Here is a 57671-nt window from a genome sequence, read left to right on the forward strand (position 1 = left end):
CTCCTTTCCGGTTGAGGAACTGCCCATCATAATACACGAACTAACGGGACACTACGCTAGCAGTCCGCGGCGAAAGTTAAAGCTAAGGTGAACGGAATCTAATGTCAGGGGTTTCACTCAAGGGTCATCAAAACGGCTGGCGGCAGCACTTGGCCATCGTCGTCATCTTGATCGTGTCCGGCGTTTCCTTTTCTTGCCAGAGTCCGGCTGATCTTTCCCGACAGGGGGACGCCGAGACAACCCACGACCAAGGTCTTCTGGAAGTCTCCCGGCAGCTTCAGGTGCCGGAGGGATTCGAGGTGGATCTGGTCTATTCGGTGCCGCTGGAGGAACAGGGTTCCTGGGTGGCGTTGACACCGGATTCCGCAGGGCGGCTGATTACTTCCGATCAATTCGGGAGTCTCTACCGCGTGACCTTGGGAGACGGAGATTCAGGCACGGAGGTCGAGAAGCTGGATCTTCCCATCGGCCACGCTCAGGGGCTTCTCTACGCCTATGACAGTCTCTACGTGACGGTCAACCTGTATCGGACCTCGAAGGAGAAGGTGGCGCAGGGCAGCGGCTTTTACCGGGTGCTGGATACAGACGGTGATGATCGGTTCGACCAGGTGAAGCTGTTGAAACAATTGGAGGCCGTGGACAACGCGAATGGGCATGGCGAGCACGGGCCCCACGCCCCGGTGCTCGGCCCCGACGGTCTCATCTATCTGGTTGCGGGCAACGGCACCAAGGTGCCGGAAGGGTTGGCGCCAACCTCTCCATTCCGGAATTGGGCCAACGATCTGCTGATTCCCCCCGAACCGGGATTCGTGCCGGCCGGATGGGTTGCCCGGACCGACGAAACGGGTTCGGTCTGGGAGTTGATTGCCGGTGGTTTCCGGAACCCCTACGACTTGGCATTCAACGCCGAGGGCGAGCTGTTCACCTACGATGCGGACAGTGAAGCAGGCATCGGCACGCCCTGGTACCGCCCCACCCGCATCAACCAGGTCGTTTCCGGAGCGGAATATGGCTGGCGTTACGACACCGGACGTTGGACACCTTACGGCAAGTGGCCTGAACACTACCCCGACAGTGTCGGCAGCGTGGTCGACGTCGGGTACGGGTCGCCGACCGGCCTGGTTTTTGGAGCCGGTGCTCGTTTTCCGGCCCGGTATCAGCGGGCGTTGTTCGCCTGTGATTGGGCGTCGGGGAAGATCTTTTCCGTTCACCTGAAGCCGCAGGGGGCGGGTTATACGGCGGCCTTCGAGGCGTTCCTGACGGGAAGCGCCGTGCCCGTGACCGACATCGTGGTCAACCGGGACGGACACCTGTATTTCACGGCGGGGGGGAGGGAGGCCAAGTCGGGTCTTTTTCGAATCCGCTACCGGGGAGGCGAAGTCACCGATCCGGCCAGTCCGGTCGACCATCCCGCAGCCGAGCGGGCACGTGGAATCCGAAGGCGCCTGGAACAGTTCCATGGTCGAGAAGATGTGCGCGCGGTGGCGGAAGCGTGGCCTCACCTGGCCAGCCCGGATCGCACGCTTCGCTATGCGGCGCGTGTCGCCATCGAGCGTCAGGACCTTGCAGAATGGCAGGATCGCGCGGTGCGCGAGAACGACCCTGTCGCGTCGATCCAGGCCATGCTGGCTCTGGCGCGAACCGGCCGGGCCGAGTTGCAGGAAACGGTCTTGGGGAGGCTCGGCCGGATCCCCCTGGAGCAACTTCCCGAGGATCAACTTCTGGAGGCGCTGCGCGCTTACAGCTTGGCGTTTATCCGGATGGGCGGCCCGCGCAAGCCATTGGGCCGACAGGCCGCTGCACGGCTTGGTCGGCTCTTCCCCTCCTCCAGCCGCAGATTGAATCAGGAGCTTTGCCGGCTGCTCGTCTACTTGGAGGATCCGGGTGTCATCGCCAAGTCATTGAGAATGATCGACTCCGGCGGGCGACAGGACAGGCTGTTCTATTTCGCAGCGTTGAGCCATCTTGGAAAGGGATGGACACTGCCGCAGCGCCAAATCTACTTTCGTGCCCTGAATTCGTCTCAGGGAGAGTATCTTCGTGCCGAGAAAGCATTCGGGCGGAAAGGTCTCAACAGCCGTTTCATCTACACGCTTCAGAACCTGCGGCAATCGGCTGTTGAAACCCTCAGCGACGAGGAACGCACGGCACTGGAGGAGGTCATCGAAGACCGGCGGGCCCTGACCGCGGCTGACGAGGAACCGGTCCGTGGATTCGTGCGAACTTGGAAGGTTGCCGACTTTCTGCCCCTGCTCAAGCAGGTGGCAAGGGGCCGCTCCTACGAGAACGGCAAGTCTGCCTACGAGGCGGCGGAATGCGCCCAGTGTCATCGATTTGATGACCAGGGAGGCACGACGGGGCCGGACATCACCACCGTCGGAAGTCGTTTCGATACGCAGTACTTGTTGGAGGCACTTCTCGATCCCTCCAAGGTGGTCGCCGATCGCTTCTTCAACGAGTCGATTCAGATGGAAGATGGCCGTATTCATGTTGGCCGGGTCGTTTACGACGATGGAAAACTGCTGCGGGTTCGCGCGAATCCGTTCACCCAAAAGGTCACCCAAGTTGCCTCGGACCGGATCAAGTCCCGCACGGTTTCGAGAATTTCAGAGATGCCGGAAGGACTGCTCGATACCTTTACCGAGGAAGAGGTTCTGGATCTGATCGCGTACATGAGGTCGGGCGGAAATCCGAAAGATCCGGCGTTCAATTCTCTTCAGCGAGGAAACGAAGAGCCATGATTCGAACCCTGAAACTTCTATTTTTTGGCGCCGGTCTGGCGGTGGCTCCAGGATGTGCGGCGCCGTCGGACGACTCGCCTCCCGCTGGATTCACCAGGCTGTTCAATGGCCATGATCTGACCGGTTGGAAAGATGACGGCAGCGGACACTGGCGGGCCGAAAACGGCATGATCGTTTACGATGGCGGAGGCTGGCAGCCGGCCCCGAATACGGTGTTCGAGCGCAATCTGCGCACCGAAAAGGAATACGGCGATTTCATTTTGCTCATCGATTGGAAGATCGAAAAAGACGGCAACAGCGGGATCTATCTGCGCGGCGAGCTGCAAGTGGAGATCTGGGACAGAACGGCGGAGGTGTACTCATCTCCCCACGGGTCGGGCGGAATCGTCGGTTACACTGTCCCGGGACGTATCCCGCTACGGACTGTCGACCGTCCGTTGGGAGAGTGGAACCACTTCGAGATTCGCGTCGAGAATGAAACCGTCACCGTCCATCTCAATGACCAGCTCGTGATCGACAGGCATGCGGCCGATTTCAAGCGGTCCGAAGGGCCCATCGTGCTCCAGCACCATGGTTGGCCTCTGTGGTTCAAGAACGTATACGTCAAAGAGTTGGACGAAAATTGACGAAGGCCGAAGCCGGATCGGACCGGGGACACTCCATTGAACTCGCCCTTGCCGGTCCCGAGTGGTATAATTCCGCACTAACCAGAAATCAAATACCAGAAAGCTCCGAATGGTGAAACGCCGGCGACATTCTGACCGCCCCGGATTCTCGACATTGCGTGCGTGTTTCTTTGGGGCGGCTTGTATCGCGTTGTTGTTTTCGGTTCCGTCCGCCGGCCGGCTCGAGGCGCAATCCTCCGGCGAAGAGGCCCCTGCCGAGCCGACCTTGGTCTCGGTCTTTCCTCCCGGCGGGCAGCAGGGATCCGGCGTAGAACTCGAGATCCGGGGAGAAGCTCTGGACGGCGCCTATTCGCTCGTCTTTGGTTCCTCCGGCCTGGAGGCCCGGGTCGGCAAAGTCGAGATGATCGAGCGGCCTAAACCGGCGGGTCCGTATCCCAAGAAGGAGAAATCGCTCCCCTTCTATCGCGTCACGGCGCGCCTCACCCTAGATTCGTCGGTTCCCGCCGGAACCCATCCGTTTCGCTTGGTTTCTCATCGAGGGGTTTCCAACGCGATTGACTTCCGGGTGGATGAAGCCGGCGTCATCAGCGAGATCGAGACCCCGCACCCGTCCGCCCGGCAGGCCCAGGAGATCGACATCCCCGTCATCGTCAACGGCCGGATCGACGAGCATGGCGAGCTGGACGCCTACGGGTTCGACGCGGTTGCCGGTCAGGAGCTCACCTTCGAGATCACTCAGGCGGCGCATTTCGAGCCGCGCCTCGCCCTTTACCGTCCCACCGGGAGCTGGCTCGATCCCGACCGTCCCACTCGTCTGCTTTTCCGGGAGCAGGAGTCTTCTGACCTGATTCCGATCCGGCCCATTTACTCCTACCGCGTGGCGGAGTCGGGCCGCTATTTGGTCGAAGTCGCGTCGCTCTTGGGAAAAGGGGGCCCCGACTGTGGTTATCAGCTTCGGGTTCTGACCACCGGTCCGGCTCCGCGGGCCAGTTCCGAACCCGCGTGGACCGAACGGGACTTCACCCGGAAGATCGACGGCGAGTGGACCGGCCGGCTCCGGTCCCGGACGGTCCGGCAGGCGAATCCGGATTCCCATCCCACGGAGAGCGCCTCCGGCGCCGGGAGCCTGGCGGCGTCCCCCGATTCTCCTCCTTCGGCAGTGACTCCGGCTCCTGAGAGCCGGTCCCGCCTCCGGGAACAGGAGCCGAACGAGGCGCGCGGCCAAGCCCTGCCGTTGGCCGTGGGAGACATCGTCGAAGGCAACATCAGCGCGCCCGGCGACCGCGACACCTACGCGTTCGAGGGGGAGGCGGGAGCGGAACTGGTGTTCGAGATCGAAACCTCCGGCGTGGAGCCGCCCCATTTCAACCCGCGCCTGGAGCTTTTGGGAGAAGACGGCGAATCGCTGCTGGCCAACGTTCACAAGCATGTGACGGTCTACAACGGCGGTGGCATCCCCAGCACCTTTCTGAAGACGGTCGAACCCAAGATGGCCTACACCCTGGAGCGGAGCGGCCGATACTTCGTGGAGGTCAGCGACATCACCGCGCGGTACGGCGGTCCGGAATTCGGGTATCGGCTGCTTGTTCGCGCTCCGATTCCCCACGTGGGCGCCATCGAAGTGGACCCGTCCGACCGCATCAACCTGGTCCCGGGACGAGCCCGGAAACTGAGCATCGTCACGCATCAGGAGGAGGGGTTTGCCGGGGAAGTCCTGTTTGACTGTTCCAACCTGCCGCCCGGTGTCCGGGTTTTTGCGGGAGCCGATGTGGAGAAGAAGGGTTCGGCTCCCGTCAGCCAGCAGGAGGAAAATTTCCTGCCCGCCGTGCAGACCACGACCCTGGTCCTTTTGGCCGACCCGGATGCTGCAGTCACCCGCATGCCTTCATTGGTCCGCTTGACCGCCAAGCCCGTGGTCGGGGGCCGGGTTGGCGCAGAACTGCCTGTCGCGGAGCTCCTGCTGATGGTGGTCGCCCCTGCCGGTCCGGATCAGGCTGCCGAGCAAGGGGGCTCATGAGCTTTCACGGGACCGATCGATTTACTCTCGCGAGGAATCGCCCACGGCGACTGCGCCCGGCCCTCTGCTCGACCATTGCCGTCGTTGTCTCATTCCTTGCGTCCGCGCCGGCCGCCGTCGTGGAACCCGCGCCGAGCCATCCTCCGACGCTGCTCTCCCTGCGTTTGGTCCCGGAGCAGGTGAGCCTTCAGGGCCCGGGGGCTTCCCAGCGATTCGTGGCCATGGGGACGTTCGCCGACGGACTGGAGCGGGATCTGACTGCCGGCAGCCGGTTTCATCTCTCCGATACCCAACTGGCCCGTGTGGACGATGGCGGTAGGGTCGTGGCCCTGGCGCCGGGGGAGTTGACTCTACGGGTCGAGCACGGAGGACACGAGGTCCGTTCGAGGGTTCGAATCGACGCGGTTGCGGAACCGAGGCCCTTCCGTTTCGATCGCGATATCGCCTCTATACTGACCAAACGGGGCTGCAACGCCAGCGAGTGCCACGGCAGCGTCAAGGGGCAGGGAGGATTCAAGCTTTCCCTCGACGGCCTCTATCCGGAAGAAGACCACGAGTGGATCGTCAAAGGTGGGATCTACCAGGTTCTCGTCATGGAATCGGGGGGGCCGCGGGTCCCCCGGGTGAATCCGGGGCATCCGGAGCAGAGCCTGTTGCTGCAGAAGGCCACCATGCAGGTGGGCCACGTCGGAGGTGAGCGCATCGGCGCCGATTCCGCGGACTACGCCACCCTCCTGGACTGGGTCCGGAAGGGGGCCGAATACGGCGATCGGAGTGAAGGCGGGCGGATCGCGCGAGTGACGGTCTTCCCGCAGGAAGCCGTTCTGGACGGCGACGGCGTGCAGCAGCTTCTGGTGAGCGCCTACGGGCCCGACGGACGGCGCGAGGACATCAGTCACCAGGCTCGTTACGTCTCCCAGAACCCCCACGTCGTGACGGTCGACGAGAACGGCCGCGTTACGGCCACCGGAAGGGGAGAGACGACGGTGCTGGTCCGCACCGCAGGTCATGCCGTCAGTGCACGCTTCGGAGTAGTGGACGCGTCGGCTCCAGTCGAATTCAGAATCGAGCCCCGGAATCTCATCGACAAGCACGTCTTCGCCAAATTGCGGAAGTTCCAGATCCGTCCTTCTGCGCTTTCCAGCGATTCGGAATTCCTGCGCCGCGTCTGCCTGGACATCACCGGCACCCTGCCGCCGCCGGATCGCGTCCGGGAATTCCTGGCCGACACCGACCCTGGGAAACGGGACAAGCTCATCGAGACTCTCCTGGACTCTCCCCAGTACGCGGACTATTGGAGCTTCCTGTTCGCCGACCTGTTCCGGGTGACCTACACCACCGTGGGCCCGATCAAAGAGGTCAAGGCATACGACGACTGGGTCCGCAACGGCATCCTCCAGAACAAGCGGTACGACCGCATGGCGCGGGAACGTATCGCCGCTCAAGGGTACGGGGCTCCCACCCGTCACTTTTTCCGTTATACCGAACTGATCGTGCCCCACGAGGTCATGGCCGAGCAGGTCCGCCTCTTCATGGGGCGCCGGCTGGATTGCGCCCAGTGCCACAATCATCCCTTCGAAACCTGGAGCCAGGACCAGTTCTGGGGAATGACCGCCTTTTTCGGAAACGTCACGCAACTTCTGGATTCTCAGTTGGTTTTCGACAATCCGGAGGGTGGGCGATCCTATGACTTGAAACAGGAGGGCATCAAGACCGTCCATCCGCGCCGGAAGGAAGAAGTCCGGGCCAGATTTATGGACGGGTCATTCCCGACCGGGGAACAGGAGCGCGATCCGCGCCTGGCTCTGGCCGAATGGATCATCGCCCAGCCCGCCTTTGCGGAAACCATCGTGAATCGGGTCTGGGGCTATTACTTCGGCCGGGGAATCGTGGACCCGGTGGACGACTTCAAGGTGTCCAACCCGCCGACCCATCCCGTGCTGCTCTCCGCGCTGGCGGAAGACTTCGTGGAACACGGCTACGACCTGAAGCATCTCATGAGGCTGATCGCCCGGTCGCGGACCTACCAGTCTTCGGGAGTCCCCAACCGGACCAACAAGGAAGATGGAATCAACTATGCGCGGGCGTTGGCCCGGCCGTTGCAGGCCACTGTCCTGCTGGACGCCATCTCCCACGCCACCGGAGTCCCGGAGGAGTTTCCGGTGCACCCCAAGACGGTGCGCACCGGAGCGGCTCGCCCGGGGGCCCGGGCCATCGACCTGATTCCCGAACTTTTCCCCTGTCATTTCCTCGACGTCTACGGACGGTCCATGCGCAAGTCGCTTCCGGAAAAGCCGTCCCTGACGTTGACCCAGGCCCTGCACATGTGGGCGGGATCGACCTATACCACCAAGATCACGCAGGAAGGCGGACGTCTCGACCGGGCGCTGAAGGAAGGCCTGTCCGATTCCCGGATCATCGAAGACTTCTACCTGGCGGCGCTGTCGCGATACCCGACCGAACGGGAAAGATCCGACCTGGAAGCGTTTGTCCGGGAGGGCTCCTCCCCGCGGCCGGAGCAATTGGCGAACCTGATGTGGGCCCTCATCAGTTCGCGGGAGTTCGCATACAATCATTGAGGTGGAGCGGCGGTTTCCAAACCGCCGAACTCCCGCGAAACGATGAGGCCAAAAGGGAACGGACGACTGAAAATTTGACACCCCAATGACCAACGGAGAAAGAATGTCGAAAGAATACCGATGTTTCCAGTGCAGGCGGACCAGACTCGGGCGCCGCGACTTCCTCCGTGTCGGCTCCCTGAGCTTTCTCGGGATGAACGCCGGCGACCTCTTCAGGCTGGAACGTCTCCAAGCGGCCTCCAACGACAAGCCGGCGGCCGGACAGGCGCAGGCGTGCATTCTCCTCTTCCTGGAGGGCGGTCCCAGCCAGATGGACACCTGGGACCCCAAGGGGAACACCAACTTCGGCTCCATCGCCACCAATGTCGACGGCATCCGCATCTCCGAACTCCTGCCCAAGACGGCCCAACACATGGACAAGCTCTCGCTGATCCGTTCCATGCGGACGGAGGAGACCAACCACCCGCAGGGAACCATCGAGTCGCTGACCGGCCATCGGCCCAGCCCCACCATGAAGTTCCCGGGATTCGGGTCGATCGTGGCCAAGGAAATGGGCGCCCGCAACAACATGCCGCCGTTCACCACGGTCCCCATGCCTTGGGAGAACGACTTCTACAACTACGAGGAGGCCTTCAAGGGCTCGTACATCGGAGCCGAGTATGACGCCATGGTCCTGCCGGACCCCAGCGGCGAGGAATTCGCCGTGCCCGATCTCCGGTTGCCCAAAACGGTTTCCGCCGCGGCCATCGAGGATCGCAAGACTCTGCTCAGCATCGTTGACCGGCACTATCGGTCCACCCAGGAGGTCGCCGAGTTCGGCAAGATGGACACGTATCGCGAGCAGGCGCTGGGCATGATCCTGTCGCCGCACGTCCAGAAGGCCTTCGACCTCTCCAGCGAATCGGAGAAGACCCGGGACGCGTATGGACGCCACCGCTTCGGACAGAGCGTGCTGATGGCCCGCCGCCTGGTGGAGGCCGGATGCCGCTTCGTCACGGCGGCCGGCTACAAACACGGGCAGTGGGACACGCACGGGAGCAACGACAAGCGGATGAAGGACGACTTGACGCCTCCCCTGGACAAGGCGCTCTCCGCTCTGTTGGAAGATCTGGACCAGAGAGGTCTGTGGGAATCGACGGTGGTGCTGGTCATGGGAGAGTTCGGACGCACCCCCCACATCAATCCCGGCCTGGGACGGGATCACTGGCCCCACTGCTGGTCGCTGGCGCTGGGCGGCGGCGGTATCCAGGGGGGACAGGTCATCGGCGTCAGCGACGACCGGGCGGCCTACGTTGCGGAACGCCCCATCTCCATCGGCGACCTTTACGCCACCATCTACAAGGCGCTGGGAATCGATTGGACCAAGACCTACATGGCCCCCGTGGGTCGTCCCGTCTACATCGCCAACGGTTTCGACGACACCATGGGGCAGCCCATCCCGGAATTGATCTGACAGCCCGTCGTGAACCCGTCCGTCAGATCGGATAGCCTCGATACTCCCTGGCCGCTTGGTTCCTGTCCGAATCTGGGCCGTTCCATCCCGAGTCGGATGCATGCCCTGACCCTGTACCGGGACCAATACGGTCCACCCCGGGACGTGGTCCGCTTGGAGGAGGTAGAGGTTCCACGCCTCCGTGCGGCCGACGCCCGGGGAGTCCTGGTGGCCGTTCTGGCCAGCGGACCCAACTTCAATACCAATTTCGCGGCTCTGGGACTGCCGGTTCCCGTCTTCGCCCGGGGCGACAGCGCCATCCTCCACATTCCGGGAAGCGACGCGCTGGGAATCGTGGTGGATGCCGGTCCCGCGGTCCGGTCGGTGAAGGTGGGTCAGGCCGTCATTCTCGATTCCTGGACCGGACACAACATTCGAGGCTATGAGACCCACGACGGCTTCAATGCCCAGTTCGCCATGGTCGACGAGGAACGGGCCATTCCGGTCCCTCCCTCCCTCGGCAGCCATAGTCCCGAGCAGTTGTCGGCCATGCTGCTCACCTATGGAACGGCCTACCGCACCGTGGTGGAGCGCCTGGCCGTCGGTCCGGGAGACTCCATGCTGGTCCTGGGCGGAGGGAAGGGAACCAGCTTCGCCGCCGCGCAACTGGGAAAGGCCCTCGGGGCCCGCGTGGTCCTGATGGGTTCCAATCCGGCGTTGGGCCGGTCGCTCATCGAGCGGGGAATCGCCGACTCCTTCGTCGACCGGCGGCAGATCCCGGCCGAAGTCTTCGGCGTGGTCGACGTCGGGGAGGAATACGGCAAGTGGCATGCCCGGACCGAGCCCTTTCGCCGCATCGTGCTGGCCGCCAACGACGGCCGTCCGGTGGACACGGTCTTCGAGCATACCGGGGGCGCCAATTTCCCCCTGCTGGTTTCGGTTCTTGCCCCCAAGGGCCGGCTCGCCTTCTTCGGCGCCACCGGACGTGGCCTCAAGGGCGAATACAAGGAGACCTTCTTCTACGACGGACGCCGGTTCGTCCTGGATGCCCGCTGGGTCTGGATGCGCCAGAAGCAGGTCCTCTTTCGGAGCGGGACCCCAGCGGAGATCTTCTCGGAGATCGGGCTGCTGCCGGGGCGAAGAGGGCTGGTCTGGGGCGCTGACCGGTACGCGCGGGAGTTCGTCGAAGCGGCGCTTCAGCGGCGGGCGGACCTGGCGGTGGTCGCGTCCCGTTCCCGGGAAGCAGAGGGACTGGCCGCTCTGTCCCGCATGGGCCTCGACGGGTCGCGGATCATCGACCGCGACCGGTTCCGGCTACCCGTCGACATGCCGGATCCCTTGACCGACGAAGGGACGCCGAATCCCGCCTACATGTCCGACTTCATGCTGGACGCACGCGCTCTCGGGAGGGCCATCTGGGAGGTCTTCGGCCCCCGGGTCAATCCGGACTTCATCGTGGAGCGTCCCGATCAGAGCACGCTCCATGTCAGCACCTTCCTGTTGAGGGACCATGACGAGAAGGACGAGATGTCCTGCGGCATCATCGTGGCCCGCGGGTCGTCCGATCTGACCGTCTCCGGATCCCACATGTATCGGGCCGCACAGGCCCGCGAGACGGTTCGCCTGTTGGCCCGGAACCGGATCGTCATGGACCAGGAGGACCTGGAAGTGGTGGATCTGGCGGGTTTGCCGGAGATCCAGCAGAAGATGCTGGACGGCACCATGGCGAAACCCAAGGGTGTGTCGCTCGTCCAGGCGGACGGTGCGGGCCGGAAGATCTCCGACTACGAGGCCGAATACCTGGGCAGGACGCTCCGCGAGGCCGACCCGGAAAACGGCCGGTTCATCGACTTGAGCCTGATCGAAGAGGTGGGAATCCTCACCCTCCGGCGGCCGGACGCCCTGAATGCCCTCAATCAGGAACTGCTGGCCCAGCTTGCCCAACTGACGGAGGAGCTCGGAGCGCACGGAACCCTCCACGGAGGGAGGACGACCGCCCTGATCGTGCGCGGTTCCGGACGCGCATTCGTGGCGGGGGCCGACGTTCAGGGCTTTGTGGGAGGGGACGCCGAGTCCATCCGGCGGCTGGCGGCGGAGAACATGGCTCTCTTCCGGCGAGTGGAAACCCTGCCTCTTCCGGTGGTGTCGATCGTGGACGGTTTCGCACTGGGCGGCGGCAACGAGCTGGCCATGAGCACCCACTATCGAATCGTCACCGAAAATGCCGTCATCGGACAGCCGGAGGTGAAGCTCGGCATCATCCCGGGGTACGGGGGCATGCAGCGGCTGCCGAGGCTCGTCGGTCCGCGGAGAGCCGCCGAAATGGCGGTCAACGGAGAGTCGGTGGACGGACGCACGGCGGTCCGGATCGGGCTGGCCCACGAGCTCCATCCCGCCTCCACCGCTCTGACCAGGGCGTTCCGGGTAGCGGACGAGCTCCGGTCCGGTGCGCGCCGATTCCAGGCGTCCGATTGGGACGAGCTTGCCGCCGGTCAAAGCCGGGCGTTGGAGGCGCTTTACGGAAGCGATGCCGTGAGCGGAATCCTGCAATCACCCACGCCCGTCGGCGAAGCGGCGGAAGGTCTTCGGGCCGCTCGCCGGTTCGCGGCCCGGCTGGCCCTGGATGCCATGCGGTTCGGTTACGAACGCGGATTCAGCCGCGGCATGGACAACGACGCGAGACTGTTCGGTGAAGCCGTGGCGTCGGAGTCGGGTCAGTGGTGGGTGCGGCGCTTCCTGGCAAAGGACCCCAGGCAGTCCGCCTTCGTGACGTTGCTGCAGCCTGAGGGTTGACCGGGGGCGTCAGCGGTTCCTGGCCGGATTCTCCAGGAACAGCCTGAAACGGACCTGCTCCCAATCGCCCCAATTCCTCCTCCTCTGAAAGAGAAAGTGGACCTCCGAGTCCTCCGATCCGCGAAAGGCCCGGAGCGTATTCTCCCAGTTTTGCTCCTGGTCCTGGTACTGCGGCCGGCCCGTCTTGCTCAACTGCCTTTCTTCCGCCGTTCCCAGCGGGACGGCCGTCGACCGGAGATACAGAGTTCCGACCAAGGGAATGACTCGATCCGTCTCCGTTTCAGCGCCCTCTTGGCCCGCGACAGTGGTCACGACCTGCTCGCCCCGCAGAAAGACCAGGGAACAGCCCTCCTCCTCGCGGCGGACTTCCAGGTCGAAGCCACCCCGGTCCAACCGCTTACCGCCCTCCGTGTAAAGAGTTCGATCCAGCCGAATCTCCGTCACGTAGACCTCGCCGGCTGCCGTCGCCACTCCGAGTCCCACCATCACAATCATCGTCAGTAGGGATCTTGTAGTCTGCCGAGCTATTCCCACGGAGGTCCTGACAATAGCGCTCCGTACAGACTTCACGTTGCAATCCCACACGGCACGTAGTGCGCTGCTGATCGCCTTTGATCTCGGGTTTGGACGAGAATTATCTTTTCCCGACCACCGGAACCGAGAGGTTCCGACAGATCTTATCTGCCAAACGGTTGGGTATCTCAAGATGACGTGGGACGGTCTCGACTGCGCCCGTATTCGGATTGCACCAAAGCGAGTGAGATCTTCCTTCCCGCTTGAGAAAACACCCGTGCCTTCGGAGGTGCCGGAGCAGGCCGGACCTCTTCATGGCACCGTGACAGTTTCTCGGATTGCTTCAGGGGGTACACCCCGCAATCCCTCCTCGCGCCGATCCTCCAGGATAAGTGCTATGGCTTCAGCTAAATTGTCGCGGGCTTCACGCTTGGTTCTTCCCTGTCCATTGGCTCCAGGGATTTCAGGGCAATAGGCGATGTGCCAGTCTCCGTCCTGCTCGATAATGGCCGTGAACTGATTTTCCAATGGAGAAATCTCCCAAGTTTTCCAGATCTAATATTAGCTCGCCTGAAGGAGCCGTTGCGAGAGGTCGTTGTATCCGCCCACGTCGGTGAGCCGCCGGTCTCGTCCCTGGAAGAAGTAGGTGAGTCCTTCGTGGTCCAGACCCAGCAGGGAGAGGATGGTGGCGTGCAGGTCGTGGACGTGGACCTTGTCCTCGGTCACCTTCATTCCCAGATCGTCGGTGGCGCCGATGGCCTTTCCTCCCTGGATTCCGGCTCCCGCCATCCAGCAGGAGAAGCCGTACGGGTGGTGGTCCCGGCCGAGTTTCCCCTGCACGAATGGGGTTCGGCCGAACTCTCCGGAACAGAATACGAGGGTGCTGTCCATCAGTCCGCGCTGTTTGAGATCCTGCAGGAGGCCGGCGATGGGCTGGTCCACCTTCCTGGAGTTTTCCCAGTGGTTTCGGGAGCACTGCTCGTGGCCGTCCCAGTCGGTGCTGATCAGGTGCACGAAACGGACGCCGCGCTCCAACATGCGCCGGGTCAGCAGGCACATCCGCCCGAACTTCCGGCTCTTTTCCTGGTCCAGTCCGTATAGGCGCCGGACGTGTTCCGGCTCCCGGGAAAGGTCCACCAATTCCGGCGCAGCGGTCTGCATCCGGAAGGCCAGCTCGTAGTTGGTGATGCGAGCCGCCAGACTCGTGTCGTCGGCGCGGTCCTGGTAGTGCCGCCGGTTCGACTTCCGGATCCAGTCCAGGAGGTTCCGCTGATCCGCCGCGGTCATCTCCCGGGGCGGAGTCAGGTCCTTGAGGGGAGAGCCCTCGGAACGGAGCAGGGTGCCCTGATAGATGGCGGGCAGGAACCCGGAGCCGAAGTGGTTCCGGTTGGTCCGGCCCCACAAGTTGCCGTCGGTCATCACCATGTAGGCGGGAAGGTTGTCGTTCTCGCTCCCCAGGCCGTAGAGGATCCAGGACCCGACGCTGGGATGCCCGTTCAGGATGGAGCCGGTGCTGAGATAGTTGCTCGCCGGACCGTGGACGAAGGAGTCGTGGTAACAGGAGCGCACCACCGCCAGATCGTCGGCATGGGCGGCCACGTTCCGCATGAGATCCGAAATTTCCAGGCCCGAGTCGCCGTACCGGCGAAAGGGGATGTCCGAACCCATCAGCTTGGCATCTCCGGCGGCGATATTGGCGAAATTGAGATCGTCCGAGGCGAAGCTCTGAGGAAGGGTCTGACCATCGAAGCGGGTCAGGACCGGCTTGGGATCCAGGGTGTCCACGTGGCTGGCGCCTCCCTGGAGATAGATAAAGACCACGTTGCGGCCGCGGGCGCTCCGGTGCGGCGGCTTGGGCGCGAGCGGGTGCGGGACCGGTTCCCGGGTTCCCTTGGCGGAGGCCGTCCGGAAGAACGATTCCCGCTCCAGCAGATGGATCAACGGCAGGGACCCGAAGCCCATTCCCCACTTGCTCAGAAACTCCCGGCGGGAGCCGGCCGTCTCATGGCGCTGGCAACGGAAGGGATTCATGGATCTTGCCGCTTCTCAGTCAATATGGCTGAACTCGTTGAGATTAAACAGGCCCAGGCAGAGCTGGGTCAAGGCTGCCGCCCGGGGCCGCGGGATTTTCTCGAGCTCGGCCGGCAGCTCGGACCAACTCTCCGTCTTCACCTCGCGGGCCCGGGCCGACATCAATTCCAGCGCCTCCTTCTTCTCCTCGGGCGAAGGCGCCCGGCTCAAGGCCAGCCGCCACGCTTTTTCGACCCAGGCTGCCGGGTCGTCCCCCTCGCTCTCCACCAGCCGGGACGCAAAGGCCACGGCCTGCCGGAAGGCCATCCGGTTGTTGAGGAACCAGAGGGCCTGCGGCGCCACCGTGGTGACGTCGCGGCGGGGGCAACTCACGGCGTTCTGGGGGCTGTCGAAGACGTCGAACATGGGAAACCGGAGATTGCGGCGGCTGAGGATGTAGACGCCCCGGCGGTACTGGGATTCGGGGTCCGCAGCGGTCAGCCAACCTTTGGGACCTCCCAGGCTTGCCATCTCTTCATCTCCCAGCGGCGGCGCCGCCGGACGGCCGTACGCCCCGAGATTCAAAGTGCCGGCCGCCGCAAGTGTGGCGTCCCAGAGGACTTCCGCTTCCAACCGCCGCCGGTTCATTCTCCAGAGGAGACGGTTTTCGGGGTCCAGAGAGAGAGCGGCCGGGTCGCTGTGCAAGCTGGACATGCGGTAGGTGCTGGAGTTCAGGATCAGCCAGTGCATCGCCTTCAGGCTCCAGTTCCGGGCTGTGAACTCGACAGCCAGCCAATCCAGGAGCTGCGGATGGCTGGGAGCCTCCCCCTGGCGGCCGTAGTCGTTGGGAGTTCTCACCAGTCCTCGTCCCAAATGCCACTGCCAGAGCCGGTTCACCATGACCCGGGCGGTGAGAGGGTGGTCGGGACGGCTCAGCCAGAGCGCCAACTGCTTGCGGGGGCGTTTGTCCATTGATCCCGAGAAGACGCCATTGGGATCGGTCTCCCCGCTCAACACCGCCGGGAAGCCGGGTCCGACCCGTTCCTCCTTTTGTCTGAACTCGCCTCGACTCAAGACGTGAACGGGCGCGGAAGCCTCCGGATCGTAGTGACCCAGCACTGAAGCGGTCGGCAACTCAAGCAGTCCTTCGAACCGGACCAGATTGGAGCCCTCGATCTCGGAGACCTTGAGTACGGCCCGGGCCAGCCCGATAAGCAATTTTTCGTGTTCGTCCTTCTCCGGCCCGGTCAGAGCCTCCTCGAACTTGACTGCACGAACCGCCTCCATCAGGAGCTTCGCCAATTCTTCCTGCTCCGGGGTCCGACGATCCTTTTCCGTCTCGTAGGCCTCGACCACCTCCGGTGGAAATTTCGCTTTCTGCTCCTGTTCGATCCTCTTTTTGACCTGTTTCTCGAATCGGCGGTAAGCGGAACGGCCTTCGTCCACGGCGATGACGGCGGGGTAGTCGATGTTCCGCGAGACCGCCTGAATGGGACTCATGACGGGGATGTCGACCTTGCGGCTGTTGGCAAACAGCGCTTGGAATGCGTAGTAGTCCCTCTGGCTGATGGGGTCGGCCTTGTGATCGTGACAGCGGGCGCAGCCCAGAGTGAGCCCCAGGAAGGCGGCGCCGGTGGTGTCCGCCCAGTCGGTCAGCTCCTCGGCGCGCAATTGCGCGCCATCCTGCATCGACTCCAGCACTTCCGGCCCGAACGTGTAGAGGCCGGTTCCGACCCGGGCTTCCAGGTATTCGTTCTTCTTCAGGGGAATGGTCCGGCTCCCCAGCAGCTCGAATCGTTGGGGCCAAAGCTCGTCTCCGGCGATCTGCTCCTGCAGGAAGCGGTCGTAGGGCTTGTCCTCGTTGAACGACTTGATGACGTAGTCCCGATAGCGCCAGGCGTTGGGATAGTAGTGATCCGACTCGTATCCGCTGCTGTCGGCATAGCGGACCACGTCCAGCCAGTGCCGGGCCCAGCGCTCGCCGTAGCGCGGCGATTCCAGCAACTCGCCCACCATCCTGCCGTAGGCGTCCGGCGAGTCGTCTCCCAGGTGCCGGTCCATCTGCTCCGGCGTCGGCGGAAGTCCGATGAGGTCGAAGTAGGCCCTTCGGATCAGGGTTCTCCGGTCGGCCTCGGGAGCCGGTTTCAAGCCCTTCTCCTGCAACCGGGCCAGCACGAAGGCATCGATGGGGTTGCTGACCCAACCGTCCGCATCCGCCGCCGGAACGGCAGGCCGCTGGAGCTTCCGGAACGACCACCAGGAGGGTGGGGAGGGACCGTCATCGCGAACGCTGGCCCAGGGGAGGCCGCCGTCGATCCAGCCGCGCAGCACTTCCAGATCCGCAGCCGCCAGCGGAGAGCCGCCCGGAGGCATTTTCAGCTCGCCGTCATGGGACGCGGCCAGAAACAGCAGGCTCGAGCCGGCGTCTCCGGGGACCGCCGCCGGACCCCGGTGGCCGCCTTCCAGCAGAGCTTGCCGGCTGCCCAGATCAAGTCCCCCCTGGCGCGCCACGCCATGGCAGGCAAGGCAGTCCCGCTCCAGGATCTGGAGAGCGTCGGCCGCCAAAGACCCGTCCGCTTCGGAACGGCTGGAACTACCCTCCAGAAACGGCAGCAAGCAACTGGATACGACGGCGAGTAGCAACCACGGCCGACTATTCATGGATTCGATTCCGGAAGTGGAAATCGGTCCGTCTATACCTGCGTAAGTCTACCAATTCCGATCAGGTGTTGCTGATAGTAGGTTCTTGTTGGGACAGCGGCTTTCTTGCCGCCGCACTCCGATGGTTCACGGGGAAGGAAACCTCACTTACGGCATCACGTCGAGACCCTCCAATTCGGCGGCGATCGACAGCCGCTGGTCAAGACAAACGAAGGTGAGAGGGGAACTCAATTGTTCCTGCACCAACATCGCGGCGGCAAGCTGACCCGCATCCGCGGCGCGCAAGGAATGCCGTGCCAACAGCAGGTTCGCTCGCACTCGAACGGCGAGGATGTCCGTTACCTCATCCCAATGGGAGGCGAAGGCATCGAATTGTCTGAGCAGGTTTCGCCGCTGCAGGCGAGTCAGCGCCTCTTCACGTGTCCGTCGTTCAATCGCGCTTACGATCTCGGTTCTTGTCCAGGCCCAGGTGATGATCCGGTCGTCTTCCGCCAATCGATCATGTGCCCAGCCACTTTTGGTTTCGGCAATGATCAGCGGCACCACCGCAGATGCATCCCAGTACCTCACAACCGGTCCTTGCGATCCTCGGCCAGCGCCTCGGAAATGCTCACCGGCAACACCAGTCGAGGCTTGTCCAGAATAGCAGCCGCGCCGCCTCGGCCCGGTCTGATCACTCCTTGGCTGATCAGCCGTTCTCGGGCTCCCTGGTCTTCCCCGGCTCCTGTTGCAACAAGTCTCGCGACCGGTTTGCCGCGGTCGAGAATCTGGACCTCCCCGCCTCGCCGGACCTCCCGAACGTAGTATGAGAGATTGGCCTTCAACTCGGAAATCGACACCGTCGTCATAGTGACTAATATAGTCTTAATAATGAGACTATTCAAGTCTGAAACAGAATTGTGGGTGACAAAGGAAGGAGAAATTTCCCCACCGGATGCTTCCCGGCCATTTTTTGATGCGTTCTCTCCCGTCACGGTCTGTAGTCAATTGGCTACAATTTTGACATGATCAAGGTCGTCCACTATGTGGCGGAAGACGGAACGGACTACTTTGACAGATGGCTTCAAAGGCAGGGCACTGAGGTCCGATCTCGCATCCTGACCCGGATCGACCGGGTCGAACTTGGAAACTTCGGTGACCACAAAGGTGTGGGCAAGGGCGTTTCGGAGCTTCGAATCGACTTCGGCCCCGGATACCGGGTGTACTATGGCTTGGACAGTATGAATCTGGTGATCCTGTTGACCGGCGGGACCAAGAGGCGGCAACGCCGCGACATCCACAAGGCTCAGGCGTGTTGGAAGGCATACCGAGAGGAGGAGCGACATGCCCGTAAAAGAACACAGAACTGACCATTACCTCCGGACACCGGAAGACATCGCCGCGTATCTGAACGCTGTGATCGAGGAGTTCGACGGCGACCCTCGATTGTTGATGAAAGCCTTCCGTAACGTGGCAGCAGCGCAGGGGGGCGTCTCAGAGATCGCACGTCGAGCCGATATCGACCGTGTGGGCCTCTCCCGCAGCTTGTCGGGCAAGAGAGATCCGCGGCTTGGTACAGTGACCAAGATCGCCTCCGTTTGCGGCGTGAAGCTTCAGTTCGTGGCTTGACGGATCTGGGTAAATGCCGCACGGTGGCAGAATCGACTTTAACCGGTTTTCTTGTTAGTCTCGCCGGGTTTCCAGCGGGCGGTCGCCGGACCGGCGCCGGCTCGCACTGAGTCCCATCCAACACCAGAGGCGCTCATGGCGTTGACAACCGAATCGACCCCGTCGCAACAACTTGATCCCGCCACCCGGCTGGACTTCCTGCGCCAGATGCTCACGATTCGGGCGTTCGAGTTTCGCGTGGGGGAATTCTACGAACGGGCCGAGATGCCCGGCATCACCCATCTCTCCATCGGACAGGAGGCGGTGGCCGTCGGCGTCTGCGCTCACCTCGACCACAACGACTACATCACCAGCACGCATCGCGGGCACGGGCACTGCTACGCCAAGGGCGCCGGCCTCGTCCCCATGTTCGGGGAACTGCTGGGCAAGGCGAACGGATACTGCCGCGGCAAGGGCGGGTCCATGCACATCGCCGACCGGGAGACGGGCCACCTGGGCGCCAACGCCATCATCGGCGGCGGCATTCCGCTGGCGACCGGCGCCGCTCTCTCGGCGAAAGTTCTCCGGAACCGGGGCGTCGGCGTGTCGTTTTTCGGCGATGGAGCCCTCAACGAGGGCATCCTGCTGGAATCGATGAACCTGGCCGCCATCTGGAATCTGCCCGCCATCTTCGCCTGTGAAAACAATCACTACGGGGAGTACACGCCGACGGAGCAGGTCACGGCCGGCCGTCTCACGCTCCGCGGCGAAGCCTTCGGCATCCCTTCCGCCGAAGTGGACGGCATGGACGTCCTGGCCGTCTACGATGCCACGCACGCCGCCGTACAGCGCGCCAGGAACGGGGAGGGGCCCAGCTTCTTCGTCTTCGACACCTATCGCTATCTGGGCCACGGCATGTCGGACCGGACCCGGCCCTACCGGTCGCGCGAAGAAGAGGACCTGTGGCGGACCCGGCGCGACCCCATCGAGCGACTGCGGAAGCAGTTGCTTGAGGCCGGGCACACCAGCGAGTCGGAGTTGGACGCCATGGCGGAGGCGGTCAACGCCGAAGTGGAGGAAGCCGCCCGATTGGCTCAAGAGGCGCCGTTCCCGGACCCGGAAGAGGTGGACCGACATGTCTTCGCTGACTGAAACCCGCCAACTCACCTTCAGCCAGGCCGTCAACGAAGCGATCCGGGAGGAGATGGATCGCGACCACCGGGTGATCCTGTTCGGCGAGGACGTGGCGGCGGCCGGCGGGGTCTGGAAGGTGACCGAAGGACTCCTGGACCGGTTTGGGGCGGAACGGGTCCTGGACACGCCCATCTCCGAAGCCGGGATCGCCGGGCTGGGGGTGGGGGCGGCCATGACCGGTCTGCGGCCCATCGTCGAGATCATGTTCGGCGACTTTCTGCCGCTCGCCTCCGATCAGATCGTCAACCAGGCGGCCAAGACCTATTACATGTCGGGCGGGATGACAAGCGTCCCCATGGTCTTCCTCACCTCCATGGGAGCCGGGCGCCGTTTGGCGGCCCAGCATTCTCAGAGCCTGCAAGCCTGGTTCGCCCACATCCCCGGGTTGAAGGTGGTGCTGCCCTCCAGTCCTTACGACGCCAAAGGGCTGATGAAGACCGCCATCCGGGACGAAAACCCCGTGATCTTCCTACAGGACAAGGTGGACATCTACCAGAAGGGTCCGGTCCCCGATCCATCCCACGAGTACACCATCCCTTTCGGCCGCGCCGACGTGAAGCGGGTGGGAGATGACCTGACCCTCGTCGCCACCTCCAGCATGGTCCGCCAGGCCTTGGATGCTGCGTCCGAGCTGGCGGAGGAGGGAATCGAGTCGGAGGTCATCGACCCGCGCACCCTGGCGCCGTTGGACGAAGAGACGTTGCTGGACTCGGTCCGAAAGACGGGACGGTGCCTGGTGATCGACGAGGGTTACCAGCGCTACGGGGCGGGAGCCGAGATCGCGGCTCTGGTCGGCGAAAATCTGTTTTTCGACCTGGAGGCTCCGGTTCGGAGGCTGGGCGCCATGGATGTCCCCGTTCCGTTCTCACCGACGCTGGAGGACCTGACCATTCCCGGCAAGGAGCAGGTCGTCGAGATCGCCCGCCAGATGTTCGAAGACTAGGGGCCTGCGCCGCCCATCCCAGCCGGAGAAGCAACGTGGCCACTGAAGTCATCATGCCTGCGCTGGAAATGTCCCAGGAGCAGGGCGTCCTGGTGCGTTGGCTCAAGTCCGAGGGGGAGTTCGTGGCCCGGGGCGAGCCCCTGATGGAGATCGAGACCGACAAGGCGGTGATGGAGATCGAGGCCTCCGCTTCGGGGATCCTGTCCAACGTCACGGCCCGGGAGGGGGACGAGGTCCCGGTGGGGCAGGGGATCGCCTGGCTCCTGAACGAAGGTGAAGCGGCCCCCCCGCCGGCCGTCGGTGCGCCCAGGCCGCAGCGACCCTCCGCTCGCCCCGGAACCGCCCGCCGTGAACGCGAAACCAAGACTCCACCAGCCCGGTCACCGGCCCGCCGGGGAAGGGTCCGGGCAACCCCTCGAGCCAGGAAGCTGGCCCGGAAGTTGGGCATTGACCTGGCCGCCGTCACGGGAACCGGACCCAAGGGCGCCATTCTGCCCCGGGATCTGGAGGCGCACCAGACTGCTTCCAAGAAAGACGCCGCCGCGGAATCGGAGTATCGCGCCGTTCCCATCAAGGGAACACGGCGCTCCATCGCCCGCCGCACGAGCGAGAGCTACCGGAACGCACCCCACATCACCCTCTCCCTCTCTCTGGACGTGACCGAACTGCAGGCCAGGACGACTCCGCAACGCCGGCTCACGCCCTGCCTGCTGAAAGCGGTGGCCGGCGCGCTCATGAAGCACCCCCGGCTCAACGCCCACGTTGTGGAGGAGGAGATCCGCGAGTTCGCGTCAGTCCATCTGGGCGTGGCCGTCTCGCTGGAAGACGGCCTCGTGGTTCCGGTGTTGCACAACGTGGAGCGGAAGGAAATCGAACGGATCCAGACGGAACTGGCGGATCTGGCCCATCGATCCCGAAAACGGTCGCTCCAGCCCGAGGAGATGAAGGGAAGCACCTTCTCGGTCTCCAACCTGGGCATGTACGGCATCGAGCAGTTCACCTCCATCCTGAATCCGCCTGAGGTGGGGATCCTATCGGTGGGGACGGTCCGCGCCGTGCCGGTGGTGGTAGACGGGAAGGTCGCCGTCCGCTCCAGGATGCAGGTGACCCTGAACGCCGATCACCGGGCGGTGGATGGTGCGGTTGCGGCCCGGTTTCTGCAGACCCTCAAGGTGTCCGTCGAGTCCGCCGGCGAGGCGGTGTCCTGAGTCCAACTTTGCGAAGGTCGACTCTGCAGCTCGTTTTTCTGATCCTGCTCATAAACGCCGGAATCCTCACCGGTTTCTCCCGGTCGGGAGGCGGCGCAGACGGGGTTTTCTCCGACGAAACGGAAAAGGCAGGCCTCGACTTCGTCCATTTCAACGGCATGTCGGGCAAGTTCTACTACTGCGAGATGGTGGGCGGAGGCGGCGCCCTGTTCGACTACGACAGCGACGGCGACCTGGACCTCTATGTGATCCAGGGGCACATGTTGGGAGAGGGTGATCCGTCCGGCGGCACCGGCGTTTCCCGGGCGGGGACGGCTCCTATGGACCGGCTCTACCGGAACGATCTGCTGGTGCAGCCGGATGGAACCCGCCGGGTCCGCTTTACCGACGTCACCGCCGCCAGCGGGATCCGGTCACTCGGTTACGGAATGGGGGTGGCCACAGCGGACTTCGACAACGACGGCTGGGTCGACCTCTACGTCATGAACTTCGGCCCCAATCAGATGTTTCGGAACCGGGGCGACGGCACCTTCGAGGACGTCACCGCGAAAACCGGCACCGGCGACGGGAGATGGGGGGTGAGTGCGGCCTTTCTGGACTACGACCGGGACGGTTGGCTCGACCTCTTCCTGGGGAACTACGTCGATTTCAGATTCTCCAACCAGAAGCTCTGCCATGCTCCCAGCGGTGCCGTCGACTACTGCGGTCCCCTGGGTTATGAGCCGGTGCCCAATCGCCTCTATCGAAACCGGCGGGACGGAAGCTTCGAGGACGTGTCGGCCAGGAGCCAGATCTCAAGGGAGTACCACGGGGCATTGGGCGTGGTGGCGGCCGACCTGAACGCCGACGGCTGGCCGGACGTCTACGTGGCCAACGACCAGAGGCCCAACGACCTCTGGATCAATCAGAAGGACGGGACCTTCATGAACGAGTCCCTGCTGGCCGGAGCCGCCTTCAACCGGGACGGAATGGCCGAGTCCAGCATGGGAGTCGACGCGGCGGATTTTGACAACGACGGGGACGAAGACCTTTTCATGACGCATCTGAAGAGCGAGAAGAACACCCTCTACACCAATGACGGCACGGGTTTTTTCAAGGACGCGTCGCTGGAAGCCAACCTGGCCGTCTCCAGCCTCCCGTTCACGGCCTTCGGCACGCGGTTCTTCGACTACGACAACGACGGTTGGCTGGACCTGTTCGCCGCCAACGGGGAAGTCAGGACCATCGAGGCCCTGGCGAGACGGGGCGACCCGTATCCGTTGCATCAGCCGAACCAGCTCTTTCGCAACCTGGGCGACGGCCGGTTCCGGGAAGTGACCAGCCAGGCGGGACCGGTGTTCCGGCTCTCGGAAGTGAGCCGCGGCGCGGCGTTCGGGGACATGGACAACGACGGAGACACCGACGTGGTGCTCTTCAACAACAACGGACGCACCCGGTTGCTGGTCAACCGGGCCGGAACGGAAAATCGCTGGTTGGGCCTGCGCCTGGTGGGACGAAAGAGCAATCGGGATGCACTGGGAGCCTGGGTCGGAGTGTTCCGCGAAAGAGGGCCGACCCTCTGGCGCCGGGTCCGGACCGACGGCAGCTATGCCTCATCCAACGATCCCCGAATCCTCGTGGGATTGGGCGATTCCGCCAAAGTGATCCGAGTCCGGGCTCACTGGCCCAGCGGTCTCGTGGAGGAGTGGACCGGCATCGAAGCAGGCCGTTACGTCACGCTCGACGAAGGAAGCGGGGAAGAATGGAACGTTACAAGAAAGGAGAGGAACCATAATGACACTCACAGGAAGGAAATCGAAATAAATTAGCCGGACTTATCCCCCTCTCACCCGCCAACCTATTGCCTGAAATCTCGACCTGAATTTGCCAAATTACAGGTGCATTGCGACTAATGTCATTAACTCAGGATGACAGGGACAGGCGCGGTCCGGAGACACTTCGGCCTCTGGCCGGTCGGTGTTTTGGAAAACAATAAACAGTCCAAACTACTACAAAATAAGGAGAAATTCCATTGGGGAAAAGTGAGGGGGAAAACCTTGTCCGAAAGGGGACTTCTGGTGTATGGTGGGGTCGTGGGTGAGCCCGCCGGGTGCTGCAACACCCTGCGGGCTCTAAACCAACTCGTCCTATGCTGGAGGAAGAGCCAGCCTGAGTCTTATTCTACTCGACCCGGAATCCGGTTTCAGTCCAGCATAGGACGTCCTCTCGAATATGGTGGCAGGAAAAGTGCCCGTTTGTCTCCGATTCGCGGCGTCATCTTCAAGATCGACTGCCGTGGGGTTCGGGAACCTGCACTGGAGGTGGCCTTTACGCGCTCCTCACGGTGTCACTCCTTCTGCAAGAAGCCGGCGGCGAATCGATTAGTTCGGCGCCGGTATCACCGACGGACCAGATCCACACACAACCTGGAGGAATGACGCCGGCTGTTCTGGTAGAGCCGGCTGAATTGGGCCGGACACGTTGGTTGAGTCGACCGGACGCTGAATTGACAGTAGGGATGACGGCAATGTCGGAGAATCGAAAGTTGTTCGGCTTGGATGACATCCAAGCCATCCGCCTGGTCTGCCTCAGTTGCAACGAAGAGATCCTCTTCCCGAAACACATTCCGGCAAGAGATCATTGTCCCCACTGCGACGTCCGGTTAGACGCGAGAGGCCTGGAACCGGTCACCGAGCTGAACCTGGCGCGGATCATCCGGCAACTCACTCAGGATCCAAGCGGGCTCCTGGACATCCGATTCGAGGTCATGGATCCGTGATCCGGTGCGGCAACTCCATGAGATGGTGGTCCACGGATTGACAGGGGCAATATGGGGCTTTTGCATCGCAGGCCAACGAAGACGAACCGGAGCCGAGAGGAGGAAGCATGATCGGGAACTCGATCTCACGGTGCCGGCTTGGGACCGTGGCCGGGTGGACCATACTCCTCCTCGCCGGGAGCTTGACGGCTCAGGAAGAAGCCTCGACGCCGTGCCAGTGGACCAACAGCATCGGAATGGAGTTCGTGCGGGTGCCGGCCGGCGAGTTCCGGATGGGGTCGGAGAGAGGGTTTGCGGACGATGACGAAAAACCGGTGACCCGGGTGAAGATCAGCCGGGGGTTTTACCTGGGGAAATACGAGGTGACTCAGGGTCAGTGGGAGGCGGTGATGGGTTCGAATCCCTCGGATTTCAAGAACTGCGGCCGAGACTGCCCGGTGGAGAGTGTTTCGTGGGACGACGTGCAGCAGTTCGTCAGCAAGCTGAACGGCATGGAGGGAAGAGCGCGGTACCGGTTGCCGACGGAGGCCGAGTGGGAATACGCGGCGCGGGCGGGAACTTGGACGGACACGCCTGCAGGAGACTTGGATCTATTGGGGCAAAACAACGTGCCCATGTTGGACACGATTGCGTGGTACGGCGGCAACAGCGGAGTGAGGTACGAGGGCGGGGTCGATTGTTCGGACTGGAATGAAACGCAGTACCCGGCGACGCGGTGCGGGACTCATCCGGTGGGGAAGAAGGCTGCGAATGATCTCGGGCTGCACGACATGCTGGGGAACGTGTGGGAGTGGGTCGAGGACCGGTACGGGGAGTACCCTGGAGGCAGTGTCACGGATCCCAAGGGTCCTGCGACGGGTTCCCTTCGGGTCCGCCGGGGGGGCGGTTGGAGCCACGACGCTCTCGGCAGCCGGTCGGCGTATCGCGCCGGCGCCGCCCCCGGGAATCGCTATCACTACCTGGGTTTCCGCCTTCTGAGGGTCGAGTGATCTGTCCCTGCCGCGCCGGGATGCCGTCACGGCATGGCCGGGGAGCCTGTCCTGTCGGGATGGGGCAGGAGAATCCTCAAAGCAAGGACAACCGCGAGGGTTGCCCCTACGTTACTATTCGCTCCACTCGAAATCGTGCTCGATCTGGCCGCCGGTGCCGGTCTCGTTGAGCTCCAGGAGGTTGCCGTCGGGATCGTAGAAGAAGAGCACGTGCCAGTCCCCTTCTCCCGAGAACCGGACCGGAGGGGAAACGAACTCGACGCCCTCCGCCTTCAATCGTTTGTAGATCTCAGGAAGGTTCTCCACTCCGAAGCAGATGTGGGCGCTGGGCACGTGGTGGATCTCGTATCTCGCCTGGGGGCTTTCCGGCGTCAACCACTGGATGATGTCGAAGGTCAACGCCACCCCTTCGTCGTTCCGGTCGTACCCCTGGACGCCCTCCGGTGCGCGCATGCGGTATTCTCGCATGTGGCAGCCCGGCTTTTTCACCATCTCCGCCACCGGACCCGCGATGTGCTCTTCCGGAGTCACCACCTCCAGACCCAACAGATCGCGATAGAAGTGCAGCGATTTCTCGATGTCGCTCACCATGACGGCGATGTGGTCGATCTTCTTCACGTACATTCGATTTGGCTCCTTTCGGTTCGTGTCTCCCGGGCGCCGGCCTCGGAAGCCGTGCGTTTCGGGCTCACTTCGTCGTATAGCCTCCGTCGGCCACCAGAACAGCGCCGGTGACGAAGGAAGCGTCGTCGCTCACCAGGAAGAGAATGCAGTTCGCCACCTCGTGCGGGTCGGCGAACCTCTCCAGCAGATTGCTTTTGCGATAGGGCGCCAGGTGTTCCTCCGGCACGCCGTCCAGCATGGGAGTGTTCATGGAGCCGGGGCAGACCGTGTTCACCCGGATCCCCTCCAGGGCGTGGTCATGGGCCATGCACTTGGCCAGACCGATCAAGCCGTGCTTGGAGGCGTTGTAGGAAGCCTGTTCCGCGTTGGACACCACGCCGGAAAGGGACGAGATACAGACGATGTTCCCCGATTTCTGCTTGCGCATCTGCCGGATGGCGTACTTGGAGCAGAGGAACGGGCCCTTCAGATTGACGCCCAGGACGAAGTCCCAATCCTCCTCCGTGGTCTCAGGAACCGCCTTCTCCACCTGGACGCCGGCGTTGTTGATGAGGATGTCGATCCGGCCGAAGCGGGCGACGGCCGCAGCCATGAGGTTGCGGGCGTCCGTGGCCGATGAAACGTTGGTTTTGACGAAAAGGGCTTCGGTTCCGGAATCCCGGAGAGATCGGACCACGCCTTCTCCGGCCTCCAGGTTGATGTCCGCAATGACCACTTTGGCCCCTTCGGCCGCAAAAATCCTGGCCGTAGACTCCCCCAGGCCGCTGCCGCCGCCGGTGATGACCGCCACCCTGCCGTCCAGTTTTCCGGGCATGCCGTGTTCCTCTTTTCGCGCCGCTTGCCCCCGTTCGATGAGGCGCTCCGATTGAATGGGTTCGACTTCCGGACCGGTCCCCCCGGCCCCTTTGGCCAAGCCGTCCCGGACTCGACCCAAGGTATTGAATCCGGTGCCGTGAGGCAAGCGCGTCACGGTTTCGGGCGATCTGCAAAGGCCTTCCGAATCATGGTAGTGTCCCGCTCGTTGTGACTCGATGCCTGGCGTTCCTTTTCTCTCTGTTGCTGCTCTGTTCGTGCGCTGCCCCGGGTCCCGATACCCCCGCCGACGGCCGCCTGAGGATCGCCTTTATCTCCAAGTCCTACACCGATCCCTTCTGGCTGGACGCCATCGACGGCGCCCAACGGGCGGCCGAGGAGAGCGGCGTGGAGCTGCTGCTTTACGCCGCCAAGAGCGAGACTCACGTCGTGGAGCAGGTCCAGATCGTGGAGAACATGATCCAGATCGGTGTGGATGGCATCGTCTTGGCGCCCTGCGACTCCAACGCCCTGGCGCCCGCCGTGTTGAAGGTGAACCAGGCCGGGATACCGATCACCGTCATCGACACCGGGATAAGCGAAGGAGCCATCGTCACCTTCGCGGCCACCGACAATGTCCTCTGCGGCACCATGGCCGCCGACCGTCTCGCCGACCGCCTGGGCGCTCAAGGGAAGGTGGGAATCATCGCGTGTCCACCCAACATTCTGCCCTGCCGGGAAATCCTGAAAGGATTCGAGGAGGGGCTCGGCAAATATCCCGGTTTGGACTTGGTGGGATCTCCCCTGGGGGTCCCGTTTTGCGACCAGTCCTTCAACGCCACCACCGATCTGCTGACGGCGCATCCCGATCTGGACGGTCTCTACATCATCGGAGGTCCCGCTGTGCTCTGCGCCGTCCAGGCGGCCGGCGCCTTCGGAAAAAACCTCGGCGGCGACCTGAAGGTGGTGGGCCGCGGCTCCATCGGCAAGGCGGGGATGGGCGAACTGGAGGCGGTCAAGCGTGGCGAGATCGACGCCATGGTCGCCCAGTTTCCGGCCAAGATGGGCTATTCCGGCGTCGACAGCATCGTCAGGTACCGCCGGGGAATCGAATCCCCGCCATTCACCGACACCGGCGTCGTGGTGGTGACGAAGGAGAACGTGGACGAGTTCATCCGGCAGATCGAGAGCGGGGAGCCGCTCCTGTGAGCGTGCCGGAAAGCGTCCCCGGAAGCACGACCGCTCTCCCTGCCCGGGGGGAAGCCGGGTCAGCGCTGCTGGAGGCGGTGGGCGTCACCAAGCGATTTGGCGCGCTGACAGCAGTCGATGGAGCCGGTCTCACGGTCGGGCGCGCCGAGATCGTTGGCCTGGTCGGCGGCAACGGGGCCGGAAAATCGACGCTGATCCACCTCATCTCCGGCGTCGATCGACCCGATGGGGGACAGTTCCTCATGGAGGGCCGCCCGCTTCGACCGGGAAGTCCCGCCGAGGCCCGTCACCACGGAATCGAGACCGTATACCAGGACCTGGCGCTCCTGGGTGAGCTGGACGTGACCGCCAACATTTTTTTGGGACGGGAGTGGCGTCGGGGCGTCCGCGGGCTCCGCTGGCTGGCGGAGAAGTCCATGAGGACCAAAGCGGAAGAGTTGATCCGCGAGCTCGGCTACGACTTCGGCGCCGCAACCCGGGTCCGCTACCTTTCGGGGGGACAGCGGCAGGCGGTGGCCCTGGCCCGCGCCCTTCTGGCCCGCGCCAAGCTCATTCTCATGGACGAGCCGACAGCGGCTCTGGGAGTCGCGGAGACCCGAAAAACGCTGGATCTCATCCGGAAGTTCCGGGACAAGGGGGTCTCCCTGATCGTGATCGGTCACGAGTTGGAGGACATCTTCTCCATCGCCGACCGGATCGTGGTCATGCGGAAGGGGGCGACGGTGGCCGACCTGAGGACCCGTTCCACGAATCAGGACGAGGTCGTCAGCCTGATGCTGAAGGGACCGCGTCCCGTCTGAACGTGAATTTGAGAGGCTTCCTGCCAGATTTCATCTCCGGCTCGAGGGGCACGGGACTCCCTCGAGGATTGCTGAGGCTCACCCGGTTCAAGGCGTTGCTTGTGGCCACCCTCATTCTGGTGGCCGTGGTGTCCATGATCTCCCCGGTCTTTCTCACCACCCGCAATTTCCTCAACATCCTGGAGCAGCTCTCCATCAACGCCATCGTCGCAGCCGGTATGACCTTCGTCATCATCGCCGCCGGGATCGACCTCTCGGTGGGGTCCATCCTGGCCCTGGGGAGCATGGGAGCGGCCGGACTCCTGGTCTCGGGGATCCCGGTTCCCGGGGCCATCGCGGGCGGAGTGCTGGTGGGAATCGCCGCCGGCGCGGTCAACGGGATCGCCGTGGCCTACGGCCGGATCCCGGCCTTCATCATGACCCTGGGAATGCTCAACGTCGCCCGGGGCACCGTCATGTTTCTCACCAGCGGCAACTCCATCGTCGGTTTCCCGGAGACTTTTCTGTTCCTGGGCAAGGGGCGCATCGGTCCGATCCCGGTTCTGGTGCTGATCACGGCGGCGGTCTACCTGATCGGCCACCTGGTGCTGGTGAAGACCCGCTTCGGCCGCTACACCTTCGCCATCGGAAACGATCCCGAGACGGCCCGCCGCCTGGGGGTTCGCGTCAAGCGCCACCAGTTCCTGCTCTACGCCATGAGCGGCGGCCTCGCTTCCTTCGCGGGGATCCTGCTGGCGGCCCGACTGAATTCCGCCCTCACCCTGGCGGGGACGGGGGCGGAGCTCGACGTCATCGCGGCCGTGGTCATCGGGGGAACGAGCCTGTACGGAGGCCGGGGCTCCATGCCGGGGACGCTGCTGGGAGTGATCTTCTTTCAGATCGTCCGCAACGCCCTGAACATCCTGGGCATCTCGGTATTCGTGCAGCAGATAGCCGTGGGCGCACTGCTCAGCTTCAGCGCCCTGGCTGATTTTCTCTACGACCGCTGGGGACGGCAGGAAGGGAGTTGAACCGGGTAACGGGGTGTCAGCCGTTCTCGGTCTTCCCGGATTGGGAAGCGCGAAAGGTTTCCAATGCGGACTTGGCCCCGCCGACAAGAAGGCTGTAATCGCTCCCGTAGCCCAGGAAGGTGAATCCCTGTTCCAGGCGGTGAGCCAGGTCGTCCGGACTCCCGACGCCGATGCCGATGGCCACGCCGGAGTCCCGGCCCACCTTGAGAGCCTTGTCGATCACGGCGTCCGTCTCCGGGTGCGGCTGACGCCTGGGGTCCACGCCCAGAGCCAGCGACAGGTCCCACATGCCCATGTAGAGCAGGTCGACTCCGGGCACGGACGCGATCCGCTCCAGGTCCTCCACCGCCTCGGCCGTCTCCAGCAGCAGGCCCACCAGGATGTTTTGGTTGGCCCGTTCCAGGTAGTCGTCGTAGTCGAGGGTGTAGCGGGACGCCCGCAGGGGACCGAACCCGCGGTTTCCCTCCGGCGGATAACGGGTGGCGGCCACCGCCGCCTCCGCCTCCTCCACGGTCTTCACCATGGGGACGATGATCCCCATGCCGCCGATATCCAGAGCCTTCTGGATGGCGAACAGGTCCGAGGGCGGCACCCGGACCATGGGCATGGCGCCGGAGCCGTCGATGGCCATCAGCATGCGCTCGACCTGAGCCGAATCCAGGGCGTTGTGCTCGGTTTCGACCAGCAGCCAGTCGTAGCCGCAATAGGCCAGCAGTTCGGCCACGGGGGGACTTCCCAGTCCCAGAAAACAGCCGACGGCAGTCTCGCCCGCAATGACCTTCTGACGAACCCGGTTTTCCTGCATATGAGAATGCCTCCGTTGAGAATCGGTCCGCAGAAGATATGGGACCGGGAGAGGTGTGTCAAAGCCGTCCGGGTCGACCGCTGAGTGGCGTCTTTCCAACCGCCGAAAATTGGCCCGTGCCGAATCGGGACCCCTGTTTTCCGGTCCGGTCTGCTGACAGTTGCCGGTTCATACCGGAATAATATGGACTGCGCTCAGTTCCTCCCGCGCCAGGAGACTGGCGAAGCCGGAATCGAATGTGGCCAACTGACCTCCATACTGAATCGCCAAGGCCAGGAGCACGGCGTCGGAAATCTGGCGATATCCCTGGATTCTCCTGAGGATTCCTGGCGGCAGATCGGCGATGGAACGATCCATGGGCCAAAAGGAATGCGATTCCAGTTCTCTGAGCTTTCCCAACAGCCGAATGGCATCGGCGGGTGTTGCTGCCTGTTTGACCGCGGACGGATTACATGAAACGCGAACGAATCCGGCTTCGGTCAGGGGACAGGTGGCCCATCCGTCGCTCCGGCCCCCCGTAAACCAAGACTGCGCTGCATCATGATGTACGTGGTTGGGCCAAGTCAGAGCAATGAGAACGTTGACGTCGAGCAAGCGGGTCATGGCCAATCGCTGAGAGCTCTTTGCACGTCCTCACTCGTGATCGGGTCAGTCCCGGCTTCGACGCGAAAAACCGGAATGCCGTCATCATCGCTGGTCCGGGTCCGCCTGAATCCACGCCTCGCCAATACCGACAATGCGCTCCCGAGGCTGACTCCTTTCCTCGCTGCGAGTGCCCGCGCCACGGCCAGCACATCGTCATCTATGGCAACTGTGGTTCGCATAAGAACATCATAACATCATCACATCACCTTACCGAACCTTCGAGACCTTCAGTTATCCGATCCGGTGCCACCAGCGCTAATGGCATACCAAGAGTACGGAAGAGAGAAAGGGGTTTCGAAGCGGGTGTGCCGGAGTCGGAGGCATGACGATTTGCCCGTTTGGGAGCCCGACGGCGTCGGTCGCGGCTATGTTGCCTGAGGGTCCTGCCTTATCATCTCATCGAGGATGGTTCCTCCTGGTTTTCTTGGAGTCACGCCTCGATTGAGCCGGGTTCCGTCGGCCGAGAGACCAGGCGGATTCCTGCCGGTCCGGATTGCAATGCCATGGTGAGTCGCATCCTGTTGCTCTCGACGATTCTGCCGGTGGCCATGGCAGGACGGGCCGACGGACAAGAAACTGCGGTTCAGAGGCAGTTGCAGGACGCCATTGCGGCGGAGCAGAGAGGCGATTGGCAGGCGGCCGAAAAAACTTACAGCAGCATCCTGAAACTGCACCCCCAACGGGCCGACGTCATGGTCCGGCTGGGGCTGGTCTATCAGCACCGGGGCAGGTTGGAACCGGCCGTCGACGCGATCCGGAGCGCCCTGACTCTCGACCCCGAACTCCCCGGCGCCCATTTTTACCTGGGCCTCGCATATTTCGGCCTGCGCGGCTACGCCGAGGCCGCAGGGGTCCTGCAGGAGGCGATTTCCCGGGATCCGGAAAACGTCAAGGCTCAGGTCCATTTGGGAGCTTGCTTCCTGGCCCTGGGGCGGGTGGACGAGAGCATCGGACACCTGGAGGAGTTGACGCGTGTCCATCCTCGGGAACTGGAAGCCTTGCAGACACTGGCCCAAGCCTATCTGACCAAGGGCAACGACGACGGCTTCAACCGGACCATCGCCCGGGTCGACGAGGTCGAACCCGATTCCTTCCGGTCCCAGCAGCTCCGGGCCGAGTTTTTCGCCGCTCGAAGGCGTTTGAGCGAAGCGGCGCAGGCGTATGAGAAAGCGGCCGCCCGGAACCCGAACGCGCCGGGAGTGAACTTCGCTCTGGGGGACATCTACTTCGAACTGGGGGAATACGACAAGGCGGAGCCGGCGCTGCGGAAGGAGCTGAGAATCGATCCGCATCACCCCATCGTCAACCTGGAGCTGGGAATCATCAACAACTCGCGGCGCCGGTTCGACCAGGCGATTCGGCACTTGGAGACGGCATTGCGGGCGGACGGCCGGCTCACGGACGCCTACGTGGCGCTTGCCTCGGCGTTCGTGGCCAAGGGCCGGCTGCCGGCCGCCGAAGGCGCCCTCCGGCGGGCGATCGCATTGGCTCCCCGGGATCCGCAGCCCTACTACGAATTGGCGCAGGTCTTCCGGAAGCTGGGGAGGATGGAAGATGCCCGGGCCTCGTTGGAACGCTTTCAGAGGTTGGAAGAGGAGGAGAACCAGGAGCGGCAACGCGCAGCGGAAGGCCTGTTGCACAGTAACCCGTGACGCGCGGCCTCGCGGGGATGCTCGAGGCGTCCACTGGGCCTCGATCCGGGCGACTGCTTCTGCTACAGTTTGTGAACAATCGTTCACGTTCATTGTGTTCCATATTGTATTGAGTCCAACAATATCCCTGGTTGGAACTCCGAGTTGGAGGTTGGAGCGGATATTCACTTCATAGGAGGTCTCTGATGCGAAGAAAGCACGTTGTGAGTGGCTTGGTCGTGGTTGCCCTGGTTGTCGGGGTCAACACTCCGGCGATGGCCCAGATTTTCCCCTGGTGGTCTTTTGACAGCGTCCTCGATGAGGTCCAGGACCGTGGCACGATAAGGGTCGGTCTTGGTCTGTTCGAGCCGTGGTCGCTCTGCAACAACGACGGCGAACTGGTCGGTTTTGAGATCGATGTCGCGACCAAGTTGGCCGCGGACATGGGGGTCGAGGTTGAATTTGCGCGGACGAACTGGAGCTACATCATTTCCTCACTGATCGCTGAGGATTTTGACGCCATCATCAGTGGCATGACAATCCTTCCAAGCCGCAATCTCAGGATCAATTTCACCTCACCGTACAACATGACCGGCGTCTATCTCGTGGCGAATACAGCGCAGACCATGGACTTGGAAACGTTGGAAGATTTCAACAGCGCCGATGTCACGATTGGGACCCGGAGGGGAGCGTCGTCAATCCCTGCGATCGAGAACGTATTTCCCAATGCTATGATCGAACTCTTCGATACGGACACCGAGATCCTCGATGCCGTCGTGGCCGGTGACGTCCATGCCGCGGCAGCGTTCGCGACAACACGCAACTCATGGGTCGAAGCCAACCCGGACACCCTCCACCTGCCGAGCGACGATGCCTTTGGGTCGGAAGCGTTGGCGATGGGGATACGGAAGGGCGATCTCGACACCCTGAATTTCCTCAATGGCTGGATAACGGTCAACGAGGCTAGTGGCTGGCTCGAACAGCGCCGCCAGTATTGGTTCGAGGGCACCGAGTGGGAGGATCAGAGGGCTACCGATCCGGACGTCATCGCTGCGTGCGATCAGTCCTTTCTGTAGCCGGCGTTATTGGGAGGGCATGGGCGGCGGCTGTGCGGCCGCCGCTCCCTCCCACTGCCGGGGACAGAAATGTCCCTGGTCCTCTCGTCGCGGCTAACGAGAGTTCTTCGATTCCTCGTATTCTTCCAAATCATCCTACGCGGGTTGTTGTAGAATAGTCCGCAACGATGAACATCCGCCGATCCCGCTTCCTGTTTTCCCTGGCCGCATTTGCCCTGCTTCCCCTGCTGCTTCTCGCTGCGCCGGCAAAGGAGAAGAACGACCGGGAGGTCGACGGGAGGGTGCAGGCCGAAGAGTCGCAGGACCATTTCCGGAAGTGGCTCAACGAGGACGTGCTCTACATCATCACGGAAGATGAGAGGTCCGTCTTCGAAGGACTCACCAACGAAGCCGAGAAGGAGCAGTTCATCGAGCAGTTCTGGTATCGGCGGGACCCGGACCTCAGGACCCCCATCAACGAGTACAAGGAAGAGCACTACCGCCGCATCGCGTACGCCAACGAGCGCTACCACAGCGGCAGGTCCGGTTGGAGATCGGACCGCGGACGGATCTACATCATCCACGGGCCTCCGGATGAGATCGAGGACTTCGGCGGCGGTGGCCAATACGTCCGCGAGTCGTACGAAGGCGGCGGGACCACCACCGTCCATCCCTTCGAGCGGTGGCGGTATCGAAAGATCGACGGGCTCGGGAGCGACATCACCCTGGAATTCGTGGACGAGTCCCGCACCGGGGAGTACCGGCTTGCCCTCAATCCGGACGAGAAGGACGCGGCGATCGGCCTGCCCGGCGTGGGGCTGACGGACACCGAGAGGTTGGGCCTGACCCAGAAGGGGAGGCGCTTGCATCCCGACGAGATGCACAACCCCTACCTCCGGGCCAACATGCGGCGCCAGGACCATCCCTTCACCCGTTTCGAGATCTTCGCCAAGACCCAGGCGGCCCGGCCCATCAAGTACAACGACCTCCGGGATCTGGTCAAAGTCACGGTGAACTACACCAATCTCCCGTTCCAGGTTCGGAGCGACTATTTCCGGTTGAACCAGGACAAGGTGCTGATTCCCGTCACCGTGGAGTTGCAGAACCGGGACATGACCTTCAAGCAGGAGGGTACCTCCCACTACGCCCAGATCGGCCTCTACGGCGCGATCACCAGCATAGGGAAGAAGTTCATCCAGGAATTCGATCAGGACATGACCGTCGCCTACCCCGACAAGTGGATCGAGTTGGGGCGGCAGAGCCGGTCCCTCTACCAGAAGGTGCTGTTGTTGGACAACAATACGCGCTACAAGCTGGACTTGATCGTCAAGGACCTCAACGGCGACAACGTGGGCGCCCTCAGCCACGCCCTGATCCCACCGCCTTCGGTGAAGGAGAACCGGAAACTGAGCGCCAGCTCGCTGGTTCTTTCCGACCACATGCGGGAGCTGGAGGAGTTGCCGGAAGGCGACGAGATGTTCGTCTTCGGAGACGTCAAGCTCCGGCCCAGCATCGCCCGGAAGTTCACCCGGAAGATTCCCCTCGGGATCTATCTGCACCTGTACAATTTCAAGGTGGATCAGGCTTCCAACGCCCCCTTGCTGGAGGTCTCGTACCGGATCCGAAACGGGAACGGCCAACTGGTCCGGGACGTCACTGACAGCGCCGGGGAATCAATCCAGTTTCTCTCCGAAGAAAGGGTCGTCCTGACCAAGAGACTGGACCTGAGTGACCTGGAGCCCGGCAACTACCTGGCGCAGGTCGAGGCGCTGGATTCCTCCAGCAACGAACGGGTGCGGTTGGAGGACCGCTTTCGAGTCGTGGGGAACTGACTCGCCCTTCCCATCTGGCCGGCGCTTGGAAACCGCCGCTCCAGCCGCCCCTCCCGCGTCACTGCAGAGTGAGCAGCGAAAAGGGAAGGGGTGTCGGCTGAAACACGGGATCGTTTTCCCGCCACGGCTGTCGGCAGGCTTCTTTTCGCTGATACCGGGTGAGGTTTTCCTGCAGCAGATCGGCCAGCATGGAGCGTTGGGCCCGGGTCACTTCGGTGATCATCATCCTCTGCATCTGGACGGCGCGATCGAAATGGCCCAGCTCGGCGTAGACCATGGCCAGCGTCTCCACCTGCTCGAAATCGGGGGTCTTCACTTGTTCGAACACCTTCTGCAGGAGGCGCAGTGCCTGCTGTCCGTTCCGGATGGCGGCGTCTGGACAGGCTGCCAGCAGCCGGGCCAGGGCGTGCATCAGATCGGTGTCCTCGGGTAGAGCCGTCAGCCCCGCCTGCAGCCGCGACCGGGCCTCCCTCCACCTCTGGGTCCTCACCAGGGCCATGGCGCCCATGAAGTGGGCGAAGGCGTTGCCGGGATCCAGCTCGACGACCCTGCCGTAGTGGGGGACCGCCTCGTCGACTCGTCCCCGGCGCATCAGCAGGTTGGCCAACTGGAAGTGGGCTTCGGTGAAGTTGGGATCCGTTTCGACGGACTTGCGGCAGTGCTCCAGAGCCTGTTCCTCGCGACCCATCTGGATCAGTCCCATGGACAGGTTCAGATGGATCCGGGACGTGGAGGCGGTATGAGGCAGGGCGGCCTCGAACTGCTGGACGGCCTCCTCGACCCGGCCCATCTGCGCCAGGGCCGTGCCCAGGTCCACGAGGGCCAGGGCGTCGGTGGGGTCCTGGGCAACCATCTGGCGAAAGAGCCGCACGGCCTCTTCGTGTTGTCCCGTCTCGAGTAGACGGTTGGCTTGCTCGCGCTGTTGCCAGCGTCCCGTCTTCATTCTCACCAGCTCTTCCAGCAAGGGATCGGGATAGTTGACGGCGCCGTCCCCCTGCTTGCCAAGATGAAGCCGGGCCTTGTCCACCTGGCCCAACTGGCGGTAGGCCATGGCCAGCCGGTAGTGGAGGCTGCTGGCCTGAGGTTGTCGCCGGAGAGCCTCTTCATAGCGCTCGACAGCCTTCGCGTAGTCGCGTCCGGCCGCCGCGATTTCACCAAGACCCGCCATCGCCGCCGCCGAGGCCGGGTCCAGTTTCAGCGCCCGCTGGAAATGTTTCGCCGCCTCCTCGGTCCGGCCCTGCTCCAACTCGATCCGGGCCAGGCCCAGCACGGCCGCCAGGTCGTTGGGGCGCAACGTCAGGACGTGCGCGTATTGGGCGCCGGCTCGGTCCAGGTCGCCTCTCGCCCGATAACCGAGAGCCAGGTAGTGGGACCAGCGATAGTCCCGGGGCGCCAGCCGCAGAGCGTTCCGGTAGCAGGACTCGGACGCTTCCAGGAGGTCGTAGGTCTGAAGCATCTGGCCCATTCGGCCATAGGCCAGAGCCCTCTGCTCCGGAGTGGCGCCGGGCCGTCGGGTCGTCTCTTCAAGGTCGGAACGGGCGCGCTCCAGCTGCTCCCGGACGTTCGCGTCCATGGCCGTCAGGTTGGGGAAGGGAATCGGCTCCAGTTCGGAACCTGTGGCCTGAACCGGCGGCGGTTCAGGCGGAAGCGCTATCGGGGCAGCGGACAGATGACCCGGGAAAAGGCCGCACAGTGCCGCTATCGCGATCGGAAACAATCCCCATGACGCCGACTTTCGTTTCATGGCGTGATCGACCGTTCTGCCTGGGGCCGGAGAGTCGCCGGGCGCGTCAATAGGGCCAGTCCAGCGGAGGAGCGGCGGCCACGAATTGACGGCGTTTCACCCATCGGACCCGGTCCTGCCGGTAATGGTCCCGCTGGTAAAAGGGATAATATTTTCCGGGAGGATCGATGAAGACGACGCTGTTGCCTTTCACGACCAGGTTGAAATCGACTCCCCACATTTTTTCCTTGACCGTGCGCTCCTGGATGGGAAAGGAGAGTGTCACCACGTCCCCCGGCGCCACGTTCCCCACTTGGGCATAACGCCCCTCCCAGCCCACCTTTCGGGTCTGTTCATTCACCCTGCAGACCGTCTTCTCCGTTTCGGTCCAATCGGGAATCCGAACCTGGAGCCGGATCGGCTGCTTGACCCTCACGTCCACCTGTCCTTCATAGGGGATATAGCTCTGGACGTCCGCCCAGGGAGAAACCCGGTTGAGGAGCAGATTGACCTTCACGTCGCCGTCCCGGTGGTGGAGCAGGTGTCTCCAGGCGTACCAGATGGCGCGGGCGTGGTTGCCGGTGCAGCAATGCATGAGGAACAGGTGATCGGAATCGGGACGGTCCGGCCAGGTCAGGGGATGCCCCACGAAGTCGTTGGGGGAGGCCAGGCTCATGGCGGAGCCGATGTTCCGTTCCACGGTCCGGTCGGAGCTCTCGAACTCGGGCCGGTTCCAGGTCTCGTAGCGATCCTCCGGCAGGAGCCGGTTGACGAAATCTCCCTTCAACAGTTGCATCTCGGCGAACTGATTCCTCAGGTAGCGGTCGGCGTCGTCCCAGTAGTCCCCGGCCCCGGCGATGCTCAGCTTGATGGCCAGCGCCGCCATGTCGGCTATCGTGCAGCCCTCCACGCCGTATCTGGCCACCTGCTGAACCGTCTTGGCCGAGTACTGAGCCCCGGCGCCCGGAGTGGAGGGGAAGAATCCCACGGTGGCGCTGCCGCTGGAGTCCCGGGCGTATTCGTAGGACTTTTTCGAGTACTCGATGAAATCCTGGTCCCTGCTGGCCATGGCGAATTCCAGCAGGCCGGAGATGGGGCGGGTGTGCAGGTGGGTGTGGGGGACGCCCCGGAAGCGCCCTTCCGAGTCGTAGCAGCCTGAATGGCGCGTCATGTAGATGGCCAGTTTGCGGGCCAGGTCCAGGGCCGGCTGGTAACCGATGGCCAGGTAGGCCTGGCTGAGGCCCTGAATGATCCAACCCGCGGCGGCCCCGCTCGCCTCCCGGGTGCAGTCCGGGTCGACGACGTCCCGGTCCTGGGGAACCTCCGTATCCGGGTTGACCGCCATCAAGGGAAAGTAGCAGTAGTCGTCCTTGTAGATCATCAACCGGCCCACGGCGTCGACCAGTTTCTCCAAGCGTTCCTTCCAGTACTCGTCGCCGCTCAGCAGGTAATAGAGGGCGAGGTTGCCCAGCCATCCCCCTTGAGCGACGGTGCTGGCCAACTGGGTCTCCTTGAGTCCCTTCTGCTCCAGCCAGTCGGCATGGAACCCGGCCCAGGGGCGGCCTTCGAACGGCATGTAGATCAGGCCGTCCTCCCCCTGCATGCGCAGCAGGTTCTCCGGCCAGGCCTGATCCACTTCCAGGTTCTGGTCGCTGCCGCTGACGTAGCGGAGCAGCGGAAGCGCCTCCTGGAACTTGTACTGGACATTCAGGTCATGGAAGTCGTGCACCAGGACGGGCGGCTTCCGGTTCAGGAGCACGTGCCACCAGATCTCGTAACCCGCGTCCGGGTCCGCCGACTCGGTCAGGGCGTTGATGGACAGCCGGGCCCGCTCCGCCAGGTCCAGGGTGTCCGGAACCAGCCCCTCCTGCCATTCGCCCTTCAACTCCGGGAAAGTCACCTCCGGAATCTCCGGCGAGATGTAGCCGATCTTCCCCGGTTCGGACTCTTCCGGGGGCCCGGCCGGCAGTGTGACCGCTGTGGCCAGAATCGCCGCAACCATCCATCGGACTCCGAGTCGATTCGTCTTCATTTGCATTTCCGTTTACCATCCGGGTCGGGGTGAGTCATGATCTGCCGACGGACCGTCGTCAGTCCCAATGAGGGTTTATTCTAGATGATGACGTTGTGTTTCGGTACCGACCGATTTCCGGGAGGACCGCTTTGCCCGAAGGAGGTGTCGAGATGGCTGGGATGAAAAAGATCACGAGGATGGACCATATCGCCTTGATGGTGAGCGATCTGGACCGGTCGTTCCATTTCTACCACCAATTGCTGGGTCTGGAGGTGGAGGAATACGTCGAGCACCCCACGCCGGGGAACACGAACATCCAGGGCGTCTCCAAGATGACCCGGTTCCCCGACGTGAGGATCCGGGAGTATCGCTTGAGGATGCCCGAGAACCCGGGCATGACCCTCGATCTGATCGAGTGGATCACCCCCAAGAGCCCGGTGGGGCGGTACCCGTTGCACCACGTCCCTTCGGCGCATATCTGCTTCAACGTGGATGACATCGAGGCGACGCACGAGTTTCTGAAGGGAGAAGGCGTCGAGTTCGTCTCTCCGCCCGTGTACTGGGAGCCGGAGGAAGGAGGATGGGTGGTCCTCTTCTTCTACGATCCGGACGGGAACCTCCTGGAGTTGAATCAGCCGCAGCCACACCACCAGAAAGCCTGACCCCGCTGGGAAGGGGGACAGTCTTGTCCCCCTTCTTCGTTCCGCCAGGAGGGGGGACTTTCCTGTCCCCCGTTCTTCTTCGTCCTCCGATCCCACCAGAGTTCAGCAGATCAGCCTACCGATTCGCAGACCGCGCCAGAAACCTGGCCTGCCCCACTTCCATCTGCCGCCCGGAGGGTTGGATCGCCGTCATTCCGGCGTCCACCATCAGCACGGCTCCGGTGATGTAGGAGGCTTCGTCGCTGGCCCGGCAGGAGGGGGGACTTTCCTGTCCCCCGTTCTTCTTCGTCCTCCGATCCCACCGGAGTTCAGCAGATCAGCCTACCGATTCGCAGACCGCGCCAGAAACCTGGCCTGCCCCACTTCCATCTGCCGCCCGGAGGGTTGGATCGCCGTCATTCCGGCGTCCACCATCAGCACGGCTCCGGTGATGTAGGAGGCCTCGTCGCTGGCCAGGAACAGGATCGCGTTGGCCACCTCGCTGGGCTCGGCGAAGCGGGACATGAGCGTCTGGCCCGCATAGGGCGCCACGTTCTCGGCCGGCGTGTTGGCCATCATGGGCGTGTTCATGCCGGTGGGGCAGACGGCGTTGGCCCGGATGCCGTCGAGGCCGCAGTCCTGGGCGATGCAGCGGGTCAGGCCGATGAGGCCGTGCTTGGAGGTGTTGTAGTCAGCCTGGTTCTCGTTCCCCTGAACGCCCGACACCGAGGAGACACAGACGATGCTTCCGGCCCCCTGGCGTTTCATCTGGGGAATCACCGCCTTCGAGCAGAGAAACGGGCCCCGCAGGTTGACCCGCATGATCCGGTCCCAGACCTCCGCATCGATCTCGTACACCGGCGCCACTCTTCCAAAAGTGGCGGCGTTGTTCACCAGGACGTCGATCCGGCCGAACTGCTCCAGAGTGGTCTCCGCCATCCGCTCCGTGTCCTGCTCGTCGCTGCAGTCGGCCACGATCGTAATCGCTTCGCCACCGGCCTCACCGATTTTCTCCACCGTCTCCGCGGCCGTCTGCGGGTTCACGTCCACAACGGCCACCCGCGCGCCTTCCGCCGCGAACCGCAACGCCACGGATTCTCCCAAGCCCTGACCGGCCCCTGTAACGATGGCCACCTTGTCCGCCAAACGCCCCATCCTTCACCTCCCGATTTCAGTCAGGCTCTGTCTCAGCAAATCCCGGACGTACCGGCTTTCGATGCCCACGGTTTTTCGTGTCTTTCTGGCCAGCATCCGTCAGTTTATCCCGTAGCCGGCACAATATCGGTTCGGAAAAAATCGCCGCCCTTGAACAGAAGCGGGGCAGCCAGAAACTTCGCTAGAGCGTAAGAAAAGCAATTCCCATAGTTCAAAACCGCCGGATGGCCCGTTCCTTTTCCGAAGCGCCGGTAGGCATCGAATGCGATGTCGGCAATCTGTGGAGATACCTCGACGACTGTCATGCCGGACTTCAGGAGAAACGCATCCAATGCCAAGAGGGCTGTGTCGCCCGATCGGCCAAAGAGAACGATGCGGGTCTCGAGCAGACTCGCTGCGCTGATACAGGTGTTGGATGCCGCGTCAATTAACTCGTTGAAGAGCCGTCTCTCAGGTTCGTCTCCCATGATGGCGACGAGCGCCGATGTGTCGATCACCATCATGTGGGCAGCCCACTTGCGTCGTAACCGATGATCTCGTCGGCGCTCCGCTGGTCACGTCTCGGCAAATTGGCGCACTGCAGAGCTATATGGTCCAGTTCCTCGACGCGCGAGGTTGTTCCCTTCAAGATTTCCAATTGCTCCAGCCTTGCTTCGAGTGCGTGCTTCACAGTCTTTGTTAACGATTCACCGGTCAGATTTGCGATCCGTTTCGCCAGTGCGTGAGTTTCAGCATCTTTGATGTTCAGGGGCATCTTGTGTTCCTCCATATCCTATTATTGGAGGAAAGCAGGAAAAATACAACCTGAACTCTGGACCGTTTCAATTGTCCAGTGCGAGGGGTGCTCGGTGGCGTTGAGTCTTGGTTCCCTTTGGCCCAACCGTTGTTTTGCTTGCTGTTCAGACCCTATAATCCCATTCAACGCGAGAGCAAAGCATTCTACATTTGCGTTTGGGTCGCCCCGGCTGTCCAGATCAATTCTGAGCCCGTAAGGTCAAGGCCTGCAACGCCGAATTCAACCCACGCGTCCAGAGGTCATGAGCAATGAACATTGATCGTCGCCGTTTCATCGAAACCGTTTCCCGGAGCGCCGCGTGCGCCGGTTTCGTTCCGGCATTCTCGGCATTGGGCTGTGCACCGTCCCCCGATCCGGAGTCAACCGGTCCGGAGTCGACCAAATCCGAATGGAAGTCCCTGTTCGACGGAGTCTCCCTGAACGGCTGGCACACCAACCCGGAGAAGATCGGTCACGGCACCGGTGGGCAGTGGGCCGTTGAGGAGGGAACCATCACGGGTCAGCAGGATCCCCCCGGCTCGGGCAACGGCGGCATCCTGCTCACCGACGAGAAGTTCATGGACTTCGAGCTCTCCATCGACATCAAACCGGACTGGGGAGTCTGCTCGGGACTCTTTCTGCGCAGCAACGACAAGGGCCAGTGCATACAAATGATGGTCGACTATCACGACAACGGGAAGATGGGGTTTCTCTACGGCGAAGGGACCTTCGGATTCAACAGCGCCACCTTCGAGGTCAATGGCGTCCTGGACCAGGATCAGCAATTGGTCCGTCTCACGCCCATCGGCGGCCGCTCCCTGGAGGAGGCCGGGCTGGTTTCGTCGTGCACGCCGGAGGAATTCATCGAGGCCTACAAGATCGACGACTGGAATACGGCCCGGGTCCTCATCACCGGAACCGAACCGCACATCACCACTTGGATCAACGGTCTGAAGATCTGCGAGTTCGACGGGCCGACCACGACCAATCAGAAGTATGTCGACAACCGCCAGGAGATCGTGAACCGCGTCGGCCAACCCGGCAGCATCGCGGTCCAGGTCCATGGTGGAAAGGGTTGGCCGACCGGCGCCAAGTGCCGCTGGAAGAACATCCGGATCCGCCCGGCGTAGAGCTAGGAAGCGGGACTTTCAGTCCCCCTGCGTTCCCACCGGATCGGTGGCTGGAAACCTGCCGATCCCAGCCCCCCGCGACCCGGCAGCGACTCCAGCAGGGCGCGAGTGTATGCATGTCGTGGCTTCCGCAAGACTTTCTCCGTCGGTCCCGCCTCCACAATGCGTCCCCGGCGCATCACGTGCACCCGGGAGGTCAGGTATCGCACCAGAGCCAAATCGTGGGAAATAAACAGGATGGCCAGGTTCCGTCGGGACCGGAGCCGTCGCAGGAGGTTGGCGAGACGGGCTTGCGCCGACTGATCGATGGCGGAGGTGGGCTCGTCCGCAATCAGGACCTTCGGTTCGGGCGCCAGGGCCCGGGCGATGCTGACCCGCTGGCGCTGGCCGCCCGACAGTGCCCTGGGAAATCGTCGGGCCTGGGATTCGTCGATGCCGATGGATTGAAGCAGCGAGAAGGCTTCCGTCCGGGCCTGCTTGCGCGTCAGTCCCCGCCACACCTGGAGAGCTTCCGCCACCGCCGACCACGCCCGCATCCGGGGGTTCAGGGACGAATATGGATCCTGGAAGACCATCTGGACCTTCCAGCGCTCGTTCTTGGGGACGTGCTCTCGCGAGTGGGGCGCCGAGACCTGACTGCCTTCCAACAACACCGTTCCGGAGACCGTCGGCTGGAGGCCAACGAGTGCCCGGGCAAGGGTGGTCTTACCGCTGCCGCTTTCGCCGACCACGCCCACGATCTCGGCCGGATTGAGTGAAAGGCTGGCGTCTCGGACGGCCTCGAACGCGTCCGAACCCCGTCCGAACCGGACCGTGATGTTGCGCCCCTCCAGCAGCGGTCCGCTCATGGACCGTCCTCCATGCGGTCGTGGTGAAGACACGCCGTCCGTTGGATTCCGGCAGGCGCCAGAGGCGGTTGGGCATCCTCGCGGCAGTCGGCGTCCGCCAATGAACAGCGGGGCCAGAAGCGGCAACCGTCGGGCCAAGCGCCGACAGACGCCGGATCCCCTGGAATGGTCTCCAGATCTTCTCCGGGCACCGCCAGGTCCACCCGCGACGCCAGCAAGGCTCGCGTATAGGGATGGCGCGGATGCCTGACCACCGCGTCCAGAGGGCCGTTCTCGACCGACGCACCGGCGTACATGACCATCACGCTGTCGCACACCTCCTCGATCACCGCCAGATCGTGGGAGACGAAGATCAGGGCCATCTTCAGACGCTCCCGAAGCCGATTGATCAAGCTCAGGATCTCGCGTTGGATCGTCACGTCCAGCGCCGTCGTCGGCTCGTCGGCGATCAAGATCTCGGGCTCCTGGGACAGGGCCGCTGCGATCATGACACGCTGCCGCATACCGCCGGAAAGCTCGTGAGAACGCATCTCCAGGACTTGGCCGGGGCGGAGGATCCGCACCAGGTCCAGAAGCTGGAGCGCCTGATGATCCGCTTCCGTGTTGGAGACGTCGCGAGCCGCGTGGATTGCCTCCGTCAACTGGGTACGGACCGTGAGAACCGGATTGAGTCCGGCCAGGGAACTCTGCGGGACGTATCCGATGCGCCGGCCGCGGATCCGCCGCCAGACCTTCTCGTCGGCCCCCGCCAAGTCCTGGTCCCGATAGAGAATCCTGCCGGAAGCCACTACGGCTCCGTGGCGCCGGAGTGTCCCCATCAAGGCGCGGCAGAGCATCGTCTTGCCCGAGCCCGACTCACCGACGATGCCCAGAGCCTGATGGCGACGGAGGTGGAAATCGGCCGTGTCCACGATGGACAACAGGTCTCCCCGGCCACGCGGGACGCCGATGCGCAGGGACTCCACTCGCAGTATCGGGGATTCAATGTTCACTAGCTTTCCCCCGCGTACCGGCCGGACACTCCGTGGGCCAGCAGCGCGACGCCGATGGCGGTCAGGGAGAGCGCCAGGCCGGGAAAGACGGTGATCCACCACTGCGTCTGCAGGTAGAGCCGGCCGTCGGCGATCATGGCTCCCCACTCGGGAGTCGGAGGGTTGACTCCCGCCCCCAGAAACGAGAGCGACGACACGGTCAACACCACGATGACGAAGTCGCTCAGTCCGTAGGCGACGGTCTCGCTGTAGACGTTGGGAAGGATGTGCCAAACCAGGACCCGCAGCCGCGAATACCCGAGGACACGGGTCGCCTCCACGAAGTCGGCGTTCCTCAGGATCAGGGCCCGGGAACGCGCTATACGAGCGTAGCGGGCCCAGTTCACCGCCGCGAGCCCGATCAGGAGACCGGTGACCCCCGGACCCACGACCGCCACGATGGCGATGACCAGCACCACGAAGGGGAAGGCGTTGATGGCGTCGATCAGCATCAGCCACAACCAGGCCACGAGACGGTTCCGGGTCGTCCCTAAAACGGCTCCCAGGAAGGTCCCGATGAGAAGCGGCACCGAGACCCCGATGAGCGCCAGGATCAGGTCCAGTCGGCCCGCGGCGAAGGTCCGGGTGAAGACGTCTCTTCCCAGTTGATCGGTGCCGAAGAGGTGTTCGCCGCCGGGGGCTGACAACGGAGGCCCGGTGGCGCCGACGGGATCGTGGGGACTGAGCAGAGGGACCAGAACGCTCAGGGCGATCACCAGCAGGACGATGGATATCCCGACCAGGGCGGAACGATTGAGATCCACGGGCAGAAGCCGCCGTAGTTGCTTCATGAGACTCGGATCCGCGGATCGAGCCAGCCGCTGACCGTATCGGACAGGAAGCTGACTATGACCACGATGAGCGCGAATATCAGGACGATCCCCTGGACCACGGGATAGTCGCGCAGCAGGACCCCCTCGACGACCAGGGCCGTCCCCATCCCCGGAAGATTGAAAACGATCTCGACCACCACCGTGGCGCTCAGAAGTTGTCCCAGGATGTAGCCCAACAGGCTGATGGTGGGGGCCAGCGAAGGCCGCAGCAAGTAGCGCCACACCAGGACCGGGGCCGGCAGTCCCCGGACGATGGCCGTCTCGACGAACTCCTGCTCCATGGTCTCGGCGATGGAACTCTGGAGGACCCGGGCCAGGATCGGGACCAGAGCCCCGCTCATGGTCAGGGCGGGGAGCCAGAGATACCGGAGGTTGCCCGGGAACCCGGGTTGATACCCGGCCACCGGGGCCCAACCGAGGCGCACCGCGAAGAGGAGGATGAGAAGCAGCCCGAAGTAGAAGGAAGGAGTGGCCAGTGAGACGGAGGTGGCGACCCGGAAGGCATGGTCGAACCAGGTGCCGCGGAGCAGGGCGGCGGCAACCCCCAGCGGAATCGCCATCAGGAGGGCCATCAACACCGTCACGCCGATCAGCCAGGCGGTCATGGGAAGCGTCCGGGCGACGACCGAGTTGACGCTCTGTCCAGTCTGAATCGAGGTGCCCAGGTCGCCCTGCGCCACCGACGCCAGGTATCTGGCGAACTGTCGAGGAAGACTCCCCTCGAGTCCCAGGATCTCCCGGTACTTGGCAACCAGTTCCGCGGTGGCGGCGTCCCCCAACAGGAGTTCCACCGGATCGCCGGGGATGAGATGGATCAGAGTGAAGGTGACCAGCAGCACGCCCAACGCCGCCAACGCGGCCCGGGCGAGATGGCGGAGGCTCCTGGTGAGGAGGTGGGTGCCACTGGCATCAGGGGGTGCGGTCCGGGCGGAATCGGGAGGCGCTCCGTTACTCACCTACTCACCGGTGGAAGACGGGTCAGAGTGTCGCTGCAACTCGGCCAGGGTTGCCACCATGGGATTGGTGCCGGGCGGGAGGTTGGCTTCGAACAGGATCTTCCGGTCGATCCGGCTCCCGACCAGAACGACCCGCTCCGAAATCGGGACGAGCGGCATGTCTTGAAGCGCCAGTTCCTGGGCGCGATGGATGAGCTCGATTCTCCGGTCGAAATCAACGGCGACGGAGGCCGAGTTCACCAGACGGATCACCTCCGGGTTGCGGTAGCGAAGGGCTTCGGTCCAGAATGCCCCCGGAATCCATTGACTCCTGAAGAAATTCATGGGACCCGCGGCCAGGCCCGAAAACTGCATCTCGTAGCCGCCGGAACGAAGATTGGAGCCGGCCACGGCATCCTCCAGGGGTTCCACCTGAACCTGGATTCCAAGGTCTTGCAGGTTGGCGGCAATGACCAGAGCGGCATCGGTCCAACCGCTGCGCTGGCCCCAGGCCTGCAACGTCACGCTGAAGCCGTCACTAAAGGGAGTCTTGGCCAACAGCTCCCGCGCGGCCTCAAGGTTCCGCTTTCCGCCGAAGGGAAGGTTGAACAGGCTTTCCGGCGGTCCCGCGTACTGGAATCCCCGGGCCGGAGGCGAAATGCCGCCGAAGGCCTTCTGATTGACCTCATCCCGGTCGATGGCCAGCGAGATCGCCTGCCGGACCTGAGCGTTCCGCAAGGGGTGACCGTCCGCCAATCCGCCATTGAAGGCAACGTGGTACTGGCCGTTGTGAGGGGCGGGGTAAGTCTCGACCCCCGCCGGCAACGAAGCCCTCGCCGTCACCGGCAGGTCGTACACGTAGTCGATGGTCCCGGCAGCCAGTTGCAACACCCGGGAGGTGGGGTCGGGCACGGCAACCAGCTCGATCCGCTCGATGGCCATGGCACCCCGGACATAGTTGGGATTGGCCTCGATCACCCACCTTGAAGCCCCGGGAATCCATTCCTTCAGCACGTAGGGACCGGAGCTGACCGGATGGAGGAAGTAGTCGGGGTCCTCTTCGATCCGGGACTGCGGATGGAGCCCCATGGCCATGTGGGCCAATGCCAGCGGAAGATCCAGGTAGGGTTCCTTCAGGTGGAAAACGACCGTTTTGGGGTCTGGCGCCTCGACCTCCCGGATGGGCGGCAGCAGCAGCGGGAAGTACGGTCCGGGACGATCGCGGTTTCGCGTGTAGGCGAAGACGGCGTCCCCGCTTGTGACCGGCGTGCCGTCCGAATAGACCAACCCCTCCTTCAGGGTCACGGTCGCCGTCAGGCCGTCGCCGGAGACCTCCATGGATTCGGCCAGTTCCGGCTCGACCGACCAGTCGTGATTCAGCCGGAAGAGCTGTCCGGCGATCAGGTACAGGGTGACAATGCTCGGCTGGTGGGTGGAGCCCAGAATGTCCAGGTTGGTGAGCTTCGAACTCAGGGAAATGGTGACCGAAGGGATGGGCAGTTCGTCCTGTCTCTCTCCCGGGTCAGCGCCGCCTGAATCCGCTGGTCCACATCCGTGCAGGACCGCAAGGCACAGCAGCCAGGCCATGAGAATGAATCCTCGCATGGAGGCAGATTCTATAGGAGAGAGCGGCACACGGCCAGCCGCCCGGGGGGTGTCGACCGCCGGGTCATGCCACGCTCGGTTTTCTCTGCTTGACACGATCCAGCCGAGGGCGTAAACGCGCGGTAGATCGAAAGGATCGGGTGCGAAAGGGACGGCTCAGGCAGAATCTGATGCGAAGTAGAGGAGGGTTCGACCGCAAGCCGGATCAGACCAGCCGGGACGGGGTCCGGTTTTCGATTCCAATCGCGGATTGGAGATTTCCCATCCCGCAGAAAAGGAAGATGACCATGCAACCAGGGATTCGTCCGATTGACTTCAAGTATGAGTTCGGTTGGGCCCGGAGAATCCGAGTGTTCCGGGTTCTGGCGAACGTTGGGTTGCTGACCGGTCTCGCGACCGCGGCCGGTTTGGCTTCAACAAGCGAAGACTGGCGCATGGCGTTGCTGCGAGAACTCGCCCACGCCTACCTGGAGGAGGAGGTCACGCCGGCGCTCACCGGAGACGAACGCCGAGAACAGTTGGATCGCCTCTTTCGGGAGCTGGGCCGTCGCCTGGCGGACTCGGGACGCGCCGCCGTGCCGGTGCGTCACATCGCCTCTCTGGCTCTCCTCGGGAGCGAGTTGGCGGATCCTGACGGTCAGGCCTCGAAGACGTCCGATGTTGGCAAGGTTGCGCCAGGAGAACCGGTCGCGGAGCCCGCACCTGAAGAACCTCTCGGGGCGGCGAGTCTGACCAAGGGTCAGGAAGGATTCCGCCAAGCCATCGAGCAGTTCCAGGAGCTGCCCATCACGGAACGCATGGTCATGACCGGCGACGTCACTTCGGGAGTGCAGATGGCGACGGTGCCTGGCAATACGCCGGATCTGACCTCGGTCTTTGGGAGGACTCGCGTGAACTTTACGTTGAGAGCTCTGCCCGCTCGAAGCCAAGTCTGGGACGAGGGCTACTTCTTCGTTCAGATCGGGGCTGCAGGCGGACCCTTCGACAGTTCCCCGGTCGGCGGTCCGGCGTCGTTCAGCAGCTTCAACGACGTCGCCAGTGATCGCAGCAGGTTCAACGAACCCATCGCGCGGGGAAATCTCTACCTTGGAAAGGCCTTCTATGAACAGGGCCTGCGCTGGGGAGGCAATCGCTTGAATGCGAGAGCCGGCGTTCTGGACATCTCGGACTACTTCGATGCCAACGAATTCGCCAACAACGAAGTCAGACAGTTTGTCAACAGCGCCTTCGTCAACGGGGCCGCCTACAAGACCGGGGTCATTGCTCCAGGCTTGGTCGGAGAATATGAACGGCCGTTAGAGCACGAGAGATTCAAGGGTGTCGTCTTGCGCCTGGGATACGCGGTTTCCAGGACCGAAAGGGCCTTCACCTCTCCGCTCTGGTCGACGGAAGCGGCGCTGCGGACGGTATTGGGGAACTATCCGGGCAATTGGCGCGTCGGCATGACTCTCGGCAACGTGGCTGGAGAAGGGGGCGTCAGCGGCTTCTACGTGAGCGCGGATCAGTGGGTCAGCACCCGCGTCGGATTGTTCGGACGCTATGGAGTGGGCAATTCCGGTCCGGGCTCCCTGGTCTTCGGTCCGGTCCGGTCCTCGTATTCGGGGGGGATCCAGTGGCGTTTCGCCGGTGAGGGCCTTCAGGATTCCGCCTTGGGCCTCGCCTTCTCACAGGCGTTCCGAATCGATGACGGGGAATCCCATACCTCCGAGAAAGTGCTGGAGACCTACTACCGGTGGCAGATCACTCGAAACTTCGCCGTGACTCCCGACTTTCAACTGGTCTTCGGGTCCGGTGGAAGACCGGCCAAGGGGACCCAGGGAGTGGTCGGAGCCCGGGTCCACGTGAGCTTCTGAGCTCGAGCGGGGGTCGTCAAAGGTTCACTCGATCACGATGGACTCGGAGGAGTGGACGAACAGCACGTCGTTCGCCCCCACCGAAGGCTCGGAGCGACACGTGCTGGAGTACCTACTGATTGAACCGGTCGGCGACAAAGCCCAGTATAAAGACAAAAATCGTACCCACGAGGCCCATGATCCATCCTGATGCACCCTCTGTCCTAATCACGATCAACGAGACGAGAAACAGACCCGTCAGGAATCCGAATATCACTAGCTGCTTTGAGCTCCACTTGTGTCTTGCCATGTTGTTGGCGCCATCCTCTCCTGGAGTCACCTGGGTACCCCAATCTTCTTCAGCGCGCCGCCGCAATCGCCGGCGTTCTTGCCAATGAGTGCTCTCTCGGCATGATCGCCGGACCGTACACGTGGCGGGCGCGCCCCTTGGCTAGTAGACTGCGATGGCGCGGCCGGTTCCGCCGTGCGCTCCCTCGATCCTGGGTGCGGCGAAGATGAAGTAGGACTTGGGCGGCATCGACCCCACTCGGGTCAGGTACTCGACGCCCACCATCCCGCGGCTGCCCAGGGCCCAATAGGTCATGACGGCTTTCTTGGGATCGACGCCTCCCAGCGTCGGCCCGTCCGTCGCCACGCAGCGGATTCCCCGGTCCGCCAGATATTGGACAGCCTCCGCTCCGGGCGCCGGCCACCCTTCCCGTTTCCCGTCGAGGGGATCCTTGATGCAGGCTTTGTCCTGGGGAAACGGCTTCAGGTAGACGTCGCTGTACCCGCTGTGGAAGATGACCACTTCCCCTGGTTTCAGCTCGCCGGACTGTTTTTCGTACTCCCGGATGTCCTCCGGCCCGATGACCGGAGACGCCGGCCAGTCGGACTCCTTCGTGGAGCCGATCAGGTGCTTCACGTCGATGACCCGGGCCCAGCCGGCGGTCTGGGATAGAGGCACCTTTTCGGCGGTGACGTCGCTGAACCCCCTCGGTCCGTGGTTTTTCTCGTATTCACCCAGCCACTCCCGCACCTGAGGCGAGTAGGCGGCGGGGTCGAATCCTTCCGGGGGGAGGGCGTAGGCGGGAGGCACCAGATTCGTGCCCACATGGCTGTCGTAAGCGCGCTGATGTTGCGCCGGGATATAGGGAAGCGGAAGCACATGCTGGTAGTAGCGATAGCGGGAATTGCCCGCTCCGGGACCGGGCCACCAGACCGGCAGGTCTTCCGAGAGCTGGACGGAAAGGTCGATGACCCTGTGCTTGCGCGCCCCTTCGATCAACCACGGCGCCAGAGGTTCCCCGACAATCCCGAAGGCCCGGACCTCGGCGCCGATGCCCCCGCCGTGTTTGGGCGGCAACTGGAGGTAGACGGCTCCCGTCACCGGGAGCTGGTCCAGATTCCGGGCCCCTTCGGTCCAGAGCATCCCGTATTTCAGGCCGGCGCCATGGGTCTCCATGGCCCCCGGGGGCGGAAGCGGGCCCATGCTGGGACTGTCGATGCCCGCGGTGAGAACCCCCAGGCTTCCCACGTAGTCCATGGTCTCGGCGTCGGGCCCCGGCCAGGCCGTTTTCTCGCCCGCCGCGACCTGGGCCACGAAACCGAGTCCCTCGGGCAACGGCTTGAAATACTTGTCGTTGTAGCCGCTCCGGAAAAGGACCACGTCACCCGGGCCCAGGGGCCGGTTGCGGCGCTCCCAGTCCTGGACGTGCTGCTTGCGGATCAGGGGACTGTGCCCGATGGGGGCGTCGTCCAGCAGGTCGCGCACGTCGATGACGCAGGCTTCCCCCAGGAATTGCCAGATCGGCACCCGTTCGGGAGTGATCTTGCCGATCTCCCTGGGAACCGGGCCGTGAGCGGGCGAATCGAATTGGGTCCCGGTGTTCTCGTCGATGGTGATGATGTCGCTGTTGTAGGGGCCGCGGGGGCCGATCTTGAGGTAGTGGTTGATGTGGAAGTAGGGAAAGATGTCCGGCCAGTTCACCGGGTGTTCCTGAGAGACCAGCAGGGTGAGGTCCAGGAACCGAACATCCTCCCCAGCCTCGGAAGCTTCGCCGGCCGGCGCCAGGGAAACCAGCGCCATCGATACGAGGAGCACAAACACGGCGCTCCATCCAATTCGACTGGGAGATAGTGCTTTCATTCGGCCTCCTCGATACGGACGATCTGATTTGCCGGAACGTTTTTCATGACCTGGGTTCCTCCTCCAGGCCAGACGATCTCAACCCTGTCGGCGGCGGCCGCATCACCCAGGCCGAAATGCAGGCGGAGGTCGTTCTGGGACAGGAAGCTCCCGCCGCTTCTGACACGGCCAGTCCGGGTCGTGGAACCGGCAGCGACCTTCACCCGCGCGCCGATGGCGGACCGGTTCCCGCGGCTGCCGGCGAGCCGGAACTGGAGCCAGTTTCTCCGGTTTCCTCCGTCGTTGCGCAGGAGCGTGGGAGCGTCGTCGATGGCCAGCACCAGCAGGTCCAGATCCCCGTCGTTGTCGTAGTCGCAGAAGGCGCCTCCCCGGCTGGAACGGACCGGTGCCTGATCCAGTCCCACCTGATCCGTGACGTCCTGAAATCCGAACTCGCCGTTCCCCCGAAACAGAAGATCGGGTTGCCGGTAGGTTTCCAAGGAAGGCTCCACCTGCGGGAAAATATGCCCATTGGCGACGAACAAGTCCAGTTTCCCGTCGTTGTCGATGTCCAGGAAAAAGGTGGCCCATCCCAGGTACGGCAGAGTCTTTGTTGCCAGTCCCACCGGCTGGGAGACTTCCTCGAATCCGCCGGGACCCAGGTTGCGGAAGAAGGGGTAGTACTCTTCGGAGAAGGTCGTGGTGAACAGATCGACCCGCCCATCCCCGCCCACGTCCCCCACGGCCACGCCCATGTCCGCCTGGGCCGTCCCCTGGGCGTTGTACCCGACTCCCGCCAGTAGCGCCGATTCGCGAAACGTCCCGTCTCCGCGGTTCTGGAAGTAGTAGTTGGGACCGGCGTCGTTGGTGACGAAGAGGTCGGGATGACCGTCATTGTCGAAGTCCTCGAAGACAGGCGAAAAACCGTACAGGAGCTTTTCGTCCGTCACCCCCGACGCCTGAGTCATGTCGGTGAAGGTGCCGTCGCCGTTGTTGCGAAAGAGGATGTCGGGCGCTCCCCTCAGCCCCTTGGGACCGCACATGACCGGGATGCCCCGGTATCCGCAGAACTCCCCTCTCAGGGGAGGGTTGTCGACGTCGAATTCCAGATAACGCGCCACGTACAGGTCCAGCCACCCGTCTCCGTCGTAATCTCCGAACGCCGCGCCTGTGCTCCATTCCCCTCGACCGGAGACTCCCGCGGAGGCTCCCACCTCGGTGAAGGTCCCATTGCCGTTGTTCCGGTACAGGAGATCGCGGCCGTAGTTGGTCACAAAAAGGTCGATCCAACCGTCGTTGTCGTAGTCGGCCGCCGCCACGCCGTTGCCCAAGCCGGTCCCGGGCACTCCGGCTTTGGCAGTCACCTGGGAGAAAGTGCCGTTACCCCGGTTGCGGAACAGGAAATTGGGAGCGGAGGCGGCGTCCTCCCGGCCCGCCATGAGCGCGGCGCTGGAGATGCCGTTGACGACGTAGAGATCGGTCCATCCGTCGTTGTCGTAGTCGATCCAGGCGCAACCGCTGCCGTTCCCTTCGATGATGAATTTTTTTTGAGGCGTTCCGCAGGTGGTGACCAGGTCCAGACCGGCCTCACGGGTAACGTCCCGCAGAATCGGCAGGGGCCGGGCCAACAAAAAGAGGGATGGCGTCAAGGCGGAAATCAGAAATAGAAGCGTCGCCGGGAGAGCCGGAGCGAGGGCCTGTCGTGTCCGCATCCCACGACCTAACGTAGCACATGCGCAACGCAGCAAACGGTCGTCAGGCGACACGCGGAGGGGATCCAGTTCTTGCCGACCGGACAGATCACGTTTCGAAAAAAACCACGCAGCATAACGAAATAAAGACAACAAGTCCAGAAAATCTTTTGACTGATTCTGACAACCTCGTGTATATTCCAGTGCAACAAGTGGAAGTTGACTTCCACAGCCCGCCAGTCCGCTCGCCGAGAAGGAGACGACAATGCAGACTTCCCCCTTTTCCATCAAGGGTGCTCTTCCATTGTTGGTTTTGATGGTTTCCCTCCCGCTATTGGCCCAGGAGCATGTGGGAACCGTTACCGGGACGGTGCGAGACGAGGGTGGAGGCGTTCTCCCCGGCGTCGAAGTGACCCTCGCCAACGTGGCCACGGGCGTGCAACGGGACGTCGTCACGAACGACGTGGGACTTTACGGGTTCAACACCGTGGCCATCGGCGAATATGCGCTGCGGGCATCGTTGACCGGCTTCCGGACGCTTGAGCAGACCGGGATCCGAGTCGTTTCAGGTGAGATTGTCACTCTCGACGTTGAGTTGACGGTGGGCCAAGTGGCTGAAACCGTGGAGGTGGCGGCGACGCTCCCCACCATTGAGAAGCAAAGCAATAAGGCAGGGTATGCCAGGGTGAACGAGGAAATCGCCCGTCTGCCTCTGGTCGTCTCGTTCAACAACCGCCAGGCCCTGTCCTTCCTGCGGACCATGCCGGGCGTGTCCTACGACCCCTTCAGGTATTTCGACAACGAGAACGTGGCCATGTCCCGGTCCTTCGTCCAGGGAACTCCGACCGCTTCGCCCAGCTACAACATTGACGGCGTGAGGGCGAGCGGTTCGACTCACGAGAACGCACGCGATGACACGGCGCCGGTTCCGGAGATGGTTCAGGAATTCCGGCTCGACACCAACACCCAGGCCGAGCATGGCTGGGACAGCGGCGTGGCCATCAACCTGGTCTTCAAATCAGGCACCAACGACTTTCACGGGACCGGCTTCTGGTACAACCGGAACGACGTGTTCGACGCTCGACCCTGGTTCGCGGCGAGGAGAGCCGTCACCCGGCAGAATGACTTCGGCTTCGTGCTGGGTGGTCCCATCTGGAAAAACCGCACTTTTTTCTTTGGGGGGATCGATATCTACAAATTGCGGACAGCCCCCTCCGGGACGACTGCCACCGTCCCCACCACGGCCATGCGCAACGGCGACTTCAGTGAGATATTGGGCGATCAAATCGGGACCGATGCCCTGGGCCGGCCGGTTTTTCGGGGCCAGATTTTCGATCCGGCCACCACTCGGCCGGATGGGCAAGGCGGGTTCATCCGCGATCCCTTTCCGGGAAACATGATTCCTTCCGGCCGCTCAAGCCCCATCACGCAGACTCTGGTTTCGCACATTGGTGCGCCCAACCGCGCGGGCGTCAGCAACAACTGGGTCGGAACCCAGACTCTGCGCCCGGACGACAAGGAGTCCTATTACCTCAAGATCGATCATCAGATCGATGAAGCGGGATCCCACAAGTTTACGTTTGGCACGGAGCAGAATGTCAGGCTGAACCGGTCCACTTATCCGCAGGTCTTTGACGAGGCGGTCTCCAGCCTTCACATCAACGAGTCGGCTCAATACCGCTATCGCTTCAACTATTACTGGACCATCCGGCCCAACGTGATCTTCAACCTTCGCACCGGTGTGACCCGGACACCGCGAATTATCGGGACTCAGGGTCTGGACAACGACCGTTTTGGCGAAGAGATCGGAATTACCGGGGTCAGCAACCCCAATGCCCCCAGGGTGAACACGCAGGGAACGACCGGATATGGCCCGATTTTCCGGAAACTCAATGACCCCAGCCAGACCGTTCCCGCCCACGCCGACATGACCTGGGTCAGGGGCTCGCACAATTTCAAATTTGGCGCCTCCTATCTGCTGTCGGTCTCCAAAGGGGATTCGTCGATTTTCGGTCAGGGAAATTTCAACTTTGTGGATCGCACGACCGGTCTGCCCGGCTTCCCCGGAACCGGATGGGGCTTTGCCAGCCAGTTCCTGGGCGAGGTGGACAGTGCCACTGTCAATAGCCCGACCGCCTTCAAACGCGATGGCGGAGCCTGGGGTGTCTACTTTCAGGACTCCTGGCGCGCCACCCCCAAATTGACGGTGAATTACGGCCTCCGCAACGATGTCTTCATCACCGCGGGAGAGAGCTACGACCGCATCGGGGCCTTCAACCCAACCATCCCCAACCCCGGGGCCGGCGGTCTTCCGGGGGCCCTGTGGTTTTGGGGTGAGGGCCCCGGCCGAAACGGGTTCAAACGAGTGGCGCCGACCCTCTGGAGCAACTGGGGACCTCGTTTGGGGTTCGCTTACTCGCCTGACGACAAGACCGTCCTGAAGGCCAGTGCTGCCTACATGTACTTTCCACACTTCGGCGCCATGACCAGCGGATTCAATACTCCCGCGATCGGCTGGATTCTCAATGTGACCGCTGCGAGCCTGGACGCCGGTGTGACCCCCGCCTTCAACTGGGATAACGGATTTCCGGACATCCTTCCCAACCTGCCCGACATCGACCCTTCCTTTGCCAACGGGCAGTCGGTGGTCGCCCTGAACCGGGACAACATGAAGGCGGGCAGGACGATGACCGTCAACTTCGGCGTGGAAAGAGACCTGGGCTGGGGTACTGCTTTTCGAGCCAACTACCACGGCAAGTTCAGCCACAGTCTCCCCAGCAACGATGCCGTTCGATTGAACCAGCTCGACCCCAGGCATCTGGCGCTGGGCAACCTGCTCTTTGCCGACATCAATTCCCCGGCAGCCGCGGCGGCAG

General features: G+C 63.1%; 47 protein-coding genes (1 of these 47 running past the window's edge). 24 read left to right on the plus strand and 23 right to left on the minus strand.

Annotation, left to right across the window (positions count from 1 at the left end; all coding sequences use genetic code 11):
* Window positions 1–101: 101 nt before the first annotated feature.
* From OXT71_07910 to OXT71_07935, 6 genes are all read left to right on the plus strand, one after another.
* Window positions 102–2741: a c-type cytochrome gene (locus OXT71_07910; GenBank protein ID MDE2926306.1), complete on the plus strand. Its 2640-nt coding sequence runs from the start codon at window positions 102–104 to the stop codon at window positions 2739–2741.
* Window positions 2738–3367 carry a DUF1080 domain-containing protein gene (locus OXT71_07915; protein ID MDE2926307.1) on the plus strand — a complete coding sequence of 210 codons (630 nt, stop codon included), beginning with the start codon at window positions 2738–2740 and terminating at the stop codon, window positions 3365–3367. Before OXT71_07910 ends, OXT71_07915 begins: the two co-directional genes overlap by 4 nt.
* A 190-nt stretch (window positions 3368–3557) precedes the next feature.
* Window positions 3558–5384 (plus strand): hypothetical protein, encoded by a 1827-nt coding sequence (locus tag OXT71_07920; GenBank protein ID MDE2926308.1) that lies wholly within the window; start codon window positions 3558–3560, stop codon window positions 5382–5384.
* Window positions 5385–5503: 119 nt separating this feature from the next.
* On the plus strand, window positions 5504–7963 hold the full coding sequence (locus tag OXT71_07925) for a DUF1549 domain-containing protein (GenBank protein ID MDE2926309.1): 2460 nt from the start codon (window positions 5504–5506) through the stop codon (window positions 7961–7963).
* 103 nt (window positions 7964–8066) lie between these two features.
* Window positions 8067–9416 (plus strand): DUF1501 domain-containing protein, encoded by a 1350-nt coding sequence (locus OXT71_07930; GenBank protein ID MDE2926310.1) that lies wholly within the window; start codon window positions 8067–8069, stop codon window positions 9414–9416.
* A gap of 96 nt (window positions 9417–9512) precedes the next feature.
* Window positions 9513–12188: an enoyl-CoA hydratase-related protein gene (locus OXT71_07935; GenBank protein ID MDE2926311.1), complete on the plus strand. Its 2676-nt coding sequence runs from the start codon at window positions 9513–9515 to the stop codon at window positions 12186–12188.
* Between the two features lie 9 nt (window positions 12189–12197).
* Here the strand turns inward: OXT71_07935 and OXT71_07940 are convergent, their stop codons facing one another.
* From OXT71_07940 to OXT71_07970, 7 genes are all read right to left on the minus strand, one after another.
* Entirely contained in the window at window positions 12198–12674 is a 477-nt protein-coding gene (locus tag OXT71_07940) for a hypothetical protein (GenBank protein ID MDE2926312.1), read from the minus strand.
* A gap of 148 nt (window positions 12675–12822) precedes the next feature.
* Window positions 12823–13017 carry a type II toxin-antitoxin system HicA family toxin gene (locus OXT71_07945; GenBank protein MDE2926313.1) on the minus strand — a complete coding sequence of 65 codons (195 nt, stop codon included), beginning with the start codon at window positions 13015–13017 and terminating at the stop codon, window positions 12823–12825.
* Window positions 13014–13229 carry a type II toxin-antitoxin system HicB family antitoxin gene (locus OXT71_07950; GenBank protein MDE2926314.1) on the minus strand — a complete coding sequence of 72 codons (216 nt, stop codon included), beginning with the start codon at window positions 13227–13229 and terminating at the stop codon, window positions 13014–13016. The genes OXT71_07945 and OXT71_07950 overlap by 4 nt, the downstream gene beginning before the upstream one ends.
* A 33-nt stretch (window positions 13230–13262) precedes the next feature.
* Window positions 13263–14732 (minus strand): DUF1501 domain-containing protein, encoded by a 1470-nt coding sequence (locus OXT71_07955; GenBank protein ID MDE2926315.1) that lies wholly within the window; start codon window positions 14730–14732, stop codon window positions 13263–13265.
* 15 nt (window positions 14733–14747) lie between these two features.
* Window positions 14748–17372 carry a PSD1 and planctomycete cytochrome C domain-containing protein gene (locus OXT71_07960; GenBank protein ID MDE2926316.1) on the minus strand — a complete coding sequence of 875 codons (2625 nt, stop codon included), beginning with the start codon at window positions 17370–17372 and terminating at the stop codon, window positions 14748–14750.
* A gap of 147 nt (window positions 17373–17519) precedes the next feature.
* On the minus strand, window positions 17520–17942 hold the full coding sequence (locus OXT71_07965) for a type II toxin-antitoxin system VapC family toxin (protein MDE2926317.1): 423 nt from the start codon (window positions 17940–17942) through the stop codon (window positions 17520–17522).
* Window positions 17939–18220: a type II toxin-antitoxin system prevent-host-death family antitoxin gene (locus OXT71_07970; protein ID MDE2926318.1), complete on the minus strand. Its 282-nt coding sequence runs from the start codon at window positions 18218–18220 to the stop codon at window positions 17939–17941. The genes OXT71_07965 and OXT71_07970 overlap by 4 nt, the downstream gene beginning before the upstream one ends.
* Before the next feature lie 156 nt (window positions 18221–18376).
* Between OXT71_07970 and OXT71_07975 the strand changes: the two genes are divergently transcribed.
* From OXT71_07975 to OXT71_08010, 8 genes are all read left to right on the plus strand, one after another.
* Window positions 18377–18721, plus strand: coding sequence for a type II toxin-antitoxin system RelE/ParE family toxin (locus OXT71_07975; protein MDE2926319.1), 345 nt, complete (start codon window positions 18377–18379; stop codon window positions 18719–18721).
* Window positions 18696–18980 carry a putative addiction module antidote protein gene (locus tag OXT71_07980; GenBank protein MDE2926320.1) on the plus strand — a complete coding sequence of 95 codons (285 nt, stop codon included), beginning with the start codon at window positions 18696–18698 and terminating at the stop codon, window positions 18978–18980. The genes OXT71_07975 and OXT71_07980 overlap by 26 nt, the downstream gene beginning before the upstream one ends.
* Before the next feature lie 135 nt (window positions 18981–19115).
* Window positions 19116–20111: a thiamine pyrophosphate-dependent dehydrogenase E1 component subunit alpha gene (locus OXT71_07985; GenBank protein MDE2926321.1), complete on the plus strand. Its 996-nt coding sequence runs from the start codon at window positions 19116–19118 to the stop codon at window positions 20109–20111.
* On the plus strand, window positions 20095–21096 hold the full coding sequence (locus OXT71_07990; GenBank protein ID MDE2926322.1) for an alpha-ketoacid dehydrogenase subunit beta: 1002 nt from the start codon (window positions 20095–20097) through the stop codon (window positions 21094–21096). Before OXT71_07985 ends, OXT71_07990 begins: the two co-directional genes overlap by 17 nt.
* A gap of 35 nt (window positions 21097–21131) precedes the next feature.
* Window positions 21132–22304 carry a dihydrolipoamide acetyltransferase family protein gene (locus OXT71_07995; GenBank protein MDE2926323.1) on the plus strand — a complete coding sequence of 391 codons (1173 nt, stop codon included), beginning with the start codon at window positions 21132–21134 and terminating at the stop codon, window positions 22302–22304.
* Between the two features lie 8 nt (window positions 22305–22312).
* The gene (locus OXT71_08000) at window positions 22313–24112 is read left to right on the plus strand and encodes a CRTAC1 family protein (GenBank protein ID MDE2926324.1); all 1800 of its coding nucleotides are present in this window, start codon (window positions 22313–22315) and stop codon (window positions 24110–24112) included.
* Between the two features lie 698 nt (window positions 24113–24810).
* The gene (locus tag OXT71_08005) at window positions 24811–25062 is read left to right on the plus strand and encodes a hypothetical protein (protein MDE2926325.1); all 252 of its coding nucleotides are present in this window, start codon (window positions 24811–24813) and stop codon (window positions 25060–25062) included.
* 107 nt (window positions 25063–25169) lie between these two features.
* Window positions 25170–26051, plus strand: a complete 882-nt coding sequence (locus OXT71_08010) for a formylglycine-generating enzyme family protein (GenBank protein ID MDE2926326.1) — start codon at window positions 25170–25172, stop codon at window positions 26049–26051.
* Window positions 26052–26165: 114 nt separating this feature from the next.
* On the opposite strand, the gene OXT71_08015 is transcribed toward OXT71_08010, so the two are convergent.
* Both OXT71_08015 and OXT71_08020 read right to left on the minus strand, forming a co-directional pair.
* Window positions 26166–26675 carry a VOC family protein gene (locus tag OXT71_08015; protein ID MDE2926327.1) on the minus strand — a complete coding sequence of 170 codons (510 nt, stop codon included), beginning with the start codon at window positions 26673–26675 and terminating at the stop codon, window positions 26166–26168.
* 64 nt (window positions 26676–26739) lie between these two features.
* On the minus strand, window positions 26740–27609 hold the full coding sequence (locus tag OXT71_08020; protein MDE2926328.1) for a glucose 1-dehydrogenase: 870 nt from the start codon (window positions 27607–27609) through the stop codon (window positions 26740–26742).
* Window positions 27610–27698: 89 nt separating this feature from the next.
* Between OXT71_08020 and OXT71_08025 the strand changes: the two genes are divergently transcribed.
* The 3 genes from OXT71_08025 to OXT71_08035 all read left to right on the plus strand — a co-directional run bounded on the left by OXT71_08025 (window position 27699) and on the right by OXT71_08035 (window position 30486).
* Window positions 27699–28676, plus strand: a complete 978-nt coding sequence (locus tag OXT71_08025) for a sugar ABC transporter substrate-binding protein (GenBank protein ID MDE2926329.1) — start codon at window positions 27699–27701, stop codon at window positions 28674–28676.
* Window positions 28673–29476 (plus strand): ATP-binding cassette domain-containing protein, encoded by an 804-nt coding sequence (locus OXT71_08030; protein MDE2926330.1) that lies wholly within the window; start codon window positions 28673–28675, stop codon window positions 29474–29476. Before OXT71_08025 ends, OXT71_08030 begins: the two co-directional genes overlap by 4 nt.
* A 68-nt stretch (window positions 29477–29544) precedes the next feature.
* Window positions 29545–30486, plus strand: coding sequence for an ABC transporter permease (locus OXT71_08035; GenBank protein ID MDE2926331.1), 942 nt, complete (start codon window positions 29545–29547; stop codon window positions 30484–30486).
* Window positions 30487–30502: 16 nt separating this feature from the next.
* Here the strand turns inward: OXT71_08035 and OXT71_08040 are convergent, their stop codons facing one another.
* Together OXT71_08040 and OXT71_08045 are read right to left on the minus strand one after the other, a co-directional pair.
* On the minus strand, window positions 30503–31291 hold the full coding sequence (locus tag OXT71_08040) for an aldolase/citrate lyase family protein (protein MDE2926332.1): 789 nt from the start codon (window positions 31289–31291) through the stop codon (window positions 30503–30505).
* Window positions 31292–31459: 168 nt separating this feature from the next.
* Window positions 31460–31894: a PIN domain-containing protein gene (locus OXT71_08045; GenBank protein ID MDE2926333.1), complete on the minus strand. Its 435-nt coding sequence runs from the start codon at window positions 31892–31894 to the stop codon at window positions 31460–31462.
* A gap of 545 nt (window positions 31895–32439) precedes the next feature.
* On the opposite strand from OXT71_08045, the gene OXT71_08050 reads away from it, so the two are divergent.
* The 3 genes from OXT71_08050 (at window position 32440) to OXT71_08060 (ending at window position 36454) form a co-directional block, all read left to right on the plus strand.
* The gene (locus OXT71_08050) at window positions 32440–33588 is read left to right on the plus strand and encodes a tetratricopeptide repeat protein (protein ID MDE2926334.1); all 1149 of its coding nucleotides are present in this window, start codon (window positions 32440–32442) and stop codon (window positions 33586–33588) included.
* 185 nt (window positions 33589–33773) lie between these two features.
* Window positions 33774–34643 carry a transporter substrate-binding domain-containing protein gene (locus tag OXT71_08055; GenBank protein MDE2926335.1) on the plus strand — a complete coding sequence of 290 codons (870 nt, stop codon included), beginning with the start codon at window positions 33774–33776 and terminating at the stop codon, window positions 34641–34643.
* 167 nt (window positions 34644–34810) lie between these two features.
* Window positions 34811–36454, plus strand: a complete 1644-nt coding sequence (locus OXT71_08060; protein ID MDE2926336.1) for a GWxTD domain-containing protein — start codon at window positions 34811–34813, stop codon at window positions 36452–36454.
* Window positions 36455–36512: 58 nt separating this feature from the next.
* On the opposite strand, the gene OXT71_08065 is transcribed toward OXT71_08060, so the two are convergent.
* Both OXT71_08065 and OXT71_08070 read right to left on the minus strand, forming a co-directional pair.
* Window positions 36513–38198, minus strand: coding sequence for a tetratricopeptide repeat protein (locus tag OXT71_08065; GenBank protein MDE2926337.1), 1686 nt, complete (start codon window positions 38196–38198; stop codon window positions 36513–36515).
* A 46-nt stretch (window positions 38199–38244) separates the two neighbouring features.
* The gene (locus OXT71_08070; protein MDE2926338.1) at window positions 38245–40209 is read right to left on the minus strand and encodes a glycoside hydrolase family 127 protein; all 1965 of its coding nucleotides are present in this window, start codon (window positions 40207–40209) and stop codon (window positions 38245–38247) included.
* Between the two features lie 161 nt (window positions 40210–40370).
* Here OXT71_08070 and OXT71_08075 point away from each other — a divergent pair, with 161 nt between their 5' ends.
* On the plus strand, window positions 40371–40853 hold the full coding sequence (locus OXT71_08075) for a VOC family protein (protein ID MDE2926339.1): 483 nt from the start codon (window positions 40371–40373) through the stop codon (window positions 40851–40853).
* A 321-nt stretch (window positions 40854–41174) separates the two neighbouring features.
* Here the strand turns inward: OXT71_08075 and OXT71_08080 are convergent, their stop codons facing one another.
* The 3 genes from OXT71_08080 to OXT71_08090 form a co-directional block, all read right to left on the minus strand.
* Window positions 41175–41987, minus strand: a complete 813-nt coding sequence (locus tag OXT71_08080) for an SDR family NAD(P)-dependent oxidoreductase (GenBank protein ID MDE2926340.1) — start codon at window positions 41985–41987, stop codon at window positions 41175–41177.
* 104 nt (window positions 41988–42091) lie between these two features.
* Window positions 42092–42490 carry a type II toxin-antitoxin system VapC family toxin gene (locus OXT71_08085; GenBank protein MDE2926341.1) on the minus strand — a complete coding sequence of 133 codons (399 nt, stop codon included), beginning with the start codon at window positions 42488–42490 and terminating at the stop codon, window positions 42092–42094.
* Window positions 42487–42741, minus strand: coding sequence for a type II toxin-antitoxin system VapB family antitoxin (locus OXT71_08090; GenBank protein ID MDE2926342.1), 255 nt, complete (start codon window positions 42739–42741; stop codon window positions 42487–42489). Before OXT71_08090 ends, OXT71_08085 begins: the two co-directional genes overlap by 4 nt.
* 290 nt (window positions 42742–43031) lie before the next feature.
* Between OXT71_08090 and OXT71_08095 the strand changes: the two genes are divergently transcribed.
* Window positions 43032–43892, plus strand: coding sequence for a DUF1080 domain-containing protein (locus OXT71_08095; protein MDE2926343.1), 861 nt, complete (start codon window positions 43032–43034; stop codon window positions 43890–43892).
* A 2-nt stretch (window positions 43893–43894) separates the two neighbouring features.
* Here the strand turns inward: OXT71_08095 and OXT71_08100 are convergent, their stop codons facing one another.
* Genes OXT71_08100 through OXT71_08120 form a run of 5 tightly spaced genes read right to left on the minus strand, consistent with a single transcriptional unit; the run spans window position 43895 to window position 49144 of the window.
* Window positions 43895–44740, minus strand: coding sequence for an ABC transporter ATP-binding protein (locus OXT71_08100; GenBank protein MDE2926344.1), 846 nt, complete (start codon window positions 44738–44740; stop codon window positions 43895–43897).
* Complete coding sequence (locus tag OXT71_08105) at window positions 44737–45732, minus strand: ABC transporter ATP-binding protein (GenBank protein ID MDE2926345.1); 996 nt, start codon at window positions 45730–45732, stop codon at window positions 44737–44739. Before OXT71_08105 ends, OXT71_08100 begins: the two co-directional genes overlap by 4 nt.
* Window positions 45732–46562: an ABC transporter permease gene (locus tag OXT71_08110; protein ID MDE2926346.1), complete on the minus strand. Its 831-nt coding sequence runs from the start codon at window positions 46560–46562 to the stop codon at window positions 45732–45734. The genes OXT71_08105 and OXT71_08110 overlap by 1 nt, the downstream gene beginning before the upstream one ends.
* Window positions 46559–47560, minus strand: a complete 1002-nt coding sequence (locus tag OXT71_08115; GenBank protein ID MDE2926347.1) for an ABC transporter permease — start codon at window positions 47558–47560, stop codon at window positions 46559–46561. Before OXT71_08115 ends, OXT71_08110 begins: the two co-directional genes overlap by 4 nt.
* Complete coding sequence (locus OXT71_08120; GenBank protein MDE2926348.1) at window positions 47561–49144, minus strand: ABC transporter substrate-binding protein; 1584 nt, start codon at window positions 49142–49144, stop codon at window positions 47561–47563.
* Between the two features lie 287 nt (window positions 49145–49431).
* Between OXT71_08120 and OXT71_08125 the strand changes: the two genes are divergently transcribed.
* A complete protein-coding gene (locus OXT71_08125; GenBank protein ID MDE2926349.1) occupies window positions 49432–50997 on the plus strand; it encodes a carbohydrate porin in 1566 nt (521 codons plus the stop codon).
* Window positions 50998–51427: 430 nt separating this feature from the next.
* Here the strand turns inward: OXT71_08125 and OXT71_08130 are convergent, their stop codons facing one another.
* Both OXT71_08130 and OXT71_08135 read right to left on the minus strand, forming a co-directional pair.
* Window positions 51428–53125 (minus strand): cyclase family protein, encoded by a 1698-nt coding sequence (locus OXT71_08130; GenBank protein ID MDE2926350.1) that lies wholly within the window; start codon window positions 53123–53125, stop codon window positions 51428–51430.
* The gene (locus OXT71_08135) at window positions 53122–54816 is read right to left on the minus strand and encodes a CRTAC1 family protein (GenBank protein MDE2926351.1); all 1695 of its coding nucleotides are present in this window, start codon (window positions 54814–54816) and stop codon (window positions 53122–53124) included. Before OXT71_08135 ends, OXT71_08130 begins: the two co-directional genes overlap by 4 nt.
* Before the next feature lie 244 nt (window positions 54817–55060).
* Between OXT71_08135 and OXT71_08140 the strand changes: the two genes are divergently transcribed.
* On the plus strand, window positions 55061–57671 hold the 5' portion of the coding sequence (locus OXT71_08140) for a carboxypeptidase regulatory-like domain-containing protein (GenBank protein ID MDE2926352.1). 860 nt of this gene lie beyond the right edge of the window; 2611 of the gene's 3471 nt are visible here — the first part of the coding sequence; it begins with the start codon at window positions 55061–55063; the stop codon falls past the right edge of the window.

Source organism: Acidobacteriota bacterium, assembly GCA_028874215.1.
Taxonomy (GTDB): domain Bacteria; phylum Acidobacteriota; class UBA6911; order RPQK01; family JAJDTT01; genus JAJDTT01.

What these genes read in the sequence shown, in the direction of transcription:
- OXT71_07910 (MDE2926306.1), top strand. Translation starts at nt 102, where the DNA reads ATGTCAGGGGTTTCACTCAAGGGTCATCAAAACGGCTGGCGGCAGCAC.
- OXT71_07915 (MDE2926307.1), top strand. Translation starts at nt 2,738, where the DNA reads ATGATTCGAACCCTGAAACTTCTATTTTTTGGCGCCGGTCTGGCGGTG.
- OXT71_07930 (MDE2926310.1), top strand. Translation starts at nt 8,067, where the DNA reads ATGTCGAAAGAATACCGATGTTTCCAGTGCAGGCGGACCAGACTCGGG.
- OXT71_07935 (MDE2926311.1), top strand. Translation starts at nt 9,513, where the DNA reads ATGCATGCCCTGACCCTGTACCGGGACCAATACGGTCCACCCCGGGAC.
- OXT71_07940 (MDE2926312.1), bottom strand. Translation starts at nt 12,674, where the DNA reads ATGGTGGGACTCGGAGTGGCGACGGCAGCCGGCGAGGTCTACGTGACG.
- OXT71_07945 (MDE2926313.1), bottom strand. Translation starts at nt 13,017, where the DNA reads ATGAAGAGGTCCGGCCTGCTCCGGCACCTCCGAAGGCACGGGTGTTTT.
- OXT71_07955 (MDE2926315.1), bottom strand. Translation starts at nt 14,732, where the DNA reads ATGAATCCCTTCCGTTGCCAGCGCCATGAGACGGCCGGCTCCCGCCGG.
- OXT71_07960 (MDE2926316.1), bottom strand. Translation starts at nt 17,372, where the DNA reads ATGAATAGTCGGCCGTGGTTGCTACTCGCCGTCGTATCCAGTTGCTTG.
- OXT71_07970 (MDE2926318.1), bottom strand. Translation starts at nt 18,220, where the DNA reads ATGACGACGGTGTCGATTTCCGAGTTGAAGGCCAATCTCTCATACTAC.
- OXT71_07975 (MDE2926319.1), top strand. Translation starts at nt 18,377, where the DNA reads ATGATCAAGGTCGTCCACTATGTGGCGGAAGACGGAACGGACTACTTT.
- OXT71_07980 (MDE2926320.1), top strand. Translation starts at nt 18,696, where the DNA reads ATGCCCGTAAAAGAACACAGAACTGACCATTACCTCCGGACACCGGAA.
- OXT71_07985 (MDE2926321.1), top strand. Translation starts at nt 19,116, where the DNA reads ATGGCGTTGACAACCGAATCGACCCCGTCGCAACAACTTGATCCCGCC.
- OXT71_07990 (MDE2926322.1), top strand. Translation starts at nt 20,095, where the DNA reads ATGTCTTCGCTGACTGAAACCCGCCAACTCACCTTCAGCCAGGCCGTC.
- OXT71_08005 (MDE2926325.1), top strand. Translation starts at nt 24,811, where the DNA reads ATGTCGGAGAATCGAAAGTTGTTCGGCTTGGATGACATCCAAGCCATC.
- OXT71_08010 (MDE2926326.1), top strand. Translation starts at nt 25,170, where the DNA reads ATGATCGGGAACTCGATCTCACGGTGCCGGCTTGGGACCGTGGCCGGG.
- OXT71_08015 (MDE2926327.1), bottom strand. Translation starts at nt 26,675, where the DNA reads ATGTACGTGAAGAAGATCGACCACATCGCCGTCATGGTGAGCGACATC.
- OXT71_08040 (MDE2926332.1), bottom strand. Translation starts at nt 31,291, where the DNA reads ATGCAGGAAAACCGGGTTCGTCAGAAGGTCATTGCGGGCGAGACTGCC.
- OXT71_08045 (MDE2926333.1), bottom strand. Translation starts at nt 31,894, where the DNA reads ATGACCCGCTTGCTCGACGTCAACGTTCTCATTGCTCTGACTTGGCCC.
- OXT71_08050 (MDE2926334.1), top strand. Translation starts at nt 32,440, where the DNA reads ATGGTGAGTCGCATCCTGTTGCTCTCGACGATTCTGCCGGTGGCCATG.
- OXT71_08055 (MDE2926335.1), top strand. Translation starts at nt 33,774, where the DNA reads ATGCGAAGAAAGCACGTTGTGAGTGGCTTGGTCGTGGTTGCCCTGGTT.
- OXT71_08060 (MDE2926336.1), top strand. Translation starts at nt 34,811, where the DNA reads ATGAACATCCGCCGATCCCGCTTCCTGTTTTCCCTGGCCGCATTTGCC.
- OXT71_08065 (MDE2926337.1), bottom strand. Translation starts at nt 38,198, where the DNA reads ATGAAACGAAAGTCGGCGTCATGGGGATTGTTTCCGATCGCGATAGCG.
- OXT71_08070 (MDE2926338.1), bottom strand. Translation starts at nt 40,209, where the DNA reads ATGAAGACGAATCGACTCGGAGTCCGATGGATGGTTGCGGCGATTCTG.
- OXT71_08075 (MDE2926339.1), top strand. Translation starts at nt 40,371, where the DNA reads ATGAAAAAGATCACGAGGATGGACCATATCGCCTTGATGGTGAGCGAT.
- OXT71_08080 (MDE2926340.1), bottom strand. Translation starts at nt 41,987, where the DNA reads ATGGGGCGTTTGGCGGACAAGGTGGCCATCGTTACAGGGGCCGGTCAG.
- OXT71_08085 (MDE2926341.1), bottom strand. Translation starts at nt 42,490, where the DNA reads ATGATGGTGATCGACACATCGGCGCTCGTCGCCATCATGGGAGACGAA.
- OXT71_08090 (MDE2926342.1), bottom strand. Translation starts at nt 42,741, where the DNA reads ATGCCCCTGAACATCAAAGATGCTGAAACTCACGCACTGGCGAAACGG.
- OXT71_08095 (MDE2926343.1), top strand. Translation starts at nt 43,032, where the DNA reads ATGAACATTGATCGTCGCCGTTTCATCGAAACCGTTTCCCGGAGCGCC.
- OXT71_08100 (MDE2926344.1), bottom strand. Translation starts at nt 44,740, where the DNA reads ATGAGCGGACCGCTGCTGGAGGGGCGCAACATCACGGTCCGGTTCGGA.
- OXT71_08110 (MDE2926346.1), bottom strand. Translation starts at nt 46,562, where the DNA reads ATGAAGCAACTACGGCGGCTTCTGCCCGTGGATCTCAATCGTTCCGCC.
- OXT71_08120 (MDE2926348.1), bottom strand. Translation starts at nt 49,144, where the DNA reads ATGCGAGGATTCATTCTCATGGCCTGGCTGCTGTGCCTTGCGGTCCTG.
- OXT71_08125 (MDE2926349.1), top strand. Translation starts at nt 49,432, where the DNA reads ATGCAACCAGGGATTCGTCCGATTGACTTCAAGTATGAGTTCGGTTGG.
- OXT71_08130 (MDE2926350.1), bottom strand. Translation starts at nt 53,125, where the DNA reads ATGAAAGCACTATCTCCCAGTCGAATTGGATGGAGCGCCGTGTTTGTG.
- OXT71_08135 (MDE2926351.1), bottom strand. Translation starts at nt 54,816, where the DNA reads ATGCGGACACGACAGGCCCTCGCTCCGGCTCTCCCGGCGACGCTTCTA.